Source organism: Oceaniovalibus guishaninsula JLT2003 (genome assembly GCF_000299575.1).
Taxonomy (GTDB): domain Bacteria; phylum Pseudomonadota; class Alphaproteobacteria; order Rhodobacterales; family Rhodobacteraceae; genus Palleronia; species Palleronia guishaninsula.
Genome location: NZ_AMGO01000012.1, coordinates 1 through 56966 on the forward strand (window position 1 = coordinate 1; position 56966 = coordinate 56966).

Sequence of the window (56966 nt, forward strand, 5' to 3'; positions counted from 1 at the left end):
TTCTCGGCGGTTTTGCCCTATATGGCGGTGCGTTTTCTGGCATTCCGGCCCGATGTGCGGTTCTCGACGGTCGCGATGTATGTCGCGCCCTTCGCCTGCATCCTGTCGCTGATCCCGGTGGTGGGGCTTTACATGCGGGTGCGGATGCCGGAACTGGCGCAGGCCGATCAGGCGATGCCGGTCTATTTGCAGACCTATCTGCACCCGGCGCTGGGCGGTTTCGTGACGCTGTGCATCCTGTTCGCCATGCAATCGACGGCGAATTCGCTTCTGCATACGGTGGCGTCGGCGGCGTCGCACGATCTGCGGCGGGCGCTGTTTCCCCGGCACGAGAACGCGGCGACGGTATTGTTCCTGAACCGGGCGGCGGTCGTCGTCTTCGGGGCGCTGGGGCTGGTGATGATGCTTTATGCGCCGCCCTTCCTGCTGTCGTGGCTGGGCATCCTGGGGACCGGAACGCTTCTGGCGGCGCTGGTCGGCCCCGTCTTCGTGGCATCGTTCTGGTGCGGCAACGGCTGGGGCGCGCTGGCGGGCATGACCAGCGGGTTCGTCGTGTCGGGCGCGATGCTGCTGTGGACGAATGCGGGCTGGGTCGTCGGGCCGCTGACGGGATGCCTGGTGTCGAGCCTGTGCTATGTCGCCGTCAGCCTTGCCACCCGGCGGACGCCGCGGCCCGTGGGCCAGACGGTCTGACGTTTCAGAATCGAGGCCTAAAGCGGCGCCGGGTTCACCCCCCGGCGCCGTTTCGCGTTCAGCCTCCGAGCTGTCCCGCCGCGAGGTCGATCTGCTTTCGCCATGCGTTCGGTGTGGTGCCGGTTTCGCGGCGGAAGGCGCGGGTCAGGTGCGAGGCGTCGCAAAAGCCCGTCTCGGCGGCGATGCGGGCGACGGTGCGGTCGGGCCGCGCCAGCAGCAGGCGGGCCTGCGCCAGCCGCACCTTGAGGAACGCGTCGGCGGGCGAGAGGCCCAGAGACGCCTCGAACCGCCTTTCGAGCTGGCGCCGGCTGACCTGAAGGCGGGCGGCGATTTCGCCTACATCGGGCGGCGCGTCCATGTTCTGTTGCAGCGTCAGCAGCGCGCGCCTGACCAGCGGATCGGTCGCCTTCAGTTCCAGCGGCAGGCCCGGCTGCGGGTCGTCGGCGGCCATCGCCGCGTCGATGATCAGGATGTGCAGGCTTTTCTGCGCGGCGGCGCGGCCGATATGCCGCTCGACCAGGAAGGCGGCGAGATGGGCGGCGCTGGCTCCGCCAGAACAGGTCAGCCGGTTGCGGTCCACGACGAAGATGCGGTCGGCCACGGGGCGCAGCCCCTCGAACCGTTCGAGAAAGTCGTCGTGGTGGAACCAGCTGACGCAACAGCGATAACCGTTCATCAGCCCGGCGCGGTGCAGGATGAACGCGCCGGTGCAGACGCCGACCAGCGGCACGCCGGCCCCGGCCGCGCGGTGCAGGAAGGCGGCCGTCCGGGGATCGAGACGCTCGGTCTCCTCGACCAGGCCGCCGACGACGACGATATAGTCGAAGCGCGCGGGATCGCCCTGCGCCTCGTCGGGGCTGACGGCGATGCCGCAACTGGACCGGACGGGGTCGGGGGAAAACGACAGCACCCGCCACGTGCAGCGGATGGGGCGCGAGCGGTCGCCTTCGTCGGCGGCAAGGCGCAGCACGTCAACGAAGTTGGCGAAGGCCGACAGCGTGAAACGGCGCGCCAGCAGGAAGCCGATTCGCAGGCGCGGGGCGGTGGGGGGGCTGGGCGGTTGCGGCATGTCGCGATCATACCACGGCTGCGGCGCATCCATCCAGTATCCAGCGATTCGATTTCAGGCATGATGGGTCAACCGGGAATCGACGCCGCAAGCGATGCGCTGCCCCCGGATTTCTTTGTCAGGATCGTGCCATGACCCACTTTTCCGCCATGTCGCTGCTGAAGAACGCGCTGAACGGCCACAAGGGCTGGCGCGAACAATGGCCCGACGCCGCGCCGAAGAAGGAATACGATGTCGTCATCGTCGGCGCCGGCGGTCACGGGCTGGGTGCCGCGTATTATCTGGCCAAGGAACACGGCATCACCAATGTCGCGGTGATCGACAAGGGCTGGCTGGGCGGCGGCAATACCGGACGCAACACCACGATCATCCGGTCGAACTACCTCTATGACGAAAGCGCGAAGATGTACGATCACGCGCTGGATCTGTGGGAGGGGCTGAGCCAGGATCTGAACTACAACGTCATGTTCTCGCGCCGGGGCGTGATGATGCTGGCGCATAACGTCCATGACGTGCAGAGCTTCCAGCGCCATGTCCATTCCAACCGCCTGAACGGCGTCGACAACCGCTGGCTGACCCCCGAGGAGGCCAAGCGGTTCTGTCCGCCGCTGAACATTTCCAGGGATGCGCGCTATCCGGTGATGGGCGCGGCGTTGCAGATGCGCGCGGGCACCGCGCGCCACGATGCGGTGGCCTGGGGTTATGCGCGGGCGGCGGCAGCGCGGGGGGTGGACATCATCCAGAACTGCCCCGTCATCGCGATCCGCCGCGACGCCTCGGGCGCGGTCGAGGGTGTGGACACCGCCAAGGGGTTCATCCGCGCGAAGAAGGTCGCCGTGTCGGCGGCCGGGCACACCTCGGTGGTGATGCAAAGCGCCGGCGTGCGGCTGCCGCTGGAAAGCTATCCGTTGCAGGCGCTGGTCAGCGAGCCGGTGAAGCCCTGCTTCCCCTGCGTGGTCATGTCGAACGCGGTCCACGCCTATATGAGCCAGTCCGACAAGGGCGAGCTGGTGATCGGGTCGGGGACGGACCAATATGTCAGCTATTCGCAGCGCGGCGGCCTGCCGTTGATCGAGCATACGCTGGCGGCCATCTGCGAGGTGTTCCCGATCTTCAATCGGATGCGGATGCTGCGCAAATGGGGCGGCATCGTGGACGTGACGCCGGACCGCTCGGCCATCGTCGGCAAGACGCCGGTGAAGAACCTGTATGTCAATTGCGGCTGGGGCACGGGCGGCTTCAAGGCGACGCCGGGGGCCGCGCATACGCTGGCCTGGACCGTCGCCAAGGACGAGCCGCATCCGATCAACGCGCCCTTCACGCTGGAGCGCTTCACCACCGGGCGGCTGATCGACGAGGCCGCCGCCGCCGCCGTCGCGCATTAGGGAGACGAACGCCATGCTGCTGATCCATTGCCCCTATTGCGACGAGACGCTGCCCGAGCTGGAATTCGCCTATGCGGGCGAGGCGCATATCGACCGGCCGGCGGATCCCGCCAGCCTGTCGGACGAGGAATGGCGCGACTATCTGTTCATCCGGTCGAACGTGAAGGGGACGCATGCCGAACGCTGGCGGCACATTCACGGCTGCGCGCGGTTCTTCAACGCGCTGCGCGACACGGTCAGCGACGAGTTCATCACCACCTATCCGGCGGGTCAGGCCCGCCCCGACCTGACCATCAAGGAGGCAGCAGAATGAGCCGGTTCCGCGTTCAGGGAAAGGGCCGCGTCCGGCACGACGCGCCCGTCGGGTTCACCTTCGACGGCAGGGCCTATGACGGGCTGCGCGGCGATACGGTCGCGTCGGCGCTGCTGGCGAACGGCGTGCATCTGATGGGGAGGTCGTTCAAGTATCACCGCCCGCGCGGCCCCGTCTGCGCGGGCACCGAAGAACCGAACGCCCTGGTCGGCACGTCGCGCGACGGCGGAGCCAAGGGCGGCCGGTTCGAGCCGAACACCCGCGCCACCGCGCAGGAATTGCGGCAGGGGCTGACCGTGGAAAGCCAGAACAGGCTGCCCAGCCTGAAATTCGACGTGGGGGCGGTGAACGACCGGCTTTACATGCTGTTTTCGGCCGGTTTCTATTACAAGACGTTCATGTGGCCGCGCAGTTTCTGGGACCGCGTCTATGAGCCGGTGATCCGGGCCGCGGCCGGTCTGGGCAAGGCGCCCGACACCGTCGATCCCGACCGCTATGCGTCGCGCTATCTGCACACCGACGTGCTGGTCGTGGGGGCGGGGCCGGCGGGGCTGACGGCGGCGCTGGCCGCCGCGCGGTCGGGGGCGGAGGTGACGCTGGTGGACGAACATGCCGAGATGGGCGGCGCGCTGCTGTCCGATCCCGGTGTGGGGATCGACGGGATGCCGGCCTGGGACTGGATCGCCGCACAACTGGACGAACTGGACCGCCTGGGCGTGCGGCGGATGACGCGCACGACCGCCATCGGGTATTACCATCAGAACATGGTCGGATTGTGCGAAAGGCTGACCGACCATCTGGATACGCTGCCGGACGACGCTCCGCGCGAACGGATGTGGCGGGTGCGCGCGGGTCATGTGGTGCTGGCGCAGGGCGCGCTGGAAAAGCCGCTGGTCTTTGACGGCAACGACCGGCCCGGCGTGATGCTGGCGGGGGCGGCGCAGACATACCTCAACCGCTATGGCGTGCGGGTGGGCGACCTGGCAGTCGTCGTCACCAGCCACGACAGCGCCTGGCATGCGGCCTTCGACCTGGCGGATGCGGGCACGCGCATCGCCGCCATCGTGGATACGCGCGCTTCGGTGCGCGCCGATCTGACCGAGGCCGCGGCGCGCCGGGGCATCCGCGTTCTGGCGTCGCATACGGTGACGGCGACCTGGGGCCGGCTGCGGGTAAAATCGGTGCGCGTGGCCCCTGTGCGCGACGGCAAGGTGCAGGGCGGATACCGCATCGACTGCGACTGCCTGCTGATGTGCGGCGGCTGGACGCCGTCGCTGCATCTTTTTTCGCACACCAAGGGCACGCTACGCTGGGACGACGTGCAGCAGGCGTTCCTGCCCGACCGTTCGGTCGAGGCGTGCCAGATCGCCGGGGCGGGCCGGGGCCTTTGGGGATACGAGGCGGCTTTGCGCGACGGGATCGCCGCCGGGAACGCCGCAGCCGAGGCTTTGGGCCGCGACGCGCAGGACAGCGCGGTTTTGGTCGCCAACGACCGCACCGGCAGCGGCGTCAGCCACAAGGAGCTGCCGACCGACGGCGATCCGAACCGGGCGCGGGCCTTCGTCGATTTCCAGAACGACGTGACCGCCAAGGACATCCGGCTGGCCGTGCGCGAAGGCATGCGGTCGATCGAGCATGTGAAGCGCTACACGACGAACGGCATGGCGACCGATCAGGGCAAGATGTCGAACGTCAACGGCCTGATGATCGCGTCGGACGCGGTGGGCAAGGCGCCGCCGCAGGTGGGGCTGACGACGTTCCGCCCGCCCTATACGCCGACCACCTTCGGCACCTTCGCGGGCTATCATCGCGGCGGGCAGTTCGAGGTGACGCGCAAGACGCCCATCGACGCTTGGGCCGAGGCGCATGGCGCGGCGTTCGAGCCTGTGTCGCTGTGGCGGCGCGCGTGGTATTTCCCGCAGGCGGGCGAGGACATGCACGCCGCCGTCGCGCGCGAATGTCTGGCGACGCGGCGGTCGGTCGGTATCTTCGACGCCTCGACCCTGGGCAAGATCGAGGTTTCGGGGCCGGATGCGGTCGAGTTCATGAACCGCATGTATACAAACCCTTGGACCAAGCTGGGCATCGGGCGCTGCCGCTATGGCGTGTTGCTGGGCGAGGACGGCTATATCCGCGACGACGGGGTGATCGGGCGGCTGCGCGACGATCTGTTCCATGTCACCACCACCACGGGCGGTGCCGCGCGGGTGCTGGCCATGATGGAGGATTACCTTCAGACCGAATGGCCCGACCTGGATGTCTGGCTGACCTCGACCACCGAACAATGGGCGACCGTGGCCCTGAACGGACCCGATGCGCGCAAGGTTCTGGCGCCGCTGGTCGAGGGGCAGGACATGTCGGCCGAGGCGCTGCCGCACATGTCGGTGGCCGAATGCACGGTCGCCGGGATCCCGGCGCGGCTGTTCCGGCTGAGCTTTACCGGCGAGCTGGGATTCGAGATCAACGTGCCCGCGCGCCACGGCCTCAGGCTGTGGGAGGCGCTGATGCAGGCGGGGGCCGACTACGACATCTGCCCATACGGGACGGAAACGATGCACGTCCTGCGCGCCGAGAAGGGGTTCATCATCGTCGGGCAGGATACCGATGGCACGGTGGCCCCCGACGACGCCAATCTGGGCTGGGCCATCGGCAAGGCCAAGACGGATTTCGTCGGCATGCGGTCGCTGCGGCGGCCCGATCTGGTGGCCAAGGGCCGCAAGCAGCTTGTCGGTCTGCTGACCGAGGACGGCGCGGTACGGCTGGAGGAGGGTGCGCAGATCGTCGCCGATCCAGACCAGCCCAAGCCGATGAAGATGCTGGGCCATGTCACGTCGTCCTACAGCAGCGCGACGCTGGGCCGCTCCATCGCCATGGCGCTGATCGAGGGCGGCCGCGACATGGACGGGCAGATCGTGCATGTGCCGATGCCGGACGGCGTGCACAAGGCGCGGATCACCTCGACGAATTTCTACGATCCCGAAGGCGAGCGGCTGAAGGTCTGAAGGAGAACAGGCGATGACGTTACACGACAGAGACCTGCACGGCGCGACCGTGACCATCGAGGAGATACCCCCCGTCGCGCGCTTTTCGCTGCGGGTGCGCGACAAGGACCGGGCGGCGGCGGGGGCCGCGCTGGGCGTCGATCTGCCGGACCGCGTGGGCGACCGGGCGGCGTCGGGCGACAGGACGCTGGTCTGTCTGGGGCCGGACGAATGGCTGGTGACGGCGCCCGAACAGGCACGCGACGGCATCGTGCGCGACATGGCGGCGATCCGCGACGGCGCGCCGCACAGCCTGACCGACATTTCGGACCGCGAGATCACGTTCCGCGTCGCCGGTCCGGCGGCGCTGACGCTGATGACCATCGGTTGCCCGCGCGACCTGCGGCGGCTGGAACCGGGGCGCGCGGTGCGCACCGTCTTCGACACGGCGCAGATCGTGCTGTGGCGCGACGGGCCCGACAGCTTCCGTCTGGACGTCTGGCGGTCGTTTGCGCCACATGTGCGCAGCCTGCTGGAAATCGGCCGCAAGGAAATCGCCGCCGGTTTCTGACCCCTTCGCCCCGTCGCGGCCAGCCCGGTCGCCGGATCATTCGACGCTTGAGAGGATATGCCATGCTTGACGCCCGGATCACCAACCCGATTTCGGACAAGCCCATCGCCGATGCGATCGCCCACGAACTGGCCCGCCAGCAGCGCCAGATCGAACTGATCGCGTCCGAGAACATCGTCAGCCGCGACGTTCTGGCCGCCCAGGGGTCGGTGCTGACGAACAAATACGCCGAAGGCTATCCCGGCCGGCGCTATTACGGCGGCTGCGAATATGCCGACGTGGTCGAGGACGTCGCCCGCGACCGGCTGAAGCAGCTGTTCGGCGCGGCGCATGTCAACGTGCAGCCCCATTCGGGCGCGCAAGCCAACCAGGCGGTGTTCCTGGCGCTGCTGAAGCCGGGCGACAAGATCATGGGCATGTCGCTGGCCCATGGCGGGCACCTGACGCACGGATCGCCGGTGACGATGTCGGGCAAGTGGTTCGAGGTCGTGTCCTACGAGGTCGAGGAGGACAGCCACCTCATCGACATGAAGAAGGTCCGCGACAGGGCGTTGGCCGAACGGCCCAAGCTGATCATCGCGGGCGCGTCGGCCTATACGCGGCCCATCGACTTCGCCGGGTTCCGCGCCATCGCCGACGAGGTGGGCGCGTATCTGATGGTGGACATGGCGCATTATGCGGGTTTGATCGCGGCAGGGCAGTATCCCGACCCGGTGCCGCATGCCCATGTCGTCACGTCCACCACGCACAAGACGCTGCGCGGTCCGCGCGGCGGCATCATCCTGACCAACGACGACGATCTGGCCAAGAAGTTCAATTCGGCCGTGTTCCCCGGCAATCAGGGCGGCCCGCTGATGCATGTAATCGCCGCCAAGGCCGTCGCCTTCGGCGAGGCGCTGGACCCGTCGTTCAAGGACTATGCCAGGCAGGTCATCGCCAATGCGCGGGCGCTGTCGGACACGCTGAAGGCGGGGGGCCTCGGCATCGTGTCGGGCGGCACGGATTGCCATATGGTGCTGGTCGATCTGCGGCCCATGGGCGTCACCGGCAAGGATGCCGAGATCGCGCTGGAGCGGGCGGGCCTGACCTGCAACAAGAACGCGATCCCGTTCGATCCCGAAAAACCGTTCGTCACCTCGGGCGTGCGGCTGGGCACCCCGGCGGGCACGACGCGCGGTTTCGGCGAGGACGAGTTCCGGCGCGTGGGCAAGATGGTGCTGCAGGTGATCGAGGCGCTGTCGAAGACCCCCGAGGGCGACGGGGCCGTCGAGGCCGAAGTGCGCGCCGAGGCGGAGGCGCTCTGCGACGCCTTTCCGATCTACGGCTAGGTCATGTTCATCTCGGTCTTCGAGATCTTCAAGCACGGCATCGGCCCCTCGTCGTCGCATACGATGGGGCCGATGGTGGCGGCCGATCGCTTCCTGTCCGAGTTGCGGCAGGCCGAGGCGATTCCCGGCGCGGGCGCGCCCGCCTCGGTGCAGGTGTCGCTGCACGGATCGCTGGCCTTCACCGGCAAGGGCCATGCCACCGACCGCGCGGTGATGCTGGGGCTTCTGGGCCAGCGGCCCGAAACGATGGACCCCGACGCGGGGGACGGGATGCTGGCCGCGCTGGCCGAACGGCGCAGTCTGGACCTGCCCGACCTGCCGCCGCTGGCCTTCGATCCGGCGCGGGATCTGGTCTTCGACTATGACCTGGCCCTGTCGCTGCATGCCAACGGCATGATCTTCCGCGCCTTCGACGCACGCGGCAACCCGCGCCTGACGCAGACCTACTATTCCGTCGGCGGCGGCTTCGTGATGTCCGAGCCCGAGCTGCTGGCCGAGCGCGAGGCGAAGTCGGGAGCGGTGTCGCTGCACGACCACAAGGTCATGCGGCACTATCCCTATCCGTTCGCCACGGCGGCCGAGATGCTGCGCATGGGCGAAAAATCGGGCCTGTCCATTGCGGCGATGAAGCGCGCCAACGAGGAAGCGGCCGGGGCGGACGATCTGGATGCGGGACTGGACGCTCTGGCCGACGCGATGAACGGCTGCATCGACCGGGGGCTGGCGCAGGACGGCATCCTGCCCGGCGGCCTGAAGGTGCGCCGCCGGGCCAAGGCGATCCACGACAAGCTGGTGGCGGAACGGTTCAGCAACCGGCAGATGCCGCATGTCGCCAACGAATGGATGAGCGTCTATGCCATGGCCGTGAACGAGGAGAACGCCGCCGGCGGCCGCGTCGTCACCGCGCCCACGAACGGGGCGGCGGGCACGGTGCCGGCGGTGCTGCGATACTGGCAGGACCATTGCGACGGAATTTCCGACGATGCGCGCCGCGATTTCGTTCTGACGGCGGCGGCCATCGGCGGCATCATCAAGGCCAACGCGTCGATTTCGGGGGCCGAGGTGGGCTGCCAGGGCGAGGTCGGCAGCGCGTCGGCCATGGCGGCGGGCGCTTTGTGCGCCGCGATGGGCGGCACCAACGCGCAGATCGAGAACGCCGCCGAGATCGCGCTGGAGCATCACCTGGGCATGACCTGCGACCCGGCGGGCGGGCTGGTGCAGGTGCCCTGCATCGAACGCAACGCGCTGGGCGCGATCAAGGCGGTATCGGCTGCCGCGCTGGCGCTACGCGGCGACGGCAGCCATTTCATGCCGCTCGACAATTGCATCGAGGTGATGCGCCAGACCGGCCATGACATGAGCACTAAATACAAGGAAACCTCGACCGGCGGGATTGCCGTGAACCTGCCGGAGTGCTGAACCGATGGACAACATGATCGTCACCGGCACCGGGCCGTCGGGGCGCGGCCTGATCGCCGCCGTCGCCGCGTGCCTTGCCGATGCGGGTTGCAACATTCTGGACAGCGCGCAGTTCAACGACGAGGATTCGGGCCGCTTCTTCCTGCGGATGGTGGTGCGCAGCGAAACCGGCACCGACCGGGCGACGCTGGCAGCGAAGCTGGCCGAGACGGGCGCGCGCACCGGGCTGGACCTTGCGCTTCACGGGGCCGAGGACCGGATGCGCGTCGTCGTCATGGTGTCGCGCTTCGGTCATTGCCTGAACGACCTGCTGTATCGCTGGCGGATCGGCGCCCTGCCGATCGAGATCGTGGCGGTGATATCGAATCATACCGACTATGCCCGCACGGTCGAGGGGCACGACCTGCCGTTCCACCATATCCCCGTCACGAAAGCGACCAAGGCCGAGGCCGAGGCGCGGCAGCTTGACGTCATCACCGATGCGGGTGCCGATCTGGTGGTGCTGGCGCGCTATATGCAGGTGCTGTCGGACGCGCTGTGCCAACGGATGTCGGGGCGGCTGATCAACATCCACCATTCGTTCCTGCCCAGCTTCAAGGGCGCGGTGCCCTATCGGCAGGCGTTCGACAAGGGCGTCAAGCTGATCGGGGCGACCGCGCATTTCGTCACCGCCGATCTGGACGAGGGGCCGATTATCGAGCAGGACACCGTGCGCGTCACCCATGCCCAGAGCGCCGAGGATTTTGTGGCGCTGGGCCGCGATGTCGAGGCGCAGGTCCTGTCGCGCGCCGTTCACGCATATGCCGACCGGCGCGTTCTGCCCAATGGCGACAAGACGGTGGTGTTTCCCGCCTCGCCGGGCGCCTTCGCGTCCGACCGGATGGGCTGAGCGGCGGGCATCCGCGGCATTCGCACGAGAAAAGCCGTGACAGGTGCGGCAGTCCCTGTATCCATGATGCCGGACGTCCGGTGCAGGACGCTTGCCATCCGCCAATCGACAGGGAGAGTTGCATGAATTTCAGAACCATCCGGCACGGGATGCTGGCGGCCGTTATCGTCGCCACCGCACCGATTGCCGTCGTCGCGCAGGATTTCACCCCCGAATCGCCCGAATGCATCGCACCGGCCAATCCGGGCGGCGGCTGGGACTTCACCTGCCGTCAGGTCGGCAAGGCGTTGCAGGATCTGGATCTGATCCCCTCGACGATGCAGGTGGTGAACCTGTCGGGCGGCGGCGGCGGCGTGGCTTTTGCCGAAGTGGTGAACAAGCGCAATTCCGAGGACGATCTGGTGGTCGCGGCATCGTCGGCGACGGCGACACGGCTGGCGCAGAACGCCTATCCCGGCAATACCGCCGACCAGGTGCGCTGGCTGGGCGCGGTGGGCGCCGATTACGGCGTGATCGCGGTCGCCGCCGACAGCGACATCCAGACGCTTCCCGACCTGATGGACGCGATCAAGGAAGATCCCGCTTCGGTCGCGATCGGCGGCGGGTCTGCCGTGGGCGGCTGGGACCATCTGAAGGTGCTGATCGCGGCGAAGGAAGCGGGCATCGACGATGTGCGGTCGGTGAAATACATCGCCTTCGCGGGCGGCGGCGAGGCGGTGACGCAGCTTCTGGCGGGATCGCTGCAAGGGTTCACGGGCGATCTGTCCGAAGCGCAGGGTTTCGTGGAATCGGGCGACATCCGCGTCATCGCGCTGCTGGCACCCGAAAGGCTGGGCGGCGAATTCGCTGATCTGCCCACGGCGCGCGAACAGGGGATCGACGCCATCGGCGCCAACTGGCGCGGCTTCTACGGCCCCGGCGGGATGAGCGATGCGGCCTACGATTACTGGGTGGACCGGATCGACACGCTTTACGACAGCGACGAGTGGCAGAAGATCATGGAGGCGAACGGTCTGGCCCCGCTGGACCTGCAAGGCGCAGAGTTTGAGGCGTTCGTCGAGGAATCGATTCAGGAGATCGAGGATCTCTCGCGCGAGATCGGCATTGTCCAGTAACGCAGCGCCCGGCCCCGGCACGTGTCGGGGCCGGGCATCCGTCATCGGAGCGACAGCCGGATGAGCGACCGCATCTTCGGCGGCATTGGCCTGGCACTGGCGATCCTGTTCGCATGGCAGGCGGCGACGATCCAGGAAAGCTTTCTCAGTGACATTGTCGGCCCCAAGGTGTTTCCCTGGATCATCGCCGCGGTGATGGCGCTGGCATCGGTCTATTTCCTGATCAAGCCCGATCCGGCCCCCGACTGGCCGCGCGCCGGGCGACTGGCCGAAATCGCGGTCGCGGCGATCGTCATGCTGCTTTATGCGCAGCTTCTGCCCGAACTGGGCTTCGTCATCGCGACGGCGCTGGCGGCGGGATATCTGACATGGCGGCTGGGATCGCGGCCCGTGGCCAGCGCGGTCATCGGCATCGGCACGTCGCTGGGCATCTATGTCGTGTTCCGTCTGCTGCTGGGGCTTAGCCTGGCGCGCGGACCGCTGGGCTTCTGAAGGATAGCGTATGGAAACGCTCGGCAATCTGGCGGACGGCTTTGCCGTCGCCCTGACATGGCAGAACATGGCGCTGGCGCTGATGGGCTGCTTTCTGGGCACGATCATGGGGGCGCTGCCGGGCCTTGGGCCATCGAACGGCGTGGCGATCCTGATTCCGCTGGCCTTCACGCTGGGGCTGGGACCGACGCCGTCGCTGATCCTGCTGACCTCGGTCTATTACGGGGCGATGTATGGCGGGCGGATCAGTTCGATCCTGCTGAACATTCCGGGCGACGAACCGGCGATGATGACCTGCCTCGACGGATATCCGATGGCGCAGCAGGGCCGCGCGGGCGAGGCGCTGGCACTGTCGGGCGTCGCGTCCTTCGTCGGGGCGTTCTTCGCGACCTGGGGGCTGGTGCTGCTGGCGCCGCAACTGGTGAAGGTAGCGCTGCTGTTCGGACCGGCGGAATATTTCGCCCTGTTCGCGCTGGCCTTCGCGACCTTGGGGGGAATTTCGTCGACCAACCAGGCCAAGGCGGCCTTTGCCGCGGCACTGGGGCTGGGACTGGCGATGATCGGGGTCGATACGCAGACCGGCGTGCCGCGGTTCACCTTCGGCGAGGTGCATCTTTACGACGGTATCGACTTTCTGGTGGCCATCGTCGGGCTGTTCGCCCTGTCCGAGGTTTTCGTCTTTCTGGAACACCGCGGCACAGACCGCGACATTTCCACCAAGCCGCATGTCGAAATCGGCAGCATCGTGCCGTCCTGGAAACTGCTGGGCCATTGCACGCCGACGATGCTGCGCACCACCGTGCTGGGCTTTGTCGCGGGCGTGCTGCCGGGCGCGGGGGCGTCGCTGGGGTCGTTCATCTCCTATTCGATGGAAAAGCGGCTGGTGGATCGCAAGGGGCTGACCTTCGGCAAGGGCGATCCGCGCGGCGTCGCCGCGCCCGAGGCCGGCAACAACGCCGCCGCGGGGGGCGCGCTGGTGCCGATGCTGGCACTGGGAGTGCCCGGATCGGGGACGACGGCGGTGCTTCTGGCGGTGCTTTTGTCGCTGAACATCACACCGGGGCCGCTGCTGTTCACGCAGAACCCCGATGTCGTCTGGGGCCTGATCGCGGCGCTGTTCATCGGCAACTTCATGCTGCTGGCGATGAATATTCCGATGGTCGGCCTGTTCACCCGCGTGCTGCTGGTGCCGCCGCGAATTCTGATGCCCATCGTCGCGATGGTGTCCTTCGTCGGGATCTACGGCATTTCGGGATCCAGCTTCGATCTGATGGTGATGGTGGGCTTCGGGTTGATGGGATGGGTGCTGCGCAAACTGGACGTGCCGCTGGTGCCGGTCATCCTGGGCACGCTGCTGGGCAACGAGATGGAGGTGAACCTGCGCCGCGCCGTCAACATCTCGGACGGGGATTACACGGTGCTGGTGTCGTCGTGGCTGACGATCGGGCTGTGGACCATCGCCGTCGTCGGCTTTCTGGCGCCGGTGCTGTTCGGCGGCCTGATCCGCCGCCGCATGCGGATGGCCCGCGACGAGGAGGGGTCGCTGAGCGACTGAACCTGCCGGTCTATCCGGCCTCGACCGCCGGCGGCTTCATGGACGCCGCCGCCTGCAAGACCAGCGGATCGAGCCCCGCACCGCCCGAGGCGACATGGGCGTGCAACTGGCGACGCATGCGCGGCTCCCAGAAATCGGTCAGGTGATCGGCGACCTTGCGGGCCTGATCGTGACCGGGCTGGGTGCGGAAGAAGACGGCGATCTGGTTCGCCATATGGATCATCTTGTCAGGCGACATCGGACACCTCGGGGACGACGCGTTGCAGATGCGTATAGAGCACGAACCCGTCCCCCTGCGCGCAGACGGCAAGGGTGATGCCCGCCCCTTCGGCAAGGCGGACGGCATGGGCCGTGGGGGCGGACACGGCAATCAGCATGGGGCATCCGGCGACGGCGCATTTCTGCAACAGTTCGACCGAAAGGCGGCTGGACATCACGATGGCGCCGCCGGCAGGGTCGATGCCCTGACGCAGCAGCGCGCCGATCAGCTTGTCCAGCGCGTTGTGACGGCCCACATCCTCGCGCGCCATGACCATGCCTTCGCCCGGACGCAGAAACCCGGCGGCATGGGTCGCGCGTGTCTTGTCGTGCAGCGGCTGGCAATCGCGCAGCCGGTCCGTCGCCCCCGCGATCTCCGCATGCGCCAGCCGCAGATCGCCGCCGACATGCGGCAGCGGCCGCACGGCTTCTTCCAGCGAATCGATGCCGCAAAGGCCGCATCCCACCGGCCCGGCCATATAGCGGCGGCGGGCCGCGATGGCATCGCGCCGGTCGGGGCGCAGCCAAAGCCGCGCCTCGATCCCGGCGGGATGCTCGGCCAGCTCGAACCCCTCGATCTGGTCGAGCGCCGTCACCGCGCCTTCGGTGAACGCGAAGCCGTGGGCGAAATCGGCAATGTCCATCGGCGTCGCCATCATCACCGCCTGCGTCGAGCCGTCATAGACCATCGCCACCGGCACTTCCTCGGGCAGGGCGCGCTGAACGTCGCGGATGCCGTCGGCCCGGACGGCAACGCCCGCCCGATCCACGGAAGGGGGCCAGCGATCCACCCTATTCGGCCGCCAGGATGCGGCGGGCGCGTTCGGCATGGGCGTTATAGCCTTCCTGCCAGTCGGTCGGACCGTTCGACAGACGCACCTGCACCGCCGTCACCTTGTATTCGGGGCAATTGGTGGCCCAATCCGAATAGTCGGTGGTGATGACGTTGGCCTGCGTGTCGGGGTGGTGGAACGTCGTGTAGACGACGCCGGGACTGACGCGGTCGGTCAGCACAGCGCGCAGCGACGTTTCGCCGGCGCGGCTGGCCAGATGCACCCAGTCGCCGTCGGACACGCCGCGAACCTCCGCGTCGTGGGGATGGATTTCCAGAACGTCCTCGGCATGCCAGACGACGTTTTCGGTCCGCCTCGTCTGTGCGCCCACGTTGTATTGCGACAGGATGCGCCCCGTGGTCAGCAGCAGCGGAAAGCGCGGGCCGGTCCGTTCGTCGGTGGCGACATATTCGGTGACGATGAACCGCCCCCGGCCGCGCACGAAACCATCGACGTGCATCAACGGCGTGCCTTCGGGATGCGCCTCGTTGCAGGGCCACTGGACGGATCCCTTTTCCTCCAGCAGCGCATAATCGACGCCCGCGAAGGAAGGGGTGGTTGCCGCAATCTCGTCCATGATCTGCGCGGGATGGGTGTAGGTCCACCCGGCGCCCATCGCATTTGCCAGAAGCTGCGTCACTTCCCAATCGGCATAGCCGTTGCGCGGCGCCATCACGCGGCGGACGCGGTTGATGCGCCGTTCGGCATTGGTGAAGGTGCCGTCCTTTTCCAGAAAGGTCGAACCGGGCAGAAAGACATGCGCGTAATTCGCCGTCTCGTTCAGGAACAGGTCGTGCACGATCACGCATTCCATCGCGGCCAGCCCGGCAGCGACATGCTTGGTGTCGGGATCGGATTGCAGGATATCCTCGCCCTGGCAATAAAGGCCCTTGAACGTCCCCTCGACGGCGGCGTCCAGCATGTTGGGAATGCGCAGGCCCGGTTCGGGGTCGATGGGCACGCCCCATGCCTCCTCGAAGATCGCGCGGACATCGGGGTTCTTGACGTGGCGATAGCCGGGCAGTTCGTGCGGGAAGCTGCCCATGTCGCACGAGCCTTGCACGTTGTTCTGGCCGCGCAGCGGGTTCACGCCCACGCCGGGCCTGCCGATATTGCCGGTCAGCATGGCAAGGTTGGCGATCCCCATGACGGTGGTGGATCCCTGACTGTGCTCGGTCACGCCCAGCCCGTAATAGATGGCCCCGTTGCCGCCCGTGGCGTAAAGGCGCGCGGCGGCACGCAGGTCGTCCGGGTTCACGCCTGTCAGCATCGCCGTCGCCTCGGGGCTGTGGCGCGGATCGGCGACGAAGGCGGCATAGTCCTGAAACTCGTCCCAGTCGCAGCGTTCGCGGATGAACGCCTGATCCATCAGCCCTTCGGTCACGATCACATGCGCCATTGCCGTGACAACGGCGACATTGGTGCCCGGCCGCAGCGGCAGGTGGTGCGCGGCGCGGATATGCGGGGACTTGACCAGGTCGATCCGGCGCGGGTCGATGACGATCAGCCGGGCGCCTTGGCGCAGCCGCTTTTTCAGCCGGCTGGCAAAGACGGGATGTCCGTCGGTGGGGTTGGCGCCGATGACGACCACGACATCCGCATGCGCGACGCTGTCGAAATCCTGGGTGCCGGCGGATGTGCCGAATGCCTGCCCCAGACCGTAGCCCGTGGGCGAGTGGCAGACGCGGGCGCAGGTGTCGGTGTTGTTGTTGCGAAAGACCGCGCGGGCCAGCTTCTGCACCAGATACGTTTCCTCGTTGGTGGAGCGGCTGGAGGTGATGACCCCGATGCTGTTGCGGCCATAGCGGTCCTGAAGGCCGCGCATCCGCCGGGCGGCGAATGTCAGCGCCTCGTCCCAACCAACCTCGCGCCACGGCTGGTCGATGCGGTCGCGGATCATCGGGTTCAGGATGCGGTCCTTGTGGTTGGCATAGCCATAGGCGAAGCGTCCCTTGACGCAGCTATGCCCGCGATTGGCCTTGCCGTGCTTGTAGGGCACCATGCGCACCAGCCGGTCGCCGTTTAGTTCCGCCTTGAAAGAACAGCCGACCCCGCAATAGGCGCAGGTCGTGATGACCGACCGCTGCGGCGTGCCCAGTTCGATCACGCTTTTTTCCTGCAAGGTGGCGGTGGGGCAGGCCTGGACGCAGGCGCCGCACGAGACGCAATCGGAGGCCAGCGCATCGTCGGTGCGCGCGCCGAAGGACACACGGCTGTCGAAGCCGCGCCCTTCGATCGTCAGCGCGAACGTGCCCTGCACCTCGTCGCAGGCGCGCACGCAGCGGCTGCATACGATGCACTTGGCCGGATCGTAGGTGAAATAGGGGTTGCTTTCGTCCTTGGGGATATAGGCCGGATTGACCTGCCCCGACGTGTCGCGCGTGCGGAAGTGGTTGGCCGCGTCCCGCCCCGCCGGTGCACGATACCGCACGTCGCGCAGGCCGACCATTCCGGCCATGTCCTGCAATTCGCAATCCCCGTTGGCCGAGCATGTCAGGCAGTCGAGCGGATGGTCCGATATGTAAAGCTCCATCACACTGCGCCTCAGCTTGACGATTTTAGGCGTCTGCGTGTGCACCACCATGCCGGGGGTCACGGGCGTCGTGCACGAAGCGGGCGTGCCGCGACGGCCCTCGATCTCGACCGCGCAGAGGCGGCAGGATCCGAACGCTTCCATATTGTCCGAGGCGCAGAGTTTGGGGATTTGCAGGCCCGCCTCGGCCGCGGCGCGCATGACGCTGGTGCCTTCGGGCACGGTCACGTCGAAGCCGTCGATGGTCAGCGTGACGGGCGGTCCTTCGCGAGCCGGCGTGCCCATGTCAGCGTCGTCCCACGGGATGATGAAATCCTTCATTCGGCGGCCTCCTTCGCGGTGGCGAAATCTTCGGGAAAGTGGGTCAGCGCGGACATGACCGGGAAGGGCGTGAATCCGCCCAGCGCACATAGCGATCCGTCGCGCATCGTGTCGCAAAGGTCGGTCAGCAGCGCCGCCGCCCCGGCATCGCCCTGTGCGATCCGGTCGATCGTCTCGACGCCGCGCACGGCGCCGATGCGGCAGGGTGTGCATTTGCCGCAGCTTTCGATGGCGCAGAATTCCATCGCGAAGCGGGCCATCTTCAGCATGTCGGCGCTGTCGTCGAAGACGACGATTCCGGCATGACCGATCAACCCGCCCTGGCCGTCGAATTCCTCGTATCCGAAGGGCGTGTCGAACTTGGCGGGCGGCATGTAGGCGCCCAGCGGCCCGCCGACCTGCACGGCCTTCACCGGCCGGCCCGATGCAGTGCCGCCGCCGACATCGTTGACAAGATCGCCCAGCGGCATCCCGAATGCCGTCTCGAACAAGCCGCCGTGGCGGACATTGCCGGCGATCTGGATCGGCATCGTGCCGCGCGACCGGCCCAGCCCGAAATCGGCATAGTGCCGCGCGCCCTTTTCGAAGATCACGGGGACCGTGGCCAGACTGATGACGTTGTTGACCACGGTGGGGCGGCCCATGAACCCCTCCAGCGCGGGCAGCGGCGGCTTGGCGCGCACCACGCCGCGCTTGCCTTCGAGGGAGTTGAGCAGCGACGTTTCCTCGCCGCAGACATAGGCCCCGGCACCGACGCGCACCTCGATATCGAAGATCTTGCCGGAACCAAGGACATCGCCCAGCACCCCTGCACGACGCGCGATGTCCAGCGCGTCCTGCATGACGGCGATGGCGTCGGGATACTCGCTGCGGATATAGACGTAGCCCCTGGTCGCCCCGACGCCCAACCCGGCGATGGCCATTCCCTCGATCAGGGTGAACGGATCGCCTTCCATGATCATGCGGTCGGCAAAGGTGCCGCTGTCGCCCTCGTCGGCATTGCAGACGATGTATTTCCGCGGGCCGGGGGCGCTCAGGACGGTGTTCCACTTGATTCCGGTCGGAAACCCGGCACCGCCGCGACCGCGCAGGCCCGATGCCGTCACCTCGGCCACGATTGCGTCGGGCATCATCGACAGCGCGCGGCGCAGCCCCGCCAGACCGCCATGCGCTTCGTAATCCGCCAGATCCAGCGGGTCGATCACGCCGCATCTGGCAAAGGTCAGCCGCGTCTGGCGCTTCATCCAGTCCAGTTCCGCAATCGGGCCCAGCGCCTTGGGGTGTGTCTGCGGATCGTTTAGCAGGGCGGCGACATCGGCAGGGCCGAGCGGCCCGAAGCCGTGCCGGATGCCGTCGATCTCGATCTCGACAAGCGGCTCCAGCCAGATCATGCCGCGCGTGCCGTTGCGGATCAGCGTCAGGTCCAGCCCGCGCCGTGCCGCCTCGGCCCGTAGGGCATCGGCCACGGCATCGGCGCCGACTGCCTTGGCGGCGCTGTCGCGGGGGATATAGAACTTCATGTGCGCACCTCGTCCAGCACCGCGTCCAGCCGCGCGGCGTCCATCCGGCCCCGCACCTTGCCGTCGATCATCACGGCGGGGGCGCACGCGCAAAGGCCCAAGCAATAGACAGGTTCGACCGTGACGGCGCCGTCCTGCGTGGTGCCGTGCCATTCGACACCCAGCCGGGCCAGCGCGGATGCGGCTAGATCGTCCGATCCGACCGACTGGCAGGCTTCGGCGCGGCATATCTTCAGAACGTGGCGGCCGGCGGGCATGTCGCGGAAGTCGTGATAGAACGACATGACGCCATGCAGTTCGGCCGCGGTGATGTTCAGCGCCGCCGCGATGGCCGGCCGCACGTTTTCGGGCACGCACCCGTATTCGGTCTGAAACGCATGCAGGATCGGCAGCAACGGCCCCTCCAGATGCAGATGCGCCGAAACGATGGCGGCGACATCGTCGGGCCGGGGGGCGGGGGCGTGTGGCGTCATGCAGGCATCCTTTGGGCCAGCATGACCCATGGCGCGGCAGGCGATCAATAAGGCTGTTCCGTCAGGCGATCGGGGATCCCGAACGACCGGATCCCGCAACGCGACCCGCTTCGCGCAGCAGCGCCTCGACCAGGGGGCTGCGCGGATCGCGGCGGGGCACGATCAGGCCGACCGGCTGTGCGCGCGCCCCGCCCGTCAGCGGCACCAGCGCGACATCGGTGCCCCCGCCGAGAAACCCCGCCATGTCCGCGGGCAGGACCGTCATGCAGCCGCCCGCCGCGACGCTGGCCACCAGCGCGATGATCGAGTTCGTTTCGACCGCCGTGACAGGCGCGATGCCGCATTCGGCGAAGATGGCGTTCAGGATCCGGCGGTTCTGCATGTCGGGGGTAAGCAGCGCCAGCGCCTTGCCGTCGAGTTCCTTCCAGTCGAGGCTGGCCGCCCGCGCCAGCGGCGCGTCGCGGGGGCAGACCAGCATATAGGTTTCGTCGTAAAACGAGGCCGTATCCACCCGACGCAGCGGTTCGTTGTCCAGATAGGTGATGCCGGCATCGACCTCGAACGTTTCCATCAGGCCGACGATTTCGCGCGACGTGCGCGACAGGATGGTGAAACGGGTTTCGGGATGCTTGCGCATGAACGCGGCGGACAGACGCGCGGCCCAGGGCAGCGCGGTGGGAATGACCGCCAGCCGCAAGTCGCCCGACAGGCCATCGCGCATGACGCGCATTTCCTCGTGCAGCTGCCGCGCATCCTCGACCAGACGTTGCGCGCGGGGCAGGGCGATCTGCCCCTCCGATGTCAGCCCGCCGAAACGCGATCCGCGCAGCACAAGCTGAACCCCGAGCTGTTCCTCGAGCTGCTTGATTCCCGCCGACAGCGTCGGCTGCGAGATGTTGAGGCTTTCGGCCGCGCGGCCGAAATGGCCCTCGCGGGCGACGGCGATGAACATTTCCAGCTTGTCGAGCATGATCGGAAAGACTGATCCGCCGCCGGGGGCGGTGTCAATCCGCGCGCCATCCGTCTGACTGCATCTCGGCCAGGCGCGACGCGGTGCGCGCGAATTCGAATGCGCCCTCGCCCTCGACATAAAGACTGTCCGGCACGTCGGCGGCAGACATGACCAGCCGCACCCTGCCTTCGTAAAGCGCGTCGATCAGCGTGACGAAGCGGCGCGCCTCGTTGTAGTTTTCGGACGAAAGACGCGGCACGCCTTCCAGGATCAGCACGTCGATCGCATCGGCCAGCGCCAGATAATCCGCCGCCCCCAGCGGACGCCCGCAGAGATCCCAGAATGTCGCGCGGGCTACGCCGTTCGCGAAGGCGGGCAGCACGACGTCGCGGCCCGCCACCCGCAACGTCAGTTCGGTGCCCGGCTTACCCGCAAGGTCGTTCCAGATGGCATCCATCGCCCTGCGCGCATCCGCGTCGTGCGGCACGAAATAGGCGGCCGATCCGCCGTCGCGATCCTGCCGCCAATCGCGGGGCGAGGCGAGTTCGACAACCTCCATCCGGTCTTCCAGAAGGGCGATGAAGGGCAGGAAAAGCTGGCGGTTCAGCCCGTCCTTGTAAAGACCGCCGGGGGGGCGGTTGGATGTGGTGACGATGACGACGCCATTGGCGAACAGACGCTCGAACAACCGGCCGACGATCATCGCGTCGGTGATGTCACCGATCTGCATCTCGTCGAAGCACAGCAGCCGCAGACCGTCCGACATCTCGTCGGCGACGGGCAGGATCGCGTCGTCCACGCCGCGCTTGCGGGCCTTGGCGATGCCGGCGTGAACCTCCTGCATGAAGGCGTGGAAATGAGCGCGGCGCTTGCCCTCGATGCCGATGTTACCGAAGAACAGGTTCATCAGCATCGACTTGCCCCTGCCCACCCCGCCCCAGAGGTAGAGACCGCGCAGGGCCGGCGGTTCGGACCGGCGGAACCAGCCGCGGCGGGCGGGGCGGGCCTGCAAGCCTCCGGCCAGCCTGTCGAAATGCGTCAGCACGGCCCGCTGCGCCGGATCGTCGGTCACGGCACCGTCGGCGACCTGCCGGTCGTAGATGTCGGTGAAATCGCTCATCATGCTGCCCTTACAGCCGCCCGCGCCCGGCGGAAAGCGGGGTTGCGCCCGCCAGCCACCGCGCCGCCGCCCGTCCCGCATGGCGGCCCGTCGCAAGGCAGGCCGTCAGCAGATAGCCGCCGGTGGGCGCTTCCCAGTCCAGCATCTCGCCCGCAGCCCAGATGCCGGGCAGGGCGGTCAGCATCAGCCCGTCATCGACGGCGTCCCAGCGCACGCCCCCGGCCGAAGAAATCGCTTCGTCCAGCGGGCGCAGACCCCCGTGACGGACCGGCAGGCGCTTGAGGATGGCAGGATCGCGCGGAAAGGGACGGGCGAATTCCAGCGCCAGCGCGCGGGCGGCAGGCGGCAGGCCCAGCCCCTTGCGCAGCCGGTTGCCGAGCGATCCGGTGGCGGTCGCCAGTCGCGCGCGAATGCGGTCCTTGGACCGGTCCGGCAGCAGATCGAGCGTCAGATCGGCCCCTTCGAGCACGTCGCGGCTGACGGCATAGATGGCGCCCCCTTCCAGCCCCCGGCGCGTCAGGACGCATTCGCCGCGCATCCGTGTCGTGCCGGCAGACAGGACGACATTCTTCAACGGCGTGCCGAAGAAGGGGGCCATGTGGTCCGACCAGTCCACCGTCAGCCCGGCATTGGCAGGCTGGAACGGCACCACCGCGATCCCCCGTTCGGTCAACCAGGGCACCCACGCGCCATCCGATCCCAGCCTCCGCCAGCTTGCCCCCCCCCAGGGCCAGCACAGTCGCGTCGGGGGTCGCGGTCGCGGCACCGTCGGGCGTGTCGAACCGCAGGGCGGCCCCCTCGAAACCCATCCAGCGCCAGCGTGTGCGCCGTTCCACCCCCAGCGCATCGAGCCGCCCGGCCCAGGCGCGCAACAGCGGCGACGCCTTCATCGCCACGGGAAAAACGCGGCCCGACGATCCGGTGAACACGTCCTGCCCGAGGTCGCGCGCCCAGCCCTGAACGGCGGCGTTGTCGAACTGCGCCACGATCCGCGCCACGGCCGGACAGCGATAGGCGGCCAGCAGATCGGCCAAGGGTTCGTCCTTGGTCAGGTTCAGGCCCGATTTGCCGGCCATCAGGAACTTGCGCCCGATGGACGGCTTCGCCTCGGCCAGCACAACGCGGTGTCCGGCGCTGGCCAACTCGCCCGCCGCCATCAGGCCCGCCGGTCCGCCCCCGATCACCCATGCTTCGGCCATCTTGCCCCCCGCCACGGCCGCACCGACATTGGCGGCATGACCGATCCCGTCTGTCCGCTCTGCCTGCGTCCGATCCCGCCCGGCGCGCGGCAAAGCCTGCATCACCTGACGCCGAAGCTGCGCGGTGGCAAGGGCGGGCCGACCGTGCTGCTGCACCAGATCTGCCATAACGAGATCCACGCGACGCTGACGGAAACCGAACTGGCCCGCGATTATGCGACGCCCGACCGCCTGCGCGCGCATCCGCGTCTGGCCGCCTTCGCCGCATGGGTCGCCAAGCGGCCGCCGACGTTTCACAGCAAGACGCCGGGCGGCAAGCGGGCGGCGCGCAGGCGGCGCTGAGCCATGCTGACGGCGCGTTTCGATGGCGCGACGCAAGGATGACGGTTATGCCGGGCAAAAAAGGAGATTGCCTTGGCCCTGCCCGACATCCTGAGCCGCCTGCGTCTGCCCGTGGTCGGCGCACCGCTTTTCATCGTCTCGACCCCCGAACTGGTCATCGCCCAGTGCAAGGCAGGGATCGTCGGCAGCTTTCCGGCGCTAAACGCCCGTGAAAAGCCGGGCGAGCCGGTGATGCTGGAGGCATGGCTGGCGCAGATTACCGAGGCACTGGCCAAGCATGACCGCGACCATCCCGACCGGCCGGCGGCACCCTTTGCCGTCAACCAGATCGTCCATCGGTCGAACGCCCGGCTGGAGCGGGACATCGAGATTTGCGCGCGCTGGAAGGTGCCGATCTGGATCACCTCGCTGGGTGCCCGCCCCGAGGTGAACGAGGCCGCCCATGCCTGCGGGGGCATCGCGCTGCATGACATCATCGACGACCGTTTCGCCCGCAAGGCCATCGAGAAGGGCGCCGATGGCCTGATCGCGGTCGCGGCTGGCGCGGGCGGCCATGCCGGCGCGCTGTCGCCGTTCGCCCTGGTGCGCGAGATCCGCGATTGGTTCGACGGCCCGCTGCTGTTGTCGGGATCCATCGCTACGGGCGCGGGGGTGCTGGCGGCCCGCGCGATGGGTGCGGATCTGGCCTATATCGGATCGCCCTTCATCGCGACGGAAGAAGCCGATTCCGCCCCTGAATACAAACAGATGATCGTCGAGGGTCGGGCAAGCGACATCGTGACATCGGCCCTGTTCACCGGCATTTCCGGCAATTATCTGCGTCCGTCCATCGTGCGCGCGGGCCTAGACCCCGATGCCTTGCCGCAGGCGGGCGATCCGATGAGCTTTGCAGGCGGATCGTCCAAGGCGAAGGCGTGGAAGGACATCTGGGGCGCGGGGCAGGGCATCGGCGCGGTCAAGGCGGTCGAGCCTGCGGCGCGGATGATCGACCGACTGGCGGCGGAATACGCTGCGGCGAAGGAGAGGCTGCTGACGTCTTGATCCGCAGCCGGGCGGCGGAAATCTCTTGCAATCCGTGGCACTGTCGCGCCTCATCGGGGAAAATCCGCGTCCTGTCGGGCGCGGGTTCACTTCACGGGGGGAACCGACCATGACGACGATTATGCGCAACCGCCTTCTTGCCACCGCCATCGCCGCCCTTCTGCCGGGTGCGGCGCTGGCGCAGCAGGTGCTGACGTTCCAGTCGTCGGATCCGGCGGGCAATCCGAATTTCGAGTTGCAGAAAGAGCTTTTCGCCGACGCCGTGAAGGAGAAGACCGGCGGCGAGCTCGAGGTGGAGCTTCTGCCGGTCGGGTCCATCGTCGAATACAACGAAACGCAGGAGGCGGTCGGCGCCGGCATCCTGCAAGGCCACATCACCGACACATCCTATTTCGCCGGCAAGGATCCGGCCTTCGGGCTGATCGCCAACCCAGTCGGCGCGTGGTCGGACCCGGCCGAAATGTTCGCCTTCATGGAAGAAGGCGGCGGCAAGGAGTTGATGAACGATCTGCTGGAACCCTACAACCTACACTTCATCGGGCCTTCGACGCCGGGGCTGGAAGCGCTGGTGTCGAAGGTGCCGCTGGAAGGGGTGGACGACCTCGAGGGATTGAAGATGCGCGCGCCGGAAGGCCTGGTGCAGCAGGTCTTCGCCGCCGCCGGGGCGTCGCCGGTGAACCTGCCGGGGTCCGAGGTTTTCACTTCGCTCGACAAGGGCGTGATCGACGCGGCGGACTATTCCGTCTTCTCGACCAACCAAGCGCAGGGGTTGCATGACGTCGCGCCGAACCCGGTCTATCCGGGCTTTCACTCGATGCCGATGGTCGAAGTGTCGATGAATCTGGATGCCTGGAACGGCCTGACGGACGACCAGCGTGCCGCCATCGAGGAGGCCGCGAAGGAGTTCCGCGAACAGCAGGTCGCACGGTTGGCCGAAGCGGACAGGGAGGCCGTCGAGGAAGCCGAGGCGGGCGGAGCGGTCACGGTCTGGGATTGGCCGGCCGAGGAACGCGCGCGGTTCCGCACCATCGCCATGGGCCAGTGGCAGGGCATCGCCGATCAGTCCGAGAATGCGCAGAAGGTCAACGATGCGCTGACGGCCTATCTGCGCGACGCGGGCCTGCTGGCCGAATAGGACGATGCGCGGGCGCGAAGACATCGACGTGGCGGCAACGTCCGAGGCGCTGCCCCATACCGCCCTATCCGAAGTGCCGCCCGAATCGGGCGTGTTCGGCCGGGCGGTCGATGCGCTGGGCATCGTCTTTGCCTGCTTCTTTCTGATCTCGACCGCGATCATCCTTTACGAGATCGTCGCGCGCTATGTCTTCAATTCGCCCACCAACTGGGTGCACGAGACGACGACGTTCCTGTGTGGCGTCAGTTTCATCTTCGGCGGCCTCTATGCGCTCAGCCGGGACAAGCATATCCGCGTGGTGCTGATCTACGATGCGGTGCCGCCCGCCGGGCGGCGCTGGCTGAACGTGGCGCTGTCGGTCGTGGGACTTGTGACGATGGTGTTCTTCGCCATCGCGTCCTGGCAGAACACCTCGAACGCCATCTTCACGCCGCAGGGCGATTTCCGGCTGGAAACGTCCGGGTCCGCCTGGAACCCGGCCTATCCGGGCATGGTCAAGCTGTTCCTTTTCATCGTCATCGTCGCGATGGCGGCGCAGTTCGTGGTGCTGATCGTGAACTATGCCCGCGGCAAGGGCGGCTGAGCGGCATGGAATTCGCCTTCGATCTGGGCTTTTTCGGGTCGCTGAAAGGCATGGGCATCGAGGCGGGATCGGTGCTTATGCTGGCGATGCTGCTGATCCTGCTGGTCACGGGGCTGCCGCTGGCCTTCGTGACGCTGCTGGTCGCCCTGATCTTCGCGCTTGGCTGGTTCGGTCCGATGGCGGTGCCGCTGATCACCAGCCGCATCTTTTCCTTTGTCGGCGCCTATGTCTTCGTGGCGGTGCCGATGTTCGTGCTGATGGCGTCCATACTGGACCGATCCGGCATCGCGCGGGATCTGTTCGACGTGATGAAGCTGATCGGCGGGCGCGTTCGCGGCGCGCTGGCGGTGCAGACGCTGTTCGTCGCCGTGCTGCTGGCCGCGATGAGCGGGATCATCGGCGGCGAGATCGTGCTGCTGGGCCTGCTGGCGCTGCCGCAGATGCTGCGGCTGGGCTATGACCGGTCGCTTGCCATCGGGGTTGTCTGCGCGGGCGGCGCGCTGGGAACGATGGTGCCGCCATCCATCGTGCTGATCATCTACGGATTGACGGCCAACGTCTCGATCTCGGACCTGTTCACCGCGTCCTTCACGCCGGGCTTCATGCTGGCGGGGTTCTATGCGGCCTATATCCTGATCCGCGCGTGGTGGAATCCGCGCCTGGCCCCCATCATCGGCGAGGGTGAGACGCCCGACATGAACATGACGCGCCTGATCGTCGGGCTGGCGCTGCCGCTTGGCGTCATCGTGATGGTTCTGGGGTCGATCTATGGCGGCATCGCGTCCGTGACCGAAGCATCGGGCCTGGGCGTCGTCGGGGTTATCCTGTCCACGCTGGTGCGTGGCGAGCTGACGGCTAGGCTGATGCGCGACGCGGCGCTTCAGACGCTGGCGACCTGCGGCATGATCGTCTGGATCGGCATCGGCGCGTCGGCGCTGATCGGGGTCTACAACCTGATGGGCGGCAACCGCTTCGTCGCCTCGACGCTGATCGGGATTTCCGACAACCGGCTGATGATCCTGCTGTTCATGATGGCCATCCTGATCGTGCTGGGACTGTTTCTGGACTGGGTCGGCATCGCGCTGCTGACGATGCCGATCTTCGTGCCCATCGTGAAGGATCTGGGCTACGATCCCGTCTGGTTCGGCGTGCTGTTCGCGATGAACATGCAGGTCAGCTTTCTGTCGCCGCCATTCGGACCGGCGGCGTTCTATCTGAAATCGGTGGCGCCGCCCGATATTTCGCTGTCCGACATCTTCAAGGCGCTGGTGCCCTTCATCGGCCTTCAGATCCTGGCCCTCGGACTGCTGATCGCGTTTCCGGGTATCGCGATGTGGTGGCAGGGCTGACGCGCGCGGCGTTGTGAGGCTGCGCGTTTCGTGTCAAAGCGCGCGGCAGGGATTTCCGGGGGTCACATGAACGCCATCGCGGCGGCCATCCGCATCATATCGGGCATCAACATCGCCGTCGGGCGGGTATTCGCCTGGCTGTCTCTGGGGATCGTCGTGGTCTGCTTCACCGTCGTGGTGCAGCGCTATGTGTTCTCGGTCAGCTATCTCTGGATGCAGGATCTCTATATCTGGCTGAACGGCGCGATGTTCACGGCCGTGGCCGGGTTCGCCCTGCAACGCGACGATCATGTGCGCGTGGACATCTTCTATCGCCCGGCCAGTTTGCGGTGGAAGGCGATGATCGATCTGGTGGGGGTCTGCGTCTTCCTGCTGCCCTTCGTGATCGTGGTGTTCGTCTATGCGCTGCCCTTCGTCGAACGGTCGTGGGGCTTGCGCGAAGGATCGTCCAACGTGGGCGGCATGCCGGGCTTGTTCGTGCTGAAGTCGTTCGTTCTGGTCTTTGCCGTTCTGGTCGGCTTGCAGGGGGTGGCGATGGCGTTGCGATCCATCCTCGTTCTGGGCGGGCGGCAGGATCTGCTGCCGGTGCGGCTGCGGTATGAGGGGGCGGCGCATGTCCCCGGCGAGGATCCGGCCTGATGGACAGCGTTCTGCTGGGCGAGCTTCTGTCGGGGCTGATGTTCTTCGGAATCATCGCGTTTCTGATGCTGGGCTTTCCGGTTGCCTTCACGCTGGCGGGCGTGTCGTTGATGTTCGGCTTCGTAGGCTGGGGGCTGGGAGTGTTCGATCCCAGCAATTTCGGCAGCCTGCCCAACCGCTATATCGGCTTCATGTCCAGCGAGGTGCTGGTGGCGGTGCCGCTGTTCATCTTCATGGGGGTGATGCTGGAACGGTCGCGCATCGCCGAACAGTTGCTGCTGACGATGTCCAAGCTTTTCGGCAACCTGCGCGGCGGGCTGGGGCTGTCGGTGGTGCTGGTTGGCGCGATGCTGGCGGCCTCGACCGGCGTGGTGGGCGCGACGGTGGTGACGATGGGGCTGATCTCGCTTCCCGCGATGCTGCGGGCGGGCTACGATCCGAAACTTGCCACCGGGGTCATCTGCGCCAGCGGCACGCTGGGCCAGATCATTCCGCCGTCCACGGTGCTGATCTTCATGGGCGACATGCTGTCGGGGATCAACAGTCAGGTGCAGATGGCCAAAGGCAATTTCGCTCCGACCCCGGTTTCGGTGGGCGATCTGTTCGCCGGTGCGCTGCTGCCGGGATTCCTGCTGGTGGCGCTTTACGGCGGCTGGGTCGCGTTCAAGGCGATCACCGATCCGCAATCGTGCCCCGCGACGCCCGTGCCGCCCGAAGAACGCAAGGATCTGGTGCGCGAGGTCGTCGTCGCGCTGGTTCCGCCGATGTTGCTGATCCTTGCCGTCCTGGGGTCCATTCTGGGGGGCATCGCCACCCCGACCGAAGCGGCGTCGGTGGGTGCGGTGGGCGCGATGGTGCTGGCCGCCATGCGCTGGCGGCTGTCGTTGCCGATCCTGCAAGAGACCGTCATCGCGACCGCGACCATCACCTCGATGGTGTTCATCATCCTGTTCGGCGCATCGGTCTTTTCCATCGTGTTCCGCCTGATGGGCGGCGACAATCTGGTGCACGAAATTCTGACATCGCTGCCCGGCGGCGCGCTGACCGCGATCCTGGCGGTCATGGCGCTGATGTTCGTGCTGGGCTTCATCCTCGACACGTTCGAGATCATCTTCATCGTCATCCCGATCACCGCCCCGGTGCTGCTGGCACTGGACGTGAATCCGGTCTGGCTGGGGGTGCTGGTCGGGATGAACCTGCAAACGTCGTTCCTGACGCCGCCCTTCGGTTTCGCGCTGTTCTATTTGCGGGGCGTCGCGCCCGACACGCTGCCGACCTCGGCCATCTATCGCGGGATCATCCCCTTCGTGCTGTTGCAGATCGTCGGAATCTCCATCCTGTTCCTCTTTCCGGGTATCGTGACATGGTTGCCGGGCTTGTAAGGCGCAACGCCTTGGACGACGCCAACGCGGCGATCCGGTCGCTGCGGGCCGGCACGGCCGGCTGGTCGCGGGTGGTGTCCGATGCGCCGATGGCGGGCGGTATCAAGCTGATGGTCGATCCCGAGGCGCGCGCCGACATCCGGTTGCGCAGTCCCGCCGGGCGGCTGATGGAGATCGAGGCGCGGGTGGAACGGCCCGGACGCTGGCTTGGCCTGCATGTTCCGCTGGCACTTTACCAGACGGCGGGCCTGGGCATCGTGGGCATAACCGCGCGCGCGACCGCGCCCGAGGCGCTGGCGGTTTCGGCTTGCCTGCGGTCGGGGCTGCGCGGCGGGTTCGTCGATGCGTTTTTCGACAAGGCGATGGCCGTCCATTTCCAGCCCCTTCAGCACATCGACACGATGGAGCCCGATCGCCGCGTCGATCTGCCCGCGCGGGCAGACTGGCGCGAACTGATCCTGTTTCTTCCGACCCATTCCTTTTCTCTGTCGCTGCACGATCTGCGGTTCTTCGCGGCATGACGGGGCTTTCGGCCGTTATCCCGGTCTGGAACGACTTCGACGGATTGCTTGCCCTTCTGGACGATATGAAGGCGCTGGCCTGTTTCGACGAGGTGGTGATCGTCGACGATTCTTCGTTTCCCCCGGTGCAGCACCGCCTGGCCGCCCACCCCGAAACGGTGAAAGGATTGCGCGTCGTCCAGCTGCGCAACGCCCAGCAACGCGGGGCCGGTTATGCGCGCAACCGTGGCCTGCGACATGTCACCGCCGATCGTGTGGTGTTTCTGGACAGCGACGACAGGCTGCTGGACGAATTCGGATATCTGGCCGCCGATCTGGCGCAGGAACCTGGCGACGCGTTCGATCTTTGCCTGTTCGCGCATGTCGACAGCCGCGTCGCGTCCGGTGGCGGTTGGGGCCCGCTGCCCGATGACGCGGAACTATGGCGCAAGGCCGGCATCCATGGTCTGCTCGGGCCGCTACCGCGCGCGATGCTGCCTCAAATCATCCAGATCGCCGCCTATCCCTGGAACAAGGTCTATCGCACCGGATTTCTGCGCGAACAGGGGATCGGCTGCACCGAATTGCTGGTGCACAACGATATCGAGCTTCACTGGCGCAGCCTGATCCGGGCCGACCGCATGCTTGTCTCGGACAGGATGGCCGTCTATCACTACGTGCGCGACGGCGCGGGGCGTCTGACCAACCGCCGCGGGGCCGAGAGGGCCGAGGTGACGCGTGCCCTCGCGCCCGTCGCTTGGGATGTGGCGCGGTTGGCACCCGATCTTGCCCCGGCTTTCGCCCGGTTTGCCGTGCGCCTGTTCGACTGGGGGCTGGACACGCTGGAGCCCGAGTTCCGGCAGATTTTCCTCGACCGCGCGCGCGCCTTCCTTGCCGGCGCGTTTGACGAGCGGGCCTTCGCCGCCATCGCTGAAGCAGAGCCCGAGATCGCCGCGCGAATCCTCGACCATCTGGAAGCCGCGCGATGCCAGCCAGCCTGAGCCTGATCGTCACCGCCTATAACGTCGCGCCGTGGGTCGATGCCGCGTTGCACAGCGCGCTGGCGATCCTGCAGCCGGGGGACGAGCTGATCGTCGTCGATGACGGGTCGAGCGATGGAACCGCGGCCCGCATCTCAACCTTCGAACATTTTGCCAAGCGGCCCCCCGAGGTGGCGTTCGTCAAGGTGCTGCTGGCCACGAACACGCCGGGCGGGGTGGGACCGGCCGCGAATATCGGGCTGAGCAGGGCCACGAAGGATATCGTCGCGTTCCTCGACGGGGACGACACGCTTGTGCCCGACGGCTTCAAGGCCGCGCGGTCGATTTTCGAGGCCAGCCTGGCCGGCACCGCGCCTGACGACATCCTGATCGCGGATTACGAGGAATGGAGCGACGGCACCGGCCGGATCACGCGGCCCTTCGATGCCGGGATATGGGCCGAAGCCGTGGCCGCCGCGCCCCGTCACCGGCAGCGGATCGCGCTGCGGATGCAGGCGGTGCCGTGGCGCAAGTTCTATCGGCGCGAATTTCTCGAGGCCCGCCATCTGCGCTTTCCCGAGGGCGAATTCTTCTTCGAGGACAATCCGTTTCACTGGCAGGTCTGCCTCGCCGCGCGCCGCATCGCCTTCACCTCCGAAATCGTTTGCCGTCACCGGCTGGACCGTCCGGGCCGAACGATGCTGGTGCGGGACGGCGCGCTGCTGGCCTTCTTCGACCATTATCGCCGGATATTGACCCTGCCGGGTATGACCCGCGTGCTGCGAGCCGACGCGTTGCGCTGGCTTGTCGTCAACCTACGCTGGCATCCCCAGCGCCTGCGCCAGACCGCCATCGCGGATTGGGTCGCCGCCGCAAGCCGGACGTTGCGCGCCGCGCCGGTCGGGCATTGGCGGACGGTGCGCGACGAAGAACTGCGCGACCCGATCCTGGCAGGGCTGTTCGATGCGCTGCGCAAGGGCGACGTCGGCACGGCCGAACGCCGCCTGATGGCGATATGCGCGGAGCGGGATGCCACGACGCAGCAGCAGGCCATTGCCGAGCTTGAGCGGCGGCTGTCGCAGGCGGAAAGGCAAGGCGCGGCGCAGGTCGCATCGGACCCCGCCCCGTGCAGCGATGATCCGGTGCGCCGCTTCAGTGCCCTGAAGGGAACGACCGCGTTGCCGGTGCCGTCCCTCATTGACCGGCCGCCCGACCCCGAGCCGCCGATCCTGTGGGTCGGGGCGCACAAGACGGGCACGACCTTCCTTCAGGCCTGCCTTGAAGCGTCCACCGATGCGCTGGAAGCGCGCGGTATCGCCTATTTCCCGCGCGAAGCGATGCGCGCCGCGACGATCGTGCCGTTGCTCGACCGGCCTGGCCCGCCGCCTGAATGGCCGACCATGGGCATGGCCGACGGACGCCGGCGCGTCATCTTCGACGAGAATATCCTGGGGCTGTCGCAGAACGTCCTGTCGTCCTTCGGCGTCTATCCCGAAGGAGCAGTACGGTCGTCGGAACTCGCCGACCGGCTGGATCTGCGCGCGCCCCGCCTGGTGCTGGCGATCAGGGACATGACGGGGTTCATTCCGTCGCTTTATTGCGAGGCGCTGAAGGCCGTGCCGTTCCGGCGGTTCCGCGACTTTCTGGAAACGCCGTTCGACCTTTTGTCATGGGTGCCGCTTGTCGATGCGCTGCTGGCGGCCTTTCCGCAATCCGGCCTGACCGTCTATACCGCCGAAGCCCTGCGGGGCAACGAAGCGGTTCTGTGCGAGGCGGTGCTGGGGCTGCCGCGCAGCGATTTCGTTCGCGTCGATCATTCCGAACGTCCGGGATTTTCGCAAGAAGCGGTGAATCGTATCGCGGCGCTTCATGCCGAAGGACGGTGGAGCCGCGCCGCGCAACGACAGATCGTGCGCAGCTATCCAAAGGGGCGCGACTATCCCGCCTTCGATCCCTGGTCGGACAACGAACGCGACCGCCTGCGCGACAGGTTCGCCGAGGATGTTCCGCTGATTGCGGCCCGCGAACGGGTCACACTGGTCGATCCGCGCCGGATCTAGCCGGCGCGGACCACCCAATCGGCGGCCTGTGGCAGAAGGTCGTCGACGATCCGCTGAAAGGCGGCGACGACGGCCAGGGGGGTGTCGTTCACGGCCGGGGCCGACAGGCGGAAACCGCGAGAGGCGATCAAGCTCTGGTCGCGGTCGCGCAGCAGGGTCAGGTCGAAGTCCACCGTTGCGATCATGGCGCCGTCGCGCACGTCGATCTCGAACGCGTCGATCCGGCCAAGAAGCGCGCGGTCGGGGACCGGCCCGCCTTCGCTGGGTCCGACATAGCCGACCCCGCCCGTGGCGGCGATGGACCTGACCAGAAGCGTCTGCAACAGCGCGGGCACTTCATCGGACCAGCGCGCCTCGGGCAGATAGGTGACGGAAACCGGGGTGGGCCTGACGAGGATGCGGTCGCTCGTCAACGCCGCGGGGGCGACGGGGCGCGCGACCAGAAGCGTCTGGCCCGACCGGCGTGTCTGCGTCGGCGCGGCCGGCGGCACAAGATCGTAGGTGTCCAGAACCGTCGCCGCCGCGTTCAGGGACGAGATCGCGTTGCACCCGCCGAGCGAGGCCGCGGCCCCCAGCAAGGCGGCGCGGCGGGTCAGGGATGGGATCGTCATCGGGTCATCTCCGGTATTCGGGCACGCGTTCGTCGAGTATGAACCGCGCAGGGTCGCGTTCGATCCGTCGCACGAGCTGATCCAGGGAACCGACCAGCGTGCGCGCCTCGGCGGCCAGACGACCCAATTCGGGCAGGCCGCCTGTCGCGAAATCGCTAAGCCCCGGCGCGGCGTCCGAAACCGCGCTTTGCACCTGAGCCACCACATCGTCGGCGCGGCCGATCAGGGCGCGCAGGTCGGACGTGATCTGGGGCAGATCGTCGGAAACCCGCGCGGCCGCTTCGCCGATCCGGTCACTGGCGCTGCGAATGTTGCTGAGCGTCGGTTCCAGGTCGGTGTCCAGAGCATCCGTCGCCGCCTGAAACGCATCTCGCGCCGAGGTCAGCGCCCCGTCCGCCGTGTCGAGCGATCCGTCCAGCCTGTCCAGTGTCGCCGTGGCGCGCCGGAATGCGGCGGTCGCGGTTTCCAGGGTTTCGCCGGCATCATCGGTCAAGGGTTCCAGCCCCGCCGTAAAGCCGGTCACATCGTCCGCTACGCGGTCCACGGCGCGTGTGGCGGTACTGACGGCGGCGCGGACATCGCCAACGATGGCGGGAACATCCTGTTCGAACACCGTCTCGATACTCGCCAGTGCGGACCCGACCCGGTCGAGGACGGTACGTGCTTCGGATACCAGCGCCGCGCCGTCGCCATCGACCAGCGCATCGAGGCTTTCGGATGCCTCGGTCACGGCCGCGAAAGCCGTGTCGGCACTGTCGAGCGTCCCTTCGAGTTCGACAAGCCGCGCGTTCAGAAGGTCCGCCGTGCTGCCGAACCCGTCCAGCGTGTCGCCAGCGCGCGCGGCCAGGTCGGCGATGGCCCGGTCCAGCGTTGCGGTCATGTCGTCCAGCCGGGCCACGATTTGGGCGATGTCGTCGCGCATCAAGTTCTCGGCCTGCGCGAACGCGGCGGTCGCGCTGTCGATTGCCGGCGTTGCCTGTTCGATGGCTGTCTGGGCCGCCCCGAAGGCGCCGGTCGCGGCCTGAAGCGTTCCGTCGGCGTTGCCCAGCGTCGTTTCGGCGGCCGCGCCGATCCGGTCCAGCCTTTCGGTGAACTGCCCGATCTGGCCCGCCGCATCGCCGACCGTCCCGGTAATGGCCGAGAAATCGGTCAACGCCTGTTCCAGTCCGCCGGATGCCGCATCCAGATTGCCGAGAATTTCCGTGACATGCGCCTGGTTCTCCGGGCCTGCGAAAGCCTGAAGGCGTGTCAGAAGCTCGGTCGCCTCGGTCAGAAGATCCGGGGCATCCTCGACCAGTTGCTGAACGGTGGACCGCCGCGACGGGATGATCGGGGTCTCTCCGTCAGGGGCGGTCAGGGGCGGCGCTTCGCGGCGGCTGTTGGAGAGCGAGACATAGGAAACCCCCGTCACGCCCTGCGACATCAACTGCGCGACCGTATCCTCGCGCACGGGGGTCGCGGCATCGACCTCAATCTCGGCATAGACCTTGGACGGATCGACGTCCGAGATCCGCAGCGCGATGACCTTGCCCACCGTGATGCCGTTGAACAGCACGTCGCCCGACGCGTCGAGGCCCGACACATCGTCAAAAAAGATGCCGTAGGTTTCATACTGTCGATCAAGCTGCACACTTGCCAGCCAGACGAAGAATCCCAACGCGCCGAGAATCCCGGCAAGGGTGAACGCCCCGATAAGGATGAAATTCGCACGTGTTTCCATCAGCCGACCTCGTCCGTCGCATCCGGTCCCAGCGCCGCGCGGGCACGGGGACCGTGAAAATATTCGCGCACCCAGGGGTGGTCGATCTTCAGCATCTCGGCCATCGTGCCGACAGCCAGCACGCGCTTTTCGGCCAGCACCGCCACCCGGTCGCAGATCGCGTGCAGCGAGTCCAGATCGTGCGTGACCATGAAGACCGTCAGCCCCAGGGCCGATTGCAGTTGGCCGATCAGCCTGTCGAACGCGGCCGCGCCAATAGGATCGAGGCCCGCGGTCGGTTCGTCCAGGAACACGATTTCAGGGTCCAGCGCGATGGCGCGGGCGAAACCCGCGCGCTTCCGCATTCCACCGGACAGTTCCGACGGATACTTGTCTTGCGCGTTTTCGGGCAGGCCGACCATGCGCACCTTGATGCCTGCCAGCGTCTCGCGCAGATCGTCGGGCAGATGCAGTTGTTCGCGCATCGGAGCTTCGACATTCTGACGGACGGTCAGCGACGAAAAGAGCGCGCCGTCCTGAAACATGACACCCCAGCGCCGGCGCAGGCGGCGATATTCGTCGGGCGAGGTGTCGCGCACGCTTTCGCCGAACACCTCGATCCGGCCGGCATCGGGTTTCAGCAGTCCGACGATCTGCTGCAAGAGCACGGATTTCCCGGTGCCGGACCCGCCGACGATGCCGATGATCTCGCCCCGCCTCACATCGAGATCGAGCCCTTCGTGGACGACATGCGTGCCGAAGCTTTTCTTCAGCCCCCGCACCTTGATGATGGAATCGTCGTCCCGCGCCATCGTCAGACCCCCACAATGGCGAAGAAGATCGAGAAGATCGCATCGACGACGATCACCATGAAGATCGCGACGACCACCGAGGTGGATGTCAACCGGCCCAGCGAATCCGCGTTGCCGCCCACTTTCAACCCTTCGTAGCAGCCGATCACGCCGACGATCAGGGCGAAGAACGGGGCCTTGATGATACCGACCAGAAAGTGCCAGACATCGGTATTGGCCACCAGACGTGACTGAAAGACCGCCGGCGACACGCCCAGTTCGATCCAGGCCATCATCGCGCCGCCAAGCAGCCCCGCGACATCGGCCAGAAAACCCAGAACCGGCAGCATCAGCATCAGCGCCAGCACCCGCGGCACGACCAGAATGGCGATCGGGTCGAGGCCAAGCGTGCGCATGGCGTCCACTTCCTCGCGCATCTTCATCGAACCGATGGCGGCGGTGAAAGCCGATCCCGACCGCCCGGCCACGATGATCGCGGTCAGCAGGATGCCCAGTTCGCGCAGCACGGCGATGGCGATCAGATCGACGACAAAAACCTCGGCCCCGAACTGGCGTAGCTGGGCGGCCCCCTGAAACGCCAGCACGACGCCGATCAGGAACGACATCAGCACGACGATCGGCACGGCGTTCAGGCCGGTATCCTGCATGTGATGGACAAGCGACGTGATCCGCAGGCGACGCGGATGCATGACGATCCCACCCATCGTCGCGACGACCTGCCCCAGGAAACCCGTCAACTCGACCGCAATGCGCGCGAAGCCGACGGTGGCCCGGCCAAAGCGTTCGATCCTTTCGGCAAGGCCCGCGCGTTGCGGCGGTGGGCTGTCCTCGGGCGGCATGTTCTGGCTGACGGCATCGAGGATCTGCCGCTGCGCCCAGCTCGCCCCTTCGACCGGGATCTCGTCCTGTCGTCGAAGTCGCCGTTTGCAGTCCAGAACGAACCACGCGCCCGCCGTGTCCAGATGGCCGACATCCGAGATGTCGATGCGGCTCGCGTCGCCCAGATCGTGCGGCAGACCGGCGACCGAGTCGATCCCCAGATCGCCGGAAAAGGCCAGTGTGCCGTCGCTGACTGTCATCTGAGGCGGCCGTGCGGACGGCGTTGTCGGGGCGTCGGCCATACTGCTTGCGTTCCGGGCTGCGTCGATCACCCGGTCATAGGCAACCGCCGCACGAATGAAAACGGCATGCCGATCAAAGCGGCCGCTTCAGCCAGCGCGACAGCACGCCCACGATCCCTTCGCGGAACAGCAGCACGCCAAGGACGAAGATCACCCCCTGGATGATCGTCACCCAGGCCCCGAAGGTCGCCAGATAGTTCTGCAAGGTGACGATGACCGTCGCGCCGACCAGCGGGCCGAATACGGTGCCCATCCCGCCAAGCAACGTCATCAGCACGACTTCGCCCGACATGGACCAGTGCACGTCGGTCAGCGAGGCAAGCTGGAACACCAGGCTTTTGGTCGCGCCCGCCAGCCCGGCGAAGGTCGCCGACAGGGTGAATACGATCAGCTTGTAGCGGTTGACGCTGTAGCCGAGCGAGATCGCGCGCGGTTCGTTTTCGCGGATTGCCTTGAGGATCTGGCCGAACGGCGAATGGACGATCCGATAAAGAAACAGGATCCCGCCGAATGTGATCGCCAGAACGAAGAAATACAGCGCCATGTTGTCGTGCAGCGAGATCGCGCCGAACAGATCGCCGCGCGGCACGGCCTGGATGCCGTCTTCGCCGCCGGTGAATTCGGCTTGCAGGGCGAAGAAATAGAACATCTGCGCGAAGGCCAGCGTAACCATCGCGAAATAGATGCCCTGCCTGCGGATCGCCAGCGCGCCGATGCCCAGCCCCAGAAGGGCGGCCGCCGCGGTTCCGGTCAGCACCGCCAGTTCCGGCGTGAACCCCCAGACCTTCGCGGCATGGGCCGCGACATAGCTTGCACCGCCGAAATAGGCCGCATGGCCGAACGACAGCAATCCGCCGAATCCCAGCAGAAGGTTGAAGGCGGCGGCGAACAGCGCAAAGCACATTACCTTCATCGCGAAGATCGGGTAGACGACGAAGGGCAGGACGATCAGCAGCACCAGAAGGGCCGCAAACAGCGCCTTGTGCAGCGGCGGCATGCCCGCAGCCCGCTGGGCCGGAACGTGGTCGGGTGTCGTGTCGGTCATCAGTTCGCCCTCCCGAACAGGCCTTCGGGCTTGATCATCAGGACGATGGCCATGATCACGAAGATCACCACCGCCGATCCTTCGGGATAGAACACGCGCGTCAACCCCTCGATCAGGCCAAGGCCATAGCCGGTGACGATGGCGCCGAGGATCGACCCCATACCGCCGATTACCACGACCGCGAAAACGACGATGATCAGGTCGGCGCCCATGTTGGGGTTCACCGAATAGATGGGCGCCGCCAGAACGCCCGCGAATCCCGCCAGCGCCACGCCGAACGCATAGGTCAGCATGATCATGCGCGGCACGTTGATGCCGAACGCGCCGACCAGAACAGGGTTCTCGGTCGCCGCGCGCAGATAGGCGCCAAGGCGGGTCTTCTCGATCATGAACCACGTTCCCAGGCAGGCGATGACGGATGCGACCACGACCCAGGCGCGATAGTTCGGCAGATACATGAACCCCAGGTTTTGGCCGCCCGACAGCAGGTCGGGAATCTGATAGGGCTGCCCCGAGATGCCGTAATAGTTGCGGAACAGCCCTTGAATGATCAACGCGACCCCGAAGGTCAGCAGCAGGCCATAAAGATGATCGAGCTTGTAGAGGCGGGACAGCGCGAACCGTTCCAGCAGCAGCCCGGTCGCCCCGACGATCAGCGGCGACGCGATCAGCGCCCACCAGTAACCGATCCCCAGATAGGCCAGCAGCATCCACGCCACGAACGCGCCCATCATGTATTGCGCGCCGTGGCTGAAGTTGATGATGTTCAGAAGGCCGAAGATCACCGCCAGCCCAAGCGACAGCACGGCATAGAACGACCCGTTGATAAGCCCCAGAAGAAGCTGACCCAGCAGCACCTGCGGCGGTATTCCCAGAAGCTCGAACATGGTTTCCCTGTCGCGTTTCGTTGGCTGAGCAGCGCGCCGGACGTCCCGACGCGCCGGATGGCCTAGCCTGCCGTCTTGGTGAAGTCGCATTCCTCGATCATCGGCAGGAACGCCTCCTCGCCCGAGATGACGGCCTTCTGATCATAGAGGTCCCATTCGCCCTGCGTCTGATCGGGCGACTTGACCTCGAACAGATACATGTCGTGGATCACCCGCCCGTCGCCGCGGACATAGCCCTTGCCGAACAGCGGGTCGTCGAAGGGCATTTCCTTCATCTTCGCGGCCACTTCCAGCGCGTCGGTGCTGCCCACCGCCTCGACCGCGCGCAGATACTGCATCGTGCCGGAATAGACGCCGGCATGCACCATCGTCGGCTTGGCACCGTGCCGTTCTTCGAACCGTTCGGACCATTCGCGCGTCCCGTCGTTCTGGTCCCAATAGAACGCTTCGGTCAATTGCAGCCCCTGCGCCACGTCGGTCCCCAGCGCGTGCACGTCGGTTACGAACATCAGCAGCGCCGCCAGCGACTGACCCCCCTGGGTTATGCCGAATTCGGATGCCTGCTTGATCGCGTTGACGGTATCGCCGCCGGCATTCGCCAACCCGATGACATTGGCGCCGCTGCCCTGCGCTTGAAGCAGAAACGACGAGAAGTCCGTCGCGGGAAAGGGATGCCGGACGGTGCCCACCACCTCGCCGCCGTTTTCCTGCACGACTTTCGATGTTTCGTCTTCCAGCGAATGGCCGAAGGCATAGTCGGCGGTCAGGAAGAACCACTTGTCGCCGCCCGCTTCGGTGATGGCCTTTCCGGTACCGGTCGCAAGCGCCGCGGTGTCGTAGGTCCAGTGGATCGTGGTCGGCTGGCACTGGCCGCGTGTCAGCTCCGTGGTGCCGGCGCCCGAATCGATGAGGATGCCGCCCATCTGGCTGCTGATCTCGGCCACGGCCAGCGCGACCGACGATGTCGGTACGTCGAGGATGGCATCCACGCCCTCCTGATCGTACCATTGCCGGGCGATGTTCGCGCCGATGTCGGGCTTGTTCTGATGGTCGGCAGACAGAATCTCTACATCCAGGCCCTTCTCCTCGGCGTTGAAATCCTCGACCGCCATGCGCGCGGCGACGACCGATCCCTCGCCCGACAGATCGGCATAGACGCCCGATCTGTCGTTCAGCACGCCCAGCGTGACCTCGATGGTGTCCTGCGCCAGCGCGCCGCCGGTCATGGCCGCCAGCGCGGCGCTTCCCATCAGTATCGTCTTCATCATCCGCTCTCTCCCTGATGCGGCGCGTTTGCGCCAGTTGAACGCTCAGACGCCCAGATAGGCGTGCAGCTTGTCCATGTTCGCGTCGATCTCGCGCCCGTCGATCATGTCGACGACGCGGCCCTGATCGACAACGTGGTGCCGGTCGGCGACCGATGCGGCGAACCGGAAATTCTGTTCGACCAGAACGACGGTAAATCCTTCGGTCTTCAGCGTCTGGATGGTCCGGCCGATCTGCTGCACGATGACCGGGGCCAGTCCTTCGGTCGGCTCGTCCAGCAGCAGCAGCCGCGCGCCGGTGCGCAGGATGCGCGCGATGGCCAGCATCTGCTGCTCTCCTCCCGACAGCTTGGTTCCCTGGCTGCGGCGCCGTTCGTGCAGGTTCGGAAAAAGGTCGAAGATGCGATTCAGCGCCAGCCCGCCATCGGCGATCCGCGGCGGTAGCATCAGGTTCTCCTCGACGCTGAGCGAGGCGAAGATCCCGCGCTCCTCGGGGCACAGCGCGATGCCCTGCCGCGCGATATGGCGCGGCTCCATTCCGATTGTCTCGGTGCCGGAATAGACGACCGACCCCGTCCGTTTGGACAGGATCCCCATGATCGCCAGCAGCGTCGATGTCTTGCCCGCGCCGTTGCGGCCCAGCAACGTCACCACCTCGCCTTCGCGCACGTCGAAATCAATGCCGTGCAGGACGTGGCTTTCGCCGTACCAGCCGTTCAGATCGCGCACCTTCAGCAGCGGTTCAGTCATGCCCGGCTCCGATATAGGCGTCGATGACGGCGGGGGCTTTGGAAACGGTGGCATAATCCCCCTCGGCCAGAATCTCGCCACGCGCCAGCACGGTGATGCGATCCGACAGATCGGCGACGACCGACAGGTTGTGTTCGACCATGAGGATCGTGCGGTTCCGGGCGATACGACGGATCAGGGCGCTGATGCGGGTCACATCCTCCTGCGCCATGCCGGCCATCGGTTCATCCAGCAGCAGCATCCGGGGATCGAGCGCCAGCGTCGTCGCGATTTCCAGCGCGCGCTTGCGGCCGTACGAAAGTTCGCCCGCGCGGTGATGAACGAAATCGGAAAGACCGACATCGTCCACATGGCCGCGCGCCTCACCGTCGTAGCGCGCAAGCACCTTCTCGGACCGCCAGAAGTCATAGCTTTCGCCGCGGGCGCGCTGCAGCGCGATACGGACGTTTTCCAGCACGCTCAGATCCGCGAAGACGGCCGAGATCTGGAACGATCGGACCATCCCCAGCCGCGCGATCCCGGCGGGCGACATGCGGGTGATGTCGCGTCCGAAATAGGTGATGGTGCCCGATGTCGGCTGAAGGAATTTGGTCAGCAGGTTGAAGAACGTGGTCTTGCCCGCGCCATTGGGTCCGATCAGGGCGTGGATCGACCCCTCGGTCACCTTCAGCGACACATCGTTGACAGCGACGAAGCCCCTGAATTCCTTTGTGAGGCCCCGCGCTTCGAGAGCGACCTGCATTCCAGTCCGGTTCCCGTCTGACGCCGATCCGTCGGACGGGACCGCGCCGGCGGCCGGTCCCGTCCCGCGATGTTCCGCCATCAAATCTCCAGATACTTGCGGCGGGCCTCGATGAAGGCGCCGTCGGCATCCTGCGTGCGCGAGCGCAGCAGCCGGAGAGCGTCGAGGAAGCTGGTGGCCGTCCGCTGCGTCAGATCGTCCGACGAGTCGCGCACGCCCAGCAGCAGCTCCTTGGATGCGTTGGCACCCGCCTCGATGATTTCGTCGGGGAACTGGCGCACCGTGACGCCGTGATCGTTCACCAGCGTTTGAAGCGCGCGCGGATCGTTGGCGATAAAGTCCGCCGTCACCTGATCGTATTCCGCTTGCGATACGTCGCGGATGATCGCCTGAAGGTCGTCGGGAAGGTCGAGATATTTCGCTTTGTCCACGACCAGCTCGGTCGCGAGGCCCGGTTCCACGAACGACGGGAAATAGTAATTCTTGGCGACCTGATAGAAGCCGAGAGCGAGGTCGTTGTAGGGGCCGACGAACTCGGCCGCGTCCAGCGTTCCCGACTGAAGCGCCTGGAAAATTTCGCCTGCGGCCATGTTGGTCACGGTCGCGCCCAGCTTTTCCCAGACCTGACCGCCAAGGCCCGGCGTGCGGAAGCGCAGGCCACTGATCGAATCGAGACCCGTCAGCTCGTCTCGGAACCAGCCGCCGGCCTGCACGCCGGTATTGCCGGACATGAATCCCTTGACCCCGAACTGGTCATAGATCTCGTCCCAGATTTCCTGACCGCCCAGATAACGGACCCAGGCCGAAAGCTCGCCCGTGGTCATGCCGTAGGGGACGCCGGTGAAAAAGTTCAGCGCTTGCGACTTGTTCTGCCAATAATAGGCGGCCGAATGGCTGAGTTCGGCAGTGCCGTCGATGACGGCGTCCAGCGCCTGCAAGGGCGGCACCAGTTCGCCCGCGGAATAGACCTGGATGGTCAGCCGCCCACCGGAGGCCGCCGTGATGCGATCGGCCATCCGCTGCGCGCCGACGCCCAGACCGGGGAAGTTCTTGGGCCAGGTCGTGACCATCCGCCACGTCATGTTGCCCTGCGCGATGGCGGGCGCGGACAGTGCCGCAAGTCCGGTTCCGGCCGCCGCGGTGGTGGTAAGGAAAGAACGTCTGTCCATGGGTCGCCTCCCTGCGATCTCGGTCTTGGCGCCTGTCGTGCGGGCGCGGATGCGCGAACTAAAGCGATCCTGCCGCCCGGTGTCCAGCGCCCTGACGGCGATTGGTTAGTCCGCGTCGCGGCCCCATGTTTCCATTCGGTCGCCGGCTGGCCATACTGGCTGGTGCGGGTCCCATCATCGAAAGGCAGTGACGGCTATGTCCTTGAAGCATCTTCTACTGACAGGGGCGGCCATCGGCGCCGCGCTTCCGGCGATGGCCGATGTACGGGTGACGCGCGGCCCGTCGCCCATCCCTGACGGCGAGGCGCTGGCCGCGGGCGACATCACGCTGGCGAACGACCGCCTTGCGGTGACGTTGGCCGTCGACTCGCAGGCGCCCTGGGGCGTGCCGCGAGGGGCCATCGTGGATCTGGCGGCCGTCAAGGACGGTCAGCCCGACCTCGACCGGATCGCCTTCGCCGATTTCATCCCGAACAACTGGTCGTCGTGGCCCAATACCAGGACCGAAGCCGAGATCGTGACGGACACGCCGCAGAAGGCCGTCGTGCGGATCGTTCGCGACTTCGGCGCGGCCGAGATCGACACGACCTATACGCTGGAGAATGGTTCGGATCGGATCCACCTGACCACGACGATGACGAACAACGGCGACGCCGCGATGGACGGCCTGTTGTCGGGTTTCACGCTGTGGCCCGACAGCGGCTATCTGTTCCCGGTGCCCGGCGTCGCGGAATCCGACGACAAGTCGGCGGCGGGCGCGCTGGCCGACCGCGTCGTCGCCTATGACCGCGACTGGTTCATCGCGCTGCACGCGCCCTATTTCGATCATGTCGATTACGACACCAAGGACCTCTATCTCGGTCACGATCTGGCGCCGGGCGAAAGCCGCAGCTTCGAGGGGTGGCTTCAGGTCGGGCCGACCGGCGACCTCGCCCCCGTTCTGGCGGCCGAGATCGCGCGCGGCACGCCCGGTTCGGGAACGCTGACCGGCACGATCGAATCGTCCGGCACACTTGTGAAGCAATCTGTGCTGGTGGTTGAAAAGTCGGGCACACCCTATGCCTGGACGCTGACGCCGGACGGCAACTACCAGATCCCGCTGCCCGCGGGCGATTATTCCGTTTATGCGACAGCGGCGGGCTATTCGCAGTCCGCGCCGCGCAGCGTGACGCTGACGCAAGGGCAGTCGGCAGCGCTGGATTTCGAGGATCTGCAACCGCCCGGCACGCTGCGTTTCAATGTCACGGACGGCGAGGGGCAGCCCCGCGACGCCCGGATCGAGATCGCCGAAGGTCAGGCGCCGCTGGTCGAGTTTCTGGGCCGCCGCACGTTTTTTACAGAACTGGACGACATCGGCCATGTCGAAGCGCAACTTGCACCGGGCGAGTATGTCTTCAGCGTCGGCCACGGGGCGGGTTTCCTCGGCCTCGCTCAGCAGGTGCCGGCGACGGTCGAGGCCGGCGCTGCGTCCGATATTGATGTGACGCTGGACCTTGTCGCGCAGCCGCAGGAAGACGGCTGGCTGGCCTCGGACATGCATCATCATGCGGATCAGCTTGAAGGGACCACGCCGCCCGAATGGGTCGCGCGCAGCGAACTGGCGGCCGGTCTGGACGTGATTTTCGTCAGCGACCACGATTCGACCGCGAACTACGAGACTTTGGCCAGTATCGCGGAAGACCGGGACGTGCCGTTCATCCCGTCGATCGAGCTTTCGCCGTCATGGGGGCATTTCAACGCCTATCCGCTGGACCTGGACGCCGAATTGCAGGTCGATACATCGACCGCGACCGCGGCCGAGATTCTGGCCGAAGCGCGGCGGATGGGGGCGGACGCGATCCAGTCGAACCACCCCTTCATCCCCTACGGCTATCTGGCCAGCCTGGAGGCGGGAACCGTGCCGGGCGGCTTCGCGTCCGATATCGACCTGCTGGAACTGAACGGTCCCGACGACGATGCCCGCGTTTTCGAACGGGCAGGGCATCTGTGGTCGCGGGGGCAGCGTATCTATCTGTCGGGCGGATCGGACGCGCACGACGTCTGGAACGACGCGACCGGATCCGCGCGGGCCTATGTCCATGTCCCCGGCCAACCCAGCGCCGAAGGGTTCGTGGCGGGCTTGAAGGACGGGCATGCCTACGTCACGCGCGGCCCGCTGATCGCACCCGACGTCATGTTCGGATCCGCGCTGCGCATCGCACCGGGCACCGAACGGTCAGTCGCGTTCGATCTGACAGCCGTCAACGGCCTTGTCCGCGCGACCCTGACCGGACCCGACGGGCAGATCGCCAGCCAGGACTTCGCCGACAGCCCGATGGCATCCACCGCGTCCTTCACGGTGACGGCAACGCCGCGGGACGGGACCGACTGGATCGCGCTGACGGTCGAGGATGCGGAAGGCAAGATGGCGTTCACGAACCCCATTTGGATCAACCCGATTTCCGTCGAGGCGATCACCGCCGCCGAATAGCGCAAACGACAACGGCCGGGCGATGACCCGGCCGTTTCCCTTTTCTGTTGGATGGCGGTCTTACTGCCCTTCGGCGCAGGCACGGATCGGCTCGATTTCGGGGCCGTCGGGCGTGCGGCCCAGATTGAACGGGACCGAAGCATCGCGCCATTGGGCGTAATCCGCCAGGTATTCAAGCTGGCTGAGATAGACCTTCGCGGAAGTCGGGTTCTCGCACGCCACTTCGGTGATGACCTCGTTGGCGATCTTCTGGACTTCGGCCAGCGTCTCGTCGTCATAGCGGGTGATGTTCACGGCTTCGTCCCACTTCGCATAGGCTTCCGTCGCGCGCTTTTCGGTGAAGGCCAGCGACCACAGCAGGTTCGCCGTCGCGGCCGTTTCCAGCGCATTCTGCGTCTCGGGCGACAGGGCGTCCCAGGCGTCCTTGTTGATCATCACGCCGAAAACCGATGCCGACTGGTGCCAGCCGGGCGTCGCCCAGTCGCTTGTGACCTGCTGGAAACCGCCCGACCAGTCCACGTTCGGGGTCGAGAATTCGGCGCCGTCGATCACGCCGCGTTCCAGGGCCTGATAGATTTCGCCACCCGCCATCGACACCTGCGAGCCGCCCAGCCGTTCCAGGATCCGCCCCTGTTCCAGCCCCGAGACACGCAGACGCATCCCTTGCAGGTCGGCAAGGTTCTGAAGCGGCTTGTTGGTGTGGAAGCCCGATTCGTTGTTCGTCACGCCGTAGGGCAGATAGACCATGCCGAAGCGGCCATAGACCTCGTCGTAAATCTCGGCCCCGCCCCATTCCTGGATCCAGTTGACGTAATCGACGGCGTTGAACAGCGACGGCGTGGTGGCCAGCGGCGAGAAGGCCGCGTCGCGCCCGGCCCAATAGCCCGGCCAGTCGGCCCCGGCCTGCACGACGCCGTTCTGCACCGCGCCAAAGACCTCGCCCGCGGGCACAAGGCTGCCGCCTTCGAAGAAGTCGATCTGCAAGGCGTCGCCGGTCAGGGCGTTGGCCAGTTCGACGAAGTGCCTGTCGATCTCGATCAGTTCCAGCGAGCTGGGCCATGTCGTCGTCATCTGCCAGTTGGCATCCTGCGCCGTCGCGGCACCGGCGATCGCGGCGGCAGCCAGCGCCGCCCCGGTCATTCCTGCATAGGTCATCGTCATTCCTCCCTCTTTTTATCCGTAAAGAACCTGCGGCAGCCATGTCACCAGCGACGGGAACAGGGCGACCGCGATACACATCAGCACGATCAGCCCGATGAAGGGCATCACGCCAACGATGATCTGGGTGGTCCGCATCTGCGGCGGCGCGATGGCGCGCAGATAGAACAAAGCGTATCCGAAGGGCGGCGTCAGGAAGGACGTTTGCAGCACGACCGCCATCAGGACGACGAACCACAGCAGGTTGATCCCCTCCATCTCCTGCACGATGGGCAGGAAGATGGGGAAGGACAGCAGCACGATCCCCGTCCAGTCCAGAAACGCGCCCAGCACGAAGACGATGAACAGCATCGTCGCGATCAGCAGCCACGGCGCCATGTCCAGCGCGCGTATCACTTCCTGCGTGGCGCGCAGACCGCCGGTGATGTTGAAGACGCCGGTAAAGGCGGTCGCGCCCACGACGATGAACAGGATCATCGCGCTGGTCTTCCCGGTTTCCTTCAGCGCGTCATAGAACGTGTCCAGACGGAACCGGCCGCGCGCGACCACGATCAGCAGCGCCAGCGCCGCACCGATGGCCGACGCCTCGGTCGCCGTGGCGATGCCCGCCAGCAGCGAGCCGAGGATGCCGAAGATCAGCACCAGCGGCGGCAGCGCCTCGACCGCCAGCATCCGCAACAGCTTGCCCTTCGGAAGGCGTTCGTCGGAATGGACAGGCGGCGCCAGATCGGGCCGCAGCACCGCGATCACCGCGACATAGACCGCGTAGAGCAGTCCCAGCACGATACCGGGGATCATCGCGCCGGCGAAAAGTTCGCCCACCGAAAGCGGCGAATAGCTGGCCATCAGGATCAGCATGATCGACGGCGGAATGAGGATCCCCAGACAGCCCGAGGCCGCGATCACCCCGGCGGTCAGGGAGGGCGCATAGCCGTAATTCAGCATCGGGCGCAGCGCCATGACGCCCATCACGGTGATCGACGCCCCGATGATGCCGGTGGTGGCCGCCAGCAGGATCGAGATGAACACCACCGCCAGCGCCAGCCCGCCGCGCACATCCGACATCAGCAGCCGCAGGCTTTCGAACATCTTGTCGGTGACGCCGCTGTTGGACAGGAATTGCGCCATCAGCACGAAAAGCGGGATCGCGATCAGTGTGTAGTTGTCCAGCACATCGCCGAAGATGCGGTTGACGACGATGCCCAGCACCATCGTCTTGCCCGCCAGCACCGCGCCCAGCACCGCCGACCCGCCCAGCACGAAGGCCAGCGGATGGCCCATGAAAAGACCGATCAGCAGCATGCCGAACATGGCCAGTGCGATGCCTTCAGGCCCCATGGCGGGTCTCTCTCCAATAAAGGTCGCGCCCGGCAAGCAGCTTCAGCACTTCCGAAATTCCCTGCAACGCCAGCAGCACCGCAGCGACGAACAGCGCCGCCTTGAGCGGATAGACCGGCAACTGCACCGATCCGTATGTCGTTTCGCCCTGGTTCCACGACGTTTGTGCGAAGGCAAAAGTCTGGGCCACGAAAACCCATGAAAACGGCAGGAAGAACAGAAGGTAGCCGAGGATCTCCACCGCCCGCCGCCCGCCGTCGCCCAGCCGTTCGGTCAGAAGATCGACCCGCACATGGCTTTGGTGGCGCAGCGCATAGCCGCCGAGCATCACGAAATAAAAGCCGTAGATCTGCTTGCTGAGGTCGAACGCCCAGCGCGTCGGCGCGTTGAAGGCATAACGCAGCACCACATCGTAGATGATGATCGCCGCGAAGACGATCGCCAGCACGCAGACGATGCGGCCCACGACTTCGTTCAGGCTGTCGATGGCTTTGATGATGGCGTTCACGTCCACTCCCCGTTTGCGCGCAACCCTACGGGCCGCCGGGGTTCTGTCAATCGTCGGGTCTGTTGACGTGGGGAAAGGGCAAAACCCCGGCCTTGAGTTACGCGGCCCGGCTGCTACTCATGAGGCAGTTTCATGCCGTGCCGCCGACAAGAGCACTGGCAGTCAGGGAGGAACGACGATGCAACGTCAACTGATGGCCGCGCTGGTCGCGGGAGCCGCGCTTGCGACGCCCGCGATGGCGCAGACCGAGCTGCAATTCTGGCACGCCTTCAGCGGCCGGCTGGGCGAGCTGGTGGAGGCGCAGGTCGCGGATTTCAACGCCAGCCAGGACGACTGGAAGGTCGTCGCCACGTCGAAGGGCAACTATTCCGAAACGCTGAACGCGGGCATCGCCGCCTTCCGCGCCGGCGAACAGCCCGACATCCTGATGGTGTTCGAGGTCGGCACCGCCACGATGATGAACGCCCAGGGCGCCATCCGTCCCGTGCAGGAGGTGATGGAGGCCGCCGATGTGGATTTCGACCCCGATGCCTTTATCGGCGCGGTCAAGGGATACTACACCACCACGGACGGCGAGATGCTGTCGTTTCCCTTCAATTCGTCCACGCCGGTGCTTTGGGTCAACCGTGACGCGCTGGAAGAAGCGGGCATCGACCCCGATGTCGATCTGACCACCTGGGAACAGGTCGGCGAGGTTCTTGACCAGTTGAAGGAGGCTGGCAGCACCTGTCCGATGACGACCGCGTGGCAAAGCTGGATCCATCTGGAAAACCTGTCGGCCTACCATGACGTGCCCTTCGCGACCGAGGAGAACGGGTTCGGCGGCACCGCGACCGAGCTGGTCTTCAACGCCGACCCGCAGGTGACGCATATCGCCAATCTGGGCCAGTGGGCGAAGGACGGCAAGTTCATCTATGCAGGCCGGCGGAACGAGGGCGGCGCGAATTTCCGCGCGGGGGAATGCGCGCTGTTCACCGAAAGCTCGGCCGGATATGCCGGGATCGCGGACGAGGCGCAGTTCGACTTCGACGTGCGGCCGCTGCCCTACTACGAAGGCGTCGGCAACGCACCGCAGAACACCATCATCGGCGGCGCGTCGCTCTGGATTATGGCCGGCCAGCCCGAGGATCACTATCAGGGTGTGGCCGAGTTCCTGTCCTATCTCGCCTCGGCACCCGTGCAGGCCCAGTGGCATCAGGATACCGGCTATCTGCCCGTGACCCAGGCTGCTGCCGATGCCACGCGCGAGGCAGGTTTCTACGAAGAAAACCCCGGCACCGACATCGCCGTGATCCAGATGACCGCGAACGAGCCGACGGCCAATTCCAAGGGCATCCGGCTGGGATCGTTCGATCAGATCCGCACCATCATCGACGAAGAGCTTGAGGCGGTCTGGGCCGGCGACAAGGACGCCCAGGCGGCGCTGGATTCCGCCGTCGAACGCGGCAACCAGCTTCTCCGCCGGTTCGAGCGCGCGAGCAACTGACCAGGGCAGGACGGTCCTTCGGGGCCGTCCTCCAGCGGGGCCGGTCCGATGGAAAAGCGCGTCACCTTCAAGGGCTGGCTTCTGCCGCTGCTGCTGATCGCCCCGCAGGTGATCGTGTCGGCGGTGTTCTTCTTCTATCCGGCAGAGCAGGCGGTCTGGCAGTCGCTGTTCATCCCCGACCCGTTCGGCCTGTCGATGCAATGGGTCGGGCTGGACAATTTCCGCTTCCTTCTGTCCGATCCGTATTACCGCGCGTCCTTCGTCACCACGGCGATCTTCTCGACCCTCGTGACGCTGGTGTCGCTGATCCCCGCGCTGTTCCTGGCCGTGCTGGCCGACAGGCTGATCAAGGGGGCGGGCGCCTATCGCACGCTGCTGATCTGGCCCTATGCGGTCGCCCCGGCGGTCGCGGGGGTGCTGTGGCTGTTCATGTTCAACACCCGCGTCGGCGTGGTGGCGTGGTATCTGGGCAGGCTCGGCTATGACTGGAACCACGTCCTGAACGAGGCCGAGGCGATGGGCCTCGTCGTCGTCGCGTCGTCCTGGGGACGGATCAGCTATAACTTCCTGTTCTTCTTCGCCGCGTTGCAGGCGATCCCGAAGTCGGTGATCGAGGCCGCGGCCATCGACGGCGCGCGCTTCTGGCGGCGGTTCTGGACCATCGTTCTGCCGCTGCTGTCCCCGACCACTTTCTTCCTGCTGGTCGTCAATATCGTCTACGCCTTCTTCGAGACGTTCGGCGTCATCCACACCATCACCAGCGGCGGTCCGCAGCAGGCGACGACGATCCTGGTCTACAAGGTCTATGCCGACGGCTTCGTCGGGCAGGATCTGGGATCGTCGGCGGCGCAGTCGGTGATCCTGTTGGTCGTCGTCGGTCTGCTGACCGTTATCCAGTTCCGGTTCATCGAGCGGAGGGTGCATTATTGACCGACGCGGTCGAAATCGTGCCCGTTGGCGTGCGCAGGGCGGCCCCCGACGGCATGGTCGAACGGCGCGGCGCCGGGTTGTGGCTGACGCATCTGCTGCTGATCGCGGGCGTGCTGGTGATCTTCTTTCCGATCTGGCTGGCCTTCGTCGCATCCACCGTGACCCAGCCCGAGATCGCGCGTCCGCCGATGCCGGTCTGGCCGGGCGGGCAGTTTCTGGAAAACTATCGCAAGGCGCTGTTCGCGGGCGTCAATGTGCCCGTGGCCACGATGCTGTTCAATTCGCTGGTCATGGCCATGGGCATCGCCATCGGCAAGATCGCGATCTCGCTTCTGTCGGCCTTCGCCATCGTCTATTTCCGCTTTCCGGGCAAATCGGTGTTCTTCTGGCTGATCTTCCTGACGCTGATGCTGCCGGTCGAGGTGCGGATCGTGCCGACCTACGAGGTCGTGGCAGGCTTCGGCATGCTCAATTCCTATTCCGGCCTGATCTTCCCGCTGATCGCGTCCGCAACGGCGACGTTCCTCTTTCGCCAGTTCTTCCTGACCGTCCCGGACGAGCTGGCCGAGGCAGCGCGGGTCGACGGCGCGCGGCCCATGCGGTTCTTCGTCGACATTCTGTTGCCGATGAGCCGGACCAATATCGCCGCGCTGTTCGTAATCCTGTTCATCTATGGCTGGAACCAGTATCTCTGGCCGCTTCTCATCACCACGGACCCGTCGATGAACACCATCGTCATGGGCATCAAGCAGATGTTCCCGTCGGGCGACGACGTGGCCGACTGGCCGGTCATCATGGCGACGTCGATCCTGGCGATGGTGCCGCCGGTCATCGTCGTCGTGTCGATGCAGCGCCTGTTCATCCGCGGCCTCGTGGACAGCGAAAAGTAGGAATTCCCATGGCAGGCGTGGAACTGATCGGCGTCAAGAAGCGCTTCGGCGCGACCGAGGTGATCCGCGGGGTCACGACCGACATCGCGGACGGCGAATTCGTGGTCATCGTCGGACCGTCCGGCTGCGGCAAGTCCACGCTGCTGCGCATGATGGCGGGGCTGGAAACCGTGACCGAGGGCGAGGTGCGCATCGGCGGCACCCGCGTCAACGAGCGCGAGCCGATGGACAGGAACATCGCCATGGTGTTCCAGAACTACGCCCTCTATCCGCATATGAGCGTGCGGCGGAACATGGGATACGGCCTGAAGATCGCCGGTCTGCCGAAGGCCGAGATCGACCGCAAGGTCAGGGACGCCGCGACGCTGCTGCAACTGGAACCCTATCTCGACCGACGCCCGCGCGACCTGTCGGGCGGGCAGCGCCAGCGCGTCGCCATGGGCCGCGCCATCGTGCGGGAACCTGCGGTGTTCCTGTTCGACGAACCGCTCAGCAATCTGGATGCCAAGCTGCGCGTGCAGATGCGGCTGGAAATCCGCGACCTGCAATCCCGGCTGGGGATCACCGCGCTTTACGTCACGCACGATCAGGTCGAGGCGATGACCATGGCCGACCGGATGATCGTGATGAACGCGGGCCGCGCCGAACAGATCGGCGCGCCCATCGAGGTTTACGAGCGGCCCGAGACTCTGTTCGCCGCGCAATTCATCGGCAGCCCGTCGATGAACGTGCTGGATGCGGACGCGCAGGACGGCACGCTGCGTCTGGGCGCCGTCAACCTGCCGGGTGCGGCGGGCGCGTCGGGGCCCGTCACCCTGGGGATCCGGCCCGAACATGCGGTGGCGGACCCGGACGGACCGCTGGCGCTGGATGTGCAGATGGCCGAACCGCTGGGCGCCAACACCCTTCTGCACGGCCGCCTGACCGCGACCGGCGAGGCGTTCACCATCAGCCTGCCCGGCGTGCACCGCATCAGCGGGTCCGGCCGGATCGCGTTTTCGGTGCCCGCCGACCAGATGCACCTGTTCGAAAGGGCATCCGGCCAGCGGTTGTGACGACGCGGCTCAGCCCAGAACCGACCTGATCGCCTTGCCCAGGGCGGTGGCGACCTGGTCCGCTTCATCGGTCGTCAGGCAAAGCGGGGGGGCAAAGCCGACGATGTCGGATTGCGGCATGGCGCGTCCGATCACGCCCTCGGACAGCAGGGCGGCGACGACACGGATCGCCGCCTTTTCCGTCGGATCGAAGAACGTGCGGCTGTCGCGGTCCTTCACCAGCTCGACCGCCGCCATCATCCCCTCGCCGCGGATGTCGCCCACGTTCGGATGATCGCCCACGGCGTCCCGCAACGCCGCCCGCAGGTGGCGACCCACCGCGCCGGCATTGGCGACAAGCCCCATCTCGTCGATCAGCTTGAGGTTCGCGACACCGGCCGCGGCGCCGATGGGATGCGCGGAATAGGTCCAGCCGTGCCCGATGGCGCCATTCTCGTCCGTGCCCTGCATCAGCACCTGCCACATGCGGTCGCCGAAGATGGACCCCGAAAGCGGCGCATAGGCCGAGGTCAGGCCCTTGGCGATGGTGATGAGATCCGGGCGCATCCCGTAATGATCGGATCCGAACATGCTGCCCAGACGGCCGAAGCCTGTCACGACCTCGTCCGCGATCAGCAGGATGTCATGCCGGTCCAGCACCTTCTGGATGGCGTCCCAATATCCTGCCGGGGGCGGCACCAGCCCGCCGGTGCCGAGCACAGGCTCGCCGATGAAGGCGGCGATGGTTTCCGGCCCTTCGCGGTCGATCAGCGTCTCCAGCTCGGCCGCGCAATGGGCGGTGAACTCGGCTTCGGACAGGGACGGATCCGCGCGCCGATAGAAGTACGGGGCTTCCGTATGCACGACCTGGGCCAGCGGCAGATCGAACTTGTCGTGAAACAGCTTCAACCCGGTCAGCGATCCGGTCATCAGCCCCGATCCGTGATAGCCCCGCCAGCGCGAGACGATCTTCTTCTTCTCGGGCCGTCCGAGGATATTGTTGTAATACCAGACCAGCTTGATGTTGGTTTCGTTCGCGTCCGATCCGCCCAGCCCGAAGAACACCTTGGACATGCCCTGCGGCGCCCGGTCGAGGATCATCTTAGCCAACGTGATCGACGCTTCGGTGCCGTGCCCGACATAGGCGTGGTAATAGGCAAGCTGCTGCGCCTGCGCTGCGATGGCATCGGCGATCTGCCGCCGCCCGTATCCCACGTTCACACAATAAAGCCCCGCGAACGCATCCAGCAGCCTGTTGCCGTCGCGGTCCTCGATGAACACGCCGTCGCCGCCCGACATCACGCGCGGCGGCGTCTCGCCCCGCGCATGGGCGCCCAGCGCGGTCGAGGGGTGAAAGAAGTGATCCCGGTCCCAGGCGGCAAGCTGATCGTTGGTGAGCATCTTTTGTCCTTCCCTGTCATCCGCCATGCGGCCATGCCGGTGATGCTACAGAAACAGCGGTGATCTTTCGAGGATATCGTGGTGCACGGATCGTCCTGTCGGTTTGGGTGTTGTGACGTGAAACGCGCAGGGGGCGGGAATCGTGAACGACATCGACATCCTGGTCATCGGCCTGACCGTCATCCTGTTCGCCTGCGTCTCGGATGTCGCGCGTAACGGGCGGTTCACCGCACCGATGATGTTCGCCGGGATCGGCCTTCTTCTTGGGCCGATGATCCTGAATGTCGTGCGGATCCCCATGCAGGACGAAACCGTCAAACGCGTCGCCGAACTGACGCTTGTGGTCGCGTTGTTCACCGATTCGGTGCGTATCAACGTCAAGCGGCTGCGGCGCTTCCATTCGCTTCCCATCCGGCTGCTCGGAATCGGCCTGCCGTTGACGATGGTGTTGGGGACGTTCGCCGCATGGTGGATCTTCCCGTCCTTCGGCTTGTGGGAGGCGGCGGTTCTGGCGGTGATGCTGGGGCCGACCGACGCCGCACTGGGCGAACCTGTCGTGACATCCGAGGAGGTTCCGGCGCTGGTGCGGCAAGGTCTCAACGTGGAATCGGGGATGAATGACGGGCTGGGGCTGCCCTGCCTTTTCATCGTCGCGTCGCTGGCAGGCGCGGGGACCACGGCGGGGGCCGGGGACTGGACGGCCTATATCCTTCTGCAAATCCTCGGCGGCCCGGTGATCGGTGCGACCATCGCCACCGTCGCGGCCTGGGCCATCGCCCGTCCGCTGCGCCGCGGTTGGGTGGGCGAGGATTTCTTCCGGCTAGCGTTGTTCGCGCTGCCGGTGGTCGCCTATCTGGCGGCCGACATGTTGCAGGCGAACGGCTTTCTGGCCGCCTTCGCCGCCGGCGTGGTGGTGTCGACCAGATCGGAATACACCCGCGACGCGGTTGAGGAGTTTGCCGGGACCATCGGGCAGTTACTGAATTCGACCATCTTCTTTCTCGTCGGCGCGCTGTTGCTGCCGCAATTCCTGCATCACATCGGCTGGCAGCATGTCGTGTTCGCCCTGCTTGCCTTGACGGTCCTGCGAATGGGGCCGGTCGCGATGGCGGTCATCGGAATGGGCCTGCACCGCCGAACGACCCTCTTTCTGGGTTGGTACGGGCCGCGCGGTATGGCGTCGGTCATCTATCTGCTGATCGTGCTGGACACGTTCGACATTGCGGCAATTGACGACATCGCGGCGACCGTCGCCTTGACGGTGCTTGCCAGCATCGTGTTGCATGGCCTGACCGCCGCGCCGGGCAGCCGGCGTTATGGGCAGTTCGCCAGGAAGCTCAGGTCGTCGGATGCCGAGAACGCCCCGGTGCCCGTCCAGCGCGTTCCAGGCGAGCTTTGCGCGAAGGAACGGGCCTGATGCGGACCAGCCAGGACATGCGCGGCGAGGCGGCGGGCCAGTCGCCCCGCGCCTTCATGGTCGATGTGGGCCGGGCCGGGGCGGGATCGCTGCTGTTCTCGCTGCCGATCCTCATGACGATGGAGATGTGGGATCTCGGCTTTCTGATCGGCGCCGAACGGCTGGCACTGCTGTTCGTCGTGCTGCCTATCCTTCTGACCGGATTGTCGCGCGTCGGCGGTTTTCGCCTGACGGCAACGCTTGGCGATGACATTGCCGACGCCTTCGTCGCGATCGCGGTGGCGCTTGTCGTATCGACCGCCATCCTGCTTCTGTTCGGGCTGATCGGACCGGACGTGCCCCTGCATGAAAGCGTCGGCAAGGTGATGATTCAGACCGTGCCCGGCAGCATCGGGGCGATGCTTGCGCAGAACCAGTTCGATTCCGAAGCAGTGCACTATGAACGCGACCAGCGCGGGCAAACCTATGGCGGGCAGATATTCCTGATGGTCGTGGGCGCGATCTTCCTGTCGCTCAGCGTGGCACCCACGGACGAGATCGTCGTCCTCGCGCACGAAATGGGCGTGGGCCACGACATCGCCACGGTGCTGTTCACGCTGCTGCTGATGCACGTCTTCGTCTATTCGCTGGAAATCCGCGGCTCGAAAGCCTCCGAGATCGGGCGACTGGGCGCCCGGACGCTGTTCTTTCGTTATACTGTCGTCGGCTATGCGCTGGTGCTTTGCGTCAGCCTTTATCTTCTGTGGACCTTCGGCAGGATCGACAATGCGTCCGTGCAAACGGTCATCAGTCTGACGGCTATCGTCGCGATCCCCGGCGGCATCGGCGCCGCCGTCGCGCGGCTGATCCTGTGATGCCCGAACCGCGGAGATCGCGCCGCCCGCCCAAACGGCACCTTGGAACCTCGAAGCCCGAGGCGGCGGTCGCGGCGTTGGGGGCGCTGCTGGTGGTGGGGCTGGTCGGCTACATGCTGCTGCATGCCCTGTCCTCGCCCGACGGTCCGCCCCGGTTCGACTATACCTATGCCATCGACACGACCGGGCCGGACGCGAAGCTGGTTCGCTTTACGATCCGCAACACGGGCGGCCGGACGGCGGCGTCGGTGGCGGTGTCCGTCGCCCTGTCGTCCGACGGCCAGGTGGTCGAGGAAGGCGATGCCGAATTCGACTATGTTCCGCAGGGCGCCTCGCGGGAAGGCGGGAT

Annotated in this window: 51 protein-coding genes and 1 pseudogene (1 of these 52 running past the window's edge); 29 read left to right on the forward strand and 23 right to left on the reverse strand. The window is 66.3% G+C overall.

Annotation, left to right across the window (positions count from 1 at the left end; all coding sequences use genetic code 11):
* The coding region (locus tag OCGS_RS04435; protein ID WP_040610529.1) for a sodium:solute symporter family transporter at positions 1 to 693 on the forward strand (693 nt) is incomplete at its 5' end.
* A gap of 58 nt (positions 694 to 751) precedes the next feature.
* On the opposite strand, the gene OCGS_RS04440 is transcribed toward OCGS_RS04435, so the two are convergent.
* Entirely contained in the window at positions 752 to 1795 is a 1044-nt protein-coding gene (locus tag OCGS_RS04440) for a GlxA family transcriptional regulator (protein WP_007426037.1), read from the reverse strand.
* Positions 1796 to 1893: 98 nt separating this feature from the next.
* Here OCGS_RS04440 and OCGS_RS04445 point away from each other — a divergent pair, with 98 nt between their 5' ends.
* The 10 genes from OCGS_RS04445 (at position 1894) to OCGS_RS04490 (ending at position 13810) form a co-directional block, all read left to right on the forward strand.
* Positions 1894 to 3147 (forward strand): sarcosine oxidase subunit beta family protein, encoded by a 1254-nt coding sequence (locus tag OCGS_RS04445; RefSeq protein WP_007426038.1) that lies wholly within the window; start codon positions 1894 to 1896, stop codon positions 3145 to 3147.
* A gap of 13 nt (positions 3148 to 3160) precedes the next feature.
* The gene (locus OCGS_RS04450) at positions 3161 to 3460 is read left to right on the forward strand and encodes a sarcosine oxidase subunit delta (protein WP_007426039.1); all 300 of its coding nucleotides are present in this window, start codon (positions 3161 to 3163) and stop codon (positions 3458 to 3460) included.
* Positions 3457 to 6462, forward strand: coding sequence for a sarcosine oxidase subunit alpha (locus OCGS_RS04455; protein ID WP_007426040.1), 3006 nt, complete (start codon positions 3457 to 3459; stop codon positions 6460 to 6462). The genes OCGS_RS04450 and OCGS_RS04455 overlap by 4 nt, the downstream gene beginning before the upstream one ends.
* 13 nt (positions 6463 to 6475) lie before the next feature.
* Positions 6476 to 7012: a sarcosine oxidase subunit gamma gene (locus OCGS_RS04460; protein WP_007426041.1), complete on the forward strand. Its 537-nt coding sequence runs from the start codon at positions 6476 to 6478 to the stop codon at positions 7010 to 7012.
* Positions 7013 to 7074: 62 nt separating this feature from the next.
* Positions 7075 to 8340 carry a serine hydroxymethyltransferase gene (glyA, locus tag OCGS_RS04465; protein ID WP_007426042.1) on the forward strand — a complete coding sequence of 422 codons (1266 nt, stop codon included), beginning with the start codon at positions 7075 to 7077 and terminating at the stop codon, positions 8338 to 8340.
* A gap of 3 nt (positions 8341 to 8343) precedes the next feature.
* Entirely contained in the window at positions 8344 to 9759 is a 1416-nt protein-coding gene (locus OCGS_RS04470; protein WP_007426043.1) for an L-serine ammonia-lyase, read from the forward strand.
* 4 nt (positions 9760 to 9763) lie between these two features.
* Positions 9764 to 10648 carry a formyltetrahydrofolate deformylase gene (purU, locus tag OCGS_RS04475; RefSeq protein WP_007426044.1) on the forward strand — a complete coding sequence of 295 codons (885 nt, stop codon included), beginning with the start codon at positions 9764 to 9766 and terminating at the stop codon, positions 10646 to 10648.
* Positions 10649 to 10770: 122 nt separating this feature from the next.
* Positions 10771 to 11763: a Bug family tripartite tricarboxylate transporter substrate binding protein gene (locus OCGS_RS04480; protein ID WP_007426045.1), complete on the forward strand. Its 993-nt coding sequence runs from the start codon at positions 10771 to 10773 to the stop codon at positions 11761 to 11763.
* 60 nt (positions 11764 to 11823) lie between these two features.
* Positions 11824 to 12255, forward strand: coding sequence for a tripartite tricarboxylate transporter TctB family protein (locus OCGS_RS04485; RefSeq protein WP_007426046.1), 432 nt, complete (start codon positions 11824 to 11826; stop codon positions 12253 to 12255).
* Positions 12256 to 12265: 10 nt separating this feature from the next.
* Positions 12266 to 13810: a tripartite tricarboxylate transporter permease gene (locus tag OCGS_RS04490; RefSeq protein WP_007426047.1), complete on the forward strand. Its 1545-nt coding sequence runs from the start codon at positions 12266 to 12268 to the stop codon at positions 13808 to 13810.
* 10 nt (positions 13811 to 13820) lie between these two features.
* Here the strand turns inward: OCGS_RS04490 and OCGS_RS04495 are convergent, their stop codons facing one another.
* The 8 genes and pseudogenes from OCGS_RS04495 to OCGS_RS04530 form a co-directional block, all read right to left on the reverse strand.
* On the reverse strand, positions 13821 to 14048 hold the full coding sequence (locus OCGS_RS04495) for a formate dehydrogenase subunit delta (RefSeq protein ID WP_040610531.1): 228 nt from the start codon (positions 14046 to 14048) through the stop codon (positions 13821 to 13823).
* Entirely contained in the window at positions 14038 to 14838 is an 801-nt protein-coding gene (gene fdhD / locus OCGS_RS04500; RefSeq protein WP_007426049.1) for a formate dehydrogenase accessory sulfurtransferase FdhD, read from the reverse strand. Before fdhD ends, OCGS_RS04495 begins: the two co-directional genes overlap by 11 nt.
* Positions 14839 to 14860: 22 nt before the next feature.
* Positions 14861 to 17755, reverse strand: coding sequence for a formate dehydrogenase subunit alpha (gene fdhF, locus OCGS_RS04505; RefSeq protein ID WP_007426050.1), 2895 nt, complete (start codon positions 17753 to 17755; stop codon positions 14861 to 14863).
* On the reverse strand, positions 17752 to 19275 hold the full coding sequence (locus tag OCGS_RS04510) for a formate dehydrogenase beta subunit (RefSeq protein WP_007426051.1): 1524 nt from the start codon (positions 19273 to 19275) through the stop codon (positions 17752 to 17754). The genes fdhF and OCGS_RS04510 overlap by 4 nt, the downstream gene beginning before the upstream one ends.
* A complete protein-coding gene (locus tag OCGS_RS04515; protein ID WP_007426052.1) occupies positions 19272 to 19748 on the reverse strand; it encodes a formate dehydrogenase subunit gamma in 477 nt (158 codons plus the stop codon). The genes OCGS_RS04510 and OCGS_RS04515 overlap by 4 nt, the downstream gene beginning before the upstream one ends.
* A gap of 61 nt (positions 19749 to 19809) precedes the next feature.
* Entirely contained in the window at positions 19810 to 20718 is a 909-nt protein-coding gene (locus OCGS_RS04520; RefSeq protein ID WP_007426053.1) for a LysR family transcriptional regulator, read from the reverse strand.
* Between the two features lie 34 nt (positions 20719 to 20752).
* Positions 20753 to 21820 carry a cell division protein ZapE gene (gene zapE, locus OCGS_RS04525; RefSeq protein ID WP_040610555.1) on the reverse strand — a complete coding sequence of 356 codons (1068 nt, stop codon included), beginning with the start codon at positions 21818 to 21820 and terminating at the stop codon, positions 20753 to 20755.
* 10 nt (positions 21821 to 21830) lie between these two features.
* Positions 21831 to 23019 (reverse strand): annotated as a pseudogene (locus tag OCGS_RS04530) (TIGR03862 family flavoprotein).
* A 36-nt stretch (positions 23020 to 23055) separates the two neighbouring features.
* On the opposite strand from OCGS_RS04530, the gene OCGS_RS04535 reads away from it, so the two are divergent.
* The 10 genes from OCGS_RS04535 to OCGS_RS04580 all read left to right on the forward strand — a co-directional run bounded on the left by OCGS_RS04535 (position 23056) and on the right by OCGS_RS04580 (position 33030).
* The gene (locus OCGS_RS04535) at positions 23056 to 23361 is read left to right on the forward strand and encodes an HNH endonuclease family protein (protein WP_040610533.1); all 306 of its coding nucleotides are present in this window, start codon (positions 23056 to 23058) and stop codon (positions 23359 to 23361) included.
* A gap of 72 nt (positions 23362 to 23433) precedes the next feature.
* Positions 23434 to 24402 (forward strand): NAD(P)H-dependent flavin oxidoreductase, encoded by a 969-nt coding sequence (locus OCGS_RS04540; protein WP_007426057.1) that lies wholly within the window; start codon positions 23434 to 23436, stop codon positions 24400 to 24402.
* 109 nt (positions 24403 to 24511) lie between these two features.
* Entirely contained in the window at positions 24512 to 25537 is a 1026-nt protein-coding gene (locus OCGS_RS04545) for a TRAP transporter substrate-binding protein (protein WP_007426058.1), read from the forward strand.
* 4 nt (positions 25538 to 25541) lie between these two features.
* A complete protein-coding gene (locus tag OCGS_RS04550) occupies positions 25542 to 26120 on the forward strand; it encodes a TRAP transporter small permease subunit (RefSeq protein ID WP_007426059.1) in 579 nt (192 codons plus the stop codon).
* Between the two features lie 5 nt (positions 26121 to 26125).
* A complete protein-coding gene (locus tag OCGS_RS04555) occupies positions 26126 to 27469 on the forward strand; it encodes a TRAP transporter large permease (protein ID WP_007426060.1) in 1344 nt (447 codons plus the stop codon).
* Positions 27470 to 27535: 66 nt separating this feature from the next.
* Complete coding sequence (locus OCGS_RS04560; protein WP_007426061.1) at positions 27536 to 28108, forward strand: TRAP transporter small permease subunit; 573 nt, start codon at positions 27536 to 27538, stop codon at positions 28106 to 28108.
* On the forward strand, positions 28108 to 29490 hold the full coding sequence (locus OCGS_RS04565) for a TRAP transporter large permease (RefSeq protein WP_007426062.1): 1383 nt from the start codon (positions 28108 to 28110) through the stop codon (positions 29488 to 29490). The genes OCGS_RS04560 and OCGS_RS04565 overlap by 1 nt, the downstream gene beginning before the upstream one ends.
* 11 nt (positions 29491 to 29501) lie before the next feature.
* Positions 29502 to 30011: a hypothetical protein gene (locus OCGS_RS04570; RefSeq protein WP_007426063.1), complete on the forward strand. Its 510-nt coding sequence runs from the start codon at positions 29502 to 29504 to the stop codon at positions 30009 to 30011.
* Positions 30008 to 30991 (forward strand): glycosyltransferase family 2 protein, encoded by a 984-nt coding sequence (locus OCGS_RS04575; RefSeq protein ID WP_007426064.1) that lies wholly within the window; start codon positions 30008 to 30010, stop codon positions 30989 to 30991. The genes OCGS_RS04570 and OCGS_RS04575 overlap by 4 nt, the downstream gene beginning before the upstream one ends.
* Complete coding sequence (locus tag OCGS_RS04580; protein ID WP_007426065.1) at positions 30976 to 33030, forward strand: glycosyltransferase family 2 protein; 2055 nt, start codon at positions 30976 to 30978, stop codon at positions 33028 to 33030. The genes OCGS_RS04575 and OCGS_RS04580 overlap by 16 nt, the downstream gene beginning before the upstream one ends.
* Here the strand turns inward: OCGS_RS04580 and OCGS_RS04585 are convergent.
* The 10 genes from OCGS_RS04585 to OCGS_RS04630 form a co-directional block, all read right to left on the reverse strand.
* Complete coding sequence (locus OCGS_RS04585) at positions 33027 to 33641, reverse strand: ABC-type transport auxiliary lipoprotein family protein (RefSeq protein WP_007426066.1); 615 nt, start codon at positions 33639 to 33641, stop codon at positions 33027 to 33029. The two genes, OCGS_RS04580 and OCGS_RS04585, sit on opposite strands and share 4 nt — an antisense overlap.
* A 4-nt stretch (positions 33642 to 33645) precedes the next feature.
* A complete protein-coding gene (locus OCGS_RS04590; RefSeq protein ID WP_007426067.1) occupies positions 33646 to 35361 on the reverse strand; it encodes an MlaD family protein in 1716 nt (571 codons plus the stop codon).
* Complete coding sequence (locus OCGS_RS04595) at positions 35361 to 36152, reverse strand: ABC transporter ATP-binding protein (protein WP_007426068.1); 792 nt, start codon at positions 36150 to 36152, stop codon at positions 35361 to 35363. The genes OCGS_RS04590 and OCGS_RS04595 overlap by 1 nt, the downstream gene beginning before the upstream one ends.
* 2 nt (positions 36153 to 36154) lie before the next feature.
* On the reverse strand, positions 36155 to 37231 hold the full coding sequence (locus OCGS_RS04600; RefSeq protein WP_007426069.1) for an ABC transporter permease: 1077 nt from the start codon (positions 37229 to 37231) through the stop codon (positions 36155 to 36157).
* Positions 37232 to 37346: 115 nt separating this feature from the next.
* Positions 37347 to 38318, reverse strand: a complete 972-nt coding sequence (locus OCGS_RS04605) for a branched-chain amino acid ABC transporter permease (RefSeq protein WP_007426070.1) — start codon at positions 38316 to 38318, stop codon at positions 37347 to 37349.
* Complete coding sequence (locus OCGS_RS04610; RefSeq protein WP_007426071.1) at positions 38318 to 39205, reverse strand: branched-chain amino acid ABC transporter permease; 888 nt, start codon at positions 39203 to 39205, stop codon at positions 38318 to 38320. The genes OCGS_RS04605 and OCGS_RS04610 overlap by 1 nt, the downstream gene beginning before the upstream one ends.
* Before the next feature lie 62 nt (positions 39206 to 39267).
* The gene (locus OCGS_RS04615; protein ID WP_193372850.1) at positions 39268 to 40470 is read right to left on the reverse strand and encodes an ABC transporter substrate-binding protein; all 1203 of its coding nucleotides are present in this window, start codon (positions 40468 to 40470) and stop codon (positions 39268 to 39270) included.
* Positions 40471 to 40515: 45 nt separating this feature from the next.
* Complete coding sequence (locus OCGS_RS04620; RefSeq protein WP_007426073.1) at positions 40516 to 41220, reverse strand: ABC transporter ATP-binding protein; 705 nt, start codon at positions 41218 to 41220, stop codon at positions 40516 to 40518.
* A complete protein-coding gene (locus OCGS_RS04625; protein WP_007426074.1) occupies positions 41213 to 41962 on the reverse strand; it encodes an ABC transporter ATP-binding protein in 750 nt (249 codons plus the stop codon). Before OCGS_RS04625 ends, OCGS_RS04620 begins: the two co-directional genes overlap by 8 nt.
* Before the next feature lie 80 nt (positions 41963 to 42042).
* Entirely contained in the window at positions 42043 to 43131 is a 1089-nt protein-coding gene (locus OCGS_RS04630; protein WP_007426075.1) for a TRAP transporter substrate-binding protein, read from the reverse strand.
* A gap of 196 nt (positions 43132 to 43327) precedes the next feature.
* Between OCGS_RS04630 and OCGS_RS04635 the strand changes: the two genes are divergently transcribed.
* A complete protein-coding gene (locus tag OCGS_RS04635; RefSeq protein WP_007426076.1) occupies positions 43328 to 45601 on the forward strand; it encodes a CehA/McbA family metallohydrolase in 2274 nt (757 codons plus the stop codon).
* Between the two features lie 60 nt (positions 45602 to 45661).
* Here the strand turns inward: OCGS_RS04635 and dctP are convergent, their stop codons facing one another.
* Genes dctP through OCGS_RS04650 form a run of 3 tightly spaced genes read right to left on the reverse strand, consistent with a single transcriptional unit; the run spans position 45662 to position 48611 of the window.
* A complete protein-coding gene (dctP, locus tag OCGS_RS04640; RefSeq protein ID WP_007426077.1) occupies positions 45662 to 46756 on the reverse strand; it encodes a TRAP transporter substrate-binding protein DctP in 1095 nt (364 codons plus the stop codon).
* Positions 46757 to 46774: 18 nt separating this feature from the next.
* Positions 46775 to 48097, reverse strand: a complete 1323-nt coding sequence (locus tag OCGS_RS04645; protein ID WP_007426078.1) for a TRAP transporter large permease — start codon at positions 48095 to 48097, stop codon at positions 46775 to 46777.
* Positions 48087 to 48611: a TRAP transporter small permease subunit gene (locus OCGS_RS04650; protein ID WP_007426079.1), complete on the reverse strand. Its 525-nt coding sequence runs from the start codon at positions 48609 to 48611 to the stop codon at positions 48087 to 48089. Before OCGS_RS04650 ends, OCGS_RS04645 begins: the two co-directional genes overlap by 11 nt.
* Before the next feature lie 172 nt (positions 48612 to 48783).
* Here OCGS_RS04650 and ugpB point away from each other — a divergent pair, with 172 nt between their 5' ends.
* From ugpB to ugpC, 4 genes are read left to right on the forward strand one after another with little or no spacing between them, the layout of a single operon-like run.
* Positions 48784 to 50091, forward strand: a complete 1308-nt coding sequence (ugpB, locus tag OCGS_RS04655) for a sn-glycerol-3-phosphate ABC transporter substrate-binding protein UgpB (RefSeq protein WP_007426080.1) — start codon at positions 48784 to 48786, stop codon at positions 50089 to 50091.
* A 48-nt stretch (positions 50092 to 50139) separates the two neighbouring features.
* Positions 50140 to 51021 carry a sn-glycerol-3-phosphate ABC transporter permease UgpA gene (gene ugpA, locus OCGS_RS04660; protein ID WP_007426081.1) on the forward strand — a complete coding sequence of 294 codons (882 nt, stop codon included), beginning with the start codon at positions 50140 to 50142 and terminating at the stop codon, positions 51019 to 51021.
* Positions 51022 to 51074: 53 nt separating this feature from the next.
* Entirely contained in the window at positions 51075 to 51911 is an 837-nt protein-coding gene (ugpE, locus tag OCGS_RS04665) for a sn-glycerol-3-phosphate ABC transporter permease UgpE (RefSeq protein WP_040610561.1), read from the forward strand.
* Positions 51912 to 51919: 8 nt separating this feature from the next.
* Positions 51920 to 52966, forward strand: a complete 1047-nt coding sequence (gene ugpC / locus OCGS_RS04670) for a sn-glycerol-3-phosphate ABC transporter ATP-binding protein UgpC (protein ID WP_007426083.1) — start codon at positions 51920 to 51922, stop codon at positions 52964 to 52966.
* 9 nt (positions 52967 to 52975) lie between these two features.
* Here the strand turns inward: ugpC and OCGS_RS04675 are convergent, their stop codons facing one another.
* Entirely contained in the window at positions 52976 to 54346 is a 1371-nt protein-coding gene (locus tag OCGS_RS04675; protein WP_007426084.1) for an aminotransferase, read from the reverse strand.
* A gap of 142 nt (positions 54347 to 54488) precedes the next feature.
* Between OCGS_RS04675 and OCGS_RS04680 the strand changes: the two genes are divergently transcribed.
* The 3 genes in view from OCGS_RS04680 to OCGS_RS04690 are tightly spaced (each overlapping or abutting the next) and all read left to right on the forward strand, a layout consistent with a single transcriptional unit that may run on beyond the window.
* On the forward strand, positions 54489 to 55763 hold the full coding sequence (locus tag OCGS_RS04680; RefSeq protein ID WP_007426085.1) for a cation:proton antiporter: 1275 nt from the start codon (positions 54489 to 54491) through the stop codon (positions 55761 to 55763).
* The gene (locus OCGS_RS04685; protein WP_007426086.1) at positions 55763 to 56617 is read left to right on the forward strand and encodes a TIGR02587 family membrane protein; all 855 of its coding nucleotides are present in this window, start codon (positions 55763 to 55765) and stop codon (positions 56615 to 56617) included. Before OCGS_RS04680 ends, OCGS_RS04685 begins: the two co-directional genes overlap by 1 nt.
* Positions 56617 to 56966 carry the 5' portion of a hypothetical protein gene (locus OCGS_RS04690; protein WP_007426087.1) on the forward strand. 67 nt of this gene lie beyond the right edge of the window, so the window shows 350 of its 417 coding nt (coding positions 1–350); the start codon lies at positions 56617 to 56619; the stop codon falls past the right edge of the window. The genes OCGS_RS04685 and OCGS_RS04690 overlap by 1 nt, the downstream gene beginning before the upstream one ends.

What these genes read in the sequence shown, in the direction of transcription:
- OCGS_RS04590 (WP_007426067.1), bottom strand. Translation starts at nt 35,361, where the DNA reads ATGGAAACACGTGCGAATTTCATCCTTATCGGGGCGTTCACCCTTGCC.
- OCGS_RS04470 (WP_007426043.1), top strand. Translation starts at nt 8,344, where the DNA reads ATGTTCATCTCGGTCTTCGAGATCTTCAAGCACGGCATCGGCCCCTCG.
- ugpA (WP_007426081.1), top strand. Translation starts at nt 50,140, where the DNA reads ATGGAAAAGCGCGTCACCTTCAAGGGCTGGCTTCTGCCGCTGCTGCTG.
- OCGS_RS04580 (WP_007426065.1), top strand. Translation starts at nt 30,976, where the DNA reads ATGCCAGCCAGCCTGAGCCTGATCGTCACCGCCTATAACGTCGCGCCG.
- OCGS_RS04620 (WP_007426073.1), bottom strand. Translation starts at nt 41,220, where the DNA reads ATGACTGAACCGCTGCTGAAGGTGCGCGATCTGAACGGCTGGTACGGC.
- fdhF (WP_007426050.1), bottom strand. Translation starts at nt 17,755, where the DNA reads ATGAAGGATTTCATCATCCCGTGGGACGACGCTGACATGGGCACGCCG.
- OCGS_RS04440 (WP_007426037.1), bottom strand. Translation starts at nt 1,795, where the DNA reads ATGGATGCGCCGCAGCCGTGGTATGATCGCGACATGCCGCAACCGCCC.
- OCGS_RS04480 (WP_007426045.1), top strand. Translation starts at nt 10,771, where the DNA reads ATGAATTTCAGAACCATCCGGCACGGGATGCTGGCGGCCGTTATCGTC.
- OCGS_RS04450 (WP_007426039.1), top strand. Translation starts at nt 3,161, where the DNA reads ATGCTGCTGATCCATTGCCCCTATTGCGACGAGACGCTGCCCGAGCTG.
- OCGS_RS04615 (WP_193372850.1), bottom strand. Translation starts at nt 40,470, where the DNA reads ATGAAGACGATACTGATGGGAAGCGCCGCGCTGGCGGCCATGACCGGC.
- OCGS_RS04610 (WP_007426071.1), bottom strand. Translation starts at nt 39,205, where the DNA reads ATGTTCGAGCTTCTGGGAATACCGCCGCAGGTGCTGCTGGGTCAGCTT.
- OCGS_RS04625 (WP_007426074.1), bottom strand. Translation starts at nt 41,962, where the DNA reads ATGCAGGTCGCTCTCGAAGCGCGGGGCCTCACAAAGGAATTCAGGGGC.
- ugpB (WP_007426080.1), top strand. Translation starts at nt 48,784, where the DNA reads ATGCAACGTCAACTGATGGCCGCGCTGGTCGCGGGAGCCGCGCTTGCG.
- OCGS_RS04675 (WP_007426084.1), bottom strand. Translation starts at nt 54,346, where the DNA reads ATGCTCACCAACGATCAGCTTGCCGCCTGGGACCGGGATCACTTCTTT.
- OCGS_RS04490 (WP_007426047.1), top strand. Translation starts at nt 12,266, where the DNA reads ATGGAAACGCTCGGCAATCTGGCGGACGGCTTTGCCGTCGCCCTGACA.
- OCGS_RS04600 (WP_007426069.1), bottom strand. Translation starts at nt 37,231, where the DNA reads ATGACAGTCAGCGACGGCACACTGGCCTTTTCCGGCGATCTGGGGATC.
- OCGS_RS04485 (WP_007426046.1), top strand. Translation starts at nt 11,824, where the DNA reads ATGAGCGACCGCATCTTCGGCGGCATTGGCCTGGCACTGGCGATCCTG.
- OCGS_RS04685 (WP_007426086.1), top strand. Translation starts at nt 55,763, where the DNA reads ATGCGGACCAGCCAGGACATGCGCGGCGAGGCGGCGGGCCAGTCGCCC.
- OCGS_RS04455 (WP_007426040.1), top strand. Translation starts at nt 3,457, where the DNA reads ATGAGCCGGTTCCGCGTTCAGGGAAAGGGCCGCGTCCGGCACGACGCG.
- OCGS_RS04520 (WP_007426053.1), bottom strand. Translation starts at nt 20,718, where the DNA reads ATGCTCGACAAGCTGGAAATGTTCATCGCCGTCGCCCGCGAGGGCCAT.
- OCGS_RS04535 (WP_040610533.1), top strand. Translation starts at nt 23,056, where the DNA reads ATGACCGATCCCGTCTGTCCGCTCTGCCTGCGTCCGATCCCGCCCGGC.
- OCGS_RS04605 (WP_007426070.1), bottom strand. Translation starts at nt 38,318, where the DNA reads ATGACCGACACGACACCCGACCACGTTCCGGCCCAGCGGGCTGCGGGC.
- OCGS_RS04565 (WP_007426062.1), top strand. Translation starts at nt 28,108, where the DNA reads ATGGACAGCGTTCTGCTGGGCGAGCTTCTGTCGGGGCTGATGTTCTTC.
- zapE (WP_040610555.1), bottom strand. Translation starts at nt 21,820, where the DNA reads ATGAGCGATTTCACCGACATCTACGACCGGCAGGTCGCCGACGGTGCC.
- purU (WP_007426044.1), top strand. Translation starts at nt 9,764, where the DNA reads ATGGACAACATGATCGTCACCGGCACCGGGCCGTCGGGGCGCGGCCTG.
- OCGS_RS04555 (WP_007426060.1), top strand. Translation starts at nt 26,126, where the DNA reads ATGGAATTCGCCTTCGATCTGGGCTTTTTCGGGTCGCTGAAAGGCATG.
- OCGS_RS04545 (WP_007426058.1), top strand. Translation starts at nt 24,512, where the DNA reads ATGACGACGATTATGCGCAACCGCCTTCTTGCCACCGCCATCGCCGCC.
- OCGS_RS04630 (WP_007426075.1), bottom strand. Translation starts at nt 43,131, where the DNA reads ATGGACAGACGTTCTTTCCTTACCACCACCGCGGCGGCCGGAACCGGA.
- OCGS_RS04550 (WP_007426059.1), top strand. Translation starts at nt 25,542, where the DNA reads ATGCGCGGGCGCGAAGACATCGACGTGGCGGCAACGTCCGAGGCGCTG.
- OCGS_RS04575 (WP_007426064.1), top strand. Translation starts at nt 30,008, where the DNA reads ATGACGGGGCTTTCGGCCGTTATCCCGGTCTGGAACGACTTCGACGGA.
- OCGS_RS04495 (WP_040610531.1), bottom strand. Translation starts at nt 14,048, where the DNA reads ATGTCGCCTGACAAGATGATCCATATGGCGAACCAGATCGCCGTCTTC.
- OCGS_RS04510 (WP_007426051.1), bottom strand. Translation starts at nt 19,275, where the DNA reads ATGAAGTTCTATATCCCCCGCGACAGCGCCGCCAAGGCAGTCGGCGCC.
- OCGS_RS04560 (WP_007426061.1), top strand. Translation starts at nt 27,536, where the DNA reads ATGAACGCCATCGCGGCGGCCATCCGCATCATATCGGGCATCAACATC.
- OCGS_RS04445 (WP_007426038.1), top strand. Translation starts at nt 1,894, where the DNA reads ATGACCCACTTTTCCGCCATGTCGCTGCTGAAGAACGCGCTGAACGGC.
- glyA (WP_007426042.1), top strand. Translation starts at nt 7,075, where the DNA reads ATGCTTGACGCCCGGATCACCAACCCGATTTCGGACAAGCCCATCGCC.
- ugpC (WP_007426083.1), top strand. Translation starts at nt 51,920, where the DNA reads ATGGCAGGCGTGGAACTGATCGGCGTCAAGAAGCGCTTCGGCGCGACC.
- OCGS_RS04460 (WP_007426041.1), top strand. Translation starts at nt 6,476, where the DNA reads ATGACGTTACACGACAGAGACCTGCACGGCGCGACCGTGACCATCGAG.
- OCGS_RS04585 (WP_007426066.1), bottom strand. Translation starts at nt 33,641, where the DNA reads ATGACGATCCCATCCCTGACCCGCCGCGCCGCCTTGCTGGGGGCCGCG.
- ugpE (WP_040610561.1), top strand. Translation starts at nt 51,075, where the DNA reads ATGGTCGAACGGCGCGGCGCCGGGTTGTGGCTGACGCATCTGCTGCTG.
- OCGS_RS04645 (WP_007426078.1), bottom strand. Translation starts at nt 48,097, where the DNA reads ATGGGGCCTGAAGGCATCGCACTGGCCATGTTCGGCATGCTGCTGATC.
- dctP (WP_007426077.1), bottom strand. Translation starts at nt 46,756, where the DNA reads ATGACCTATGCAGGAATGACCGGGGCGGCGCTGGCTGCCGCCGCGATC.
- OCGS_RS04635 (WP_007426076.1), top strand. Translation starts at nt 43,328, where the DNA reads ATGTCCTTGAAGCATCTTCTACTGACAGGGGCGGCCATCGGCGCCGCG.
- OCGS_RS04595 (WP_007426068.1), bottom strand. Translation starts at nt 36,152, where the DNA reads ATGGCGCGGGACGACGATTCCATCATCAAGGTGCGGGGGCTGAAGAAA.
- OCGS_RS04515 (WP_007426052.1), bottom strand. Translation starts at nt 19,748, where the DNA reads ATGACGCCACACGCCCCCGCCCCCCGGCCCGACGATGTCGCCGCCATC.